This is a genomic window from Maribacter sedimenticola (assembly GCF_900188415.1).
In the GTDB taxonomy this organism is placed as follows: Bacteria; Bacteroidota; Bacteroidia; order Flavobacteriales; family Flavobacteriaceae; genus Maribacter; species Maribacter sedimenticola.
Genome location: NZ_FZNV01000003.1, coordinates 461,371 through 519,041 on the forward strand (window position 1 = coordinate 461,371; position 57,671 = coordinate 519,041).

Here is a 57,671-nt window from a genome sequence, read left to right on the forward strand (position 1 = left end):
GCATACATATCCCAATAAGGGGCGCCTAAACCTGCAAAAGCCGGTACTACATACACAGAATTTTCACCTTCAATTGAATTGGCCAATTCCTCTGTCTCCTTAGCATGCGCTATAAGCTCTAAGCCATCTCTTAACCATTGTACCGCTGCCCCGGCAATGAAAATACTACCTTCCAAGGCATAATTTACTTTACCGTTTAAACCATAGGCAATTGTGGTCAATAATCCATTTTTTGAGAATTGCGGTTCTTCGCCTGTGTTCATTAGCATAAAGCACCCTGTCCCATAGGTGTTTTTTGCCGAACCTTTCTTAAAACAAGCCTGACCGAACAAAGCCGCCTGCTGATCACCGGCTATACCGGCTATAGGTATCTTAACACCATCGATTTCATAGTCCCCAAAATGGGCAGAAGATGGCTTTACTTCTGGCAACATACTTTTTGGAATACCCAGAGCTTTCAACATTTTATCGTCCCATTTTAAATTTACGATATCATATATCATGGTACGTGATGCATTGGTATAATCGGTACAATGCTTATGGTCCTTGGTCATATTCCACACCAGCCACGTATCTATGGTCCCCATTAACAGGTCCCCTGCTTCTGCTTTTTTCTTGGCTCCCTCAACATTGTCCAATATCCATTTTACCTTAGTACCTGAAAAATAAGAATCTATTACCAGACCGGTAGTTTTCCTTACATGTTCCGTTAAGCCTGTCTTCTTTAAATGTTCACAGATATCCGCTGTACGCTTGTCCTGCCAAACAATGGCATTATATACAGGTTTGCCGGTATTTTTGTCCCAAACCACCGTAGTTTCACGCTGATTGGTAATACCTATACCCACTATTTCAGATGGCAATACATTTTCATTGTCCAAAAGTTCCTTTAACACACCCATTTGCGTGGTCAAAATTTCCTCTGCATCATGTTCTACCCAACCAGAATGTGGAAATATTTGCTTGAACTCTTTTTGGACCATTCCCTTAATGGTACCTGCATGGTCAACCAATAAAGCTCTAGAGCTTGTGGTACCCTGATCTAATGATATAATAAATTTCCTTGACATTTTTTACGATATTTTTTTAAATATAGCAGATTTAATATCGATTTCAAAGAAGATAAAAACTAACTTATGCTATTCTATGCTACAGTAAATATTCTGCTCCTATATAATACCAAATTAGCGTACAATTTTCTATACTTTTAACTTTAAAAAGTTTTTGAAGTCCCTACTTAATAAACTCTTTTTCCAAAAAATAATTTACAATCGCCTCCTTCATCAATACGGTTTGTTCACCTGCTTTTAAAGGGGGCAACTCTTCGTTAATGGTATAATGGGGCCAACCATCTTCATCAAAAAAACTAAATTCATAAAATCCATAAGGTTCCAACAGCCTACAGATGGCAATATGCATTAAATCTAATTTATCATCTTTCTTATACTTTCTATGGTATTGGCCCAACTCTTGGACACCAACTAAATAAATAATGGCATCCAGTTCCAATGGGTCCCCATCAGAAAATTTCACGGAAAGCTTTTCTACCAAATTCTCCCAACGTTCCTTTAATTGTATATCCCTGGCCATAATATTTAATTTCTATCGTACTTTTTGGACATTTCAAAGGTACAACTCAAAGTTCTATATTTGTGAAAACACATTACAAATGGGCCTTTTAGATATTTTACTACTATTACCATTGGTCTGGGGTCTTTACAAAGGCTTTAAAAATGGACTTTTTATGGAATTGGCTTCCATAGTAGCACTAATAGCAGGCATATTTGGGGCCATACACTTTTCATATATTACCGGAAACTATTTATCTACCCATTTAGAATGGAATGAACGCAACATGAGTATTTTGGCGTTCATCATTACATTTATCCTAATCATCATTTTAGTAAACCTAGCGGGTAAATTACTGACCAAAGTGGCCAACTTGGCCATGTTGGGCCTTTTGAATAAAATAGCAGGAGCTATTTTTGGCGCCTTAAAAATAGCCATCATATTAGGTGCTGCATTCATTTTTTTTGACCGTGTGGACAATACCCTTAACCTTCTTGATGAACAAACAAAAAAAAATTCAATACTGTACCAGCCCATAAAGGAAATTGGCGCCTTATTGTTCGATCAAGTCCTTAACAATAACGAACATCCCAAAGAATCTACTAACGAGCCTGTTGTCATTTAGTGTAATTAAAGCACTTATTCCCTTAATTTTGACCTTTTAACGAATAAAGAACCAAGTATACCGTACAATGCCAAGATTTCTTTAATATTACTTATCGATATCCCCTATCGATAGAGAACTTAGAACATTCTCATCTTACAAACCTACTTCGCTACGCCAAAAAGGCTTTATTACAAAATGACACTATATGAAAATGAGATTGCATTATGCGGTCGCTGTCCTATTTGTAGTAATTCTTGGTTCTTGCACCAGTGACCCTGTAGAAGGTTTGCCCTATGTAGAAACAGAGAATGTACTTGATATAGAACTCGACCTATTGGAGATTGTAAACAAGCATAGAATTGGTTTAAACATCAATGCGCTTGAATTTAGTGAAGTGGCCTATAAATACGCCAATGTTCACACTGACTATATGATTGCAAAAGGCAGCATAAGCCATGATAATTTTAGTTCCAGGGCCGCTAAGATCAATTCTGAGATAGAAGTGAAAATGGTGGCAGAGAACGTGGCCAAGGATTATAAGTCTGCCATAGAGGCCTTTGAAGGGTGGTATTTAAGCAGTAGTCACAAAAAAACAATGGAAGGAGATTTTACCCATACCGGTGTTAGCGTCAAAAAGGATGATTTAGGGAATTATTATTTTACGCAGCTTTTTTATAAGCAATAACCTAATTGCAGATAATTTATACACTTTTTGGGATAAAATGAACCCTAAGAGATTTCTTACATATAGATATTTCCGTTCATCCGTTTTATTTAGCGGATGAAGTGCGAAAAACCATACGAAATACACTTTTTTACGATGAAATGACCCATGCACTTGGTCGATAAGCGCCCATTAATGCTAAATTTACAGCTTATCGAGTTTTTTGGCACCTCTATGGATATATTTCTTCCTAACATGATTCTTGGGAGTACTTTTGAATTGTAATTAAAATTAAAGTTTCCCAAAAATGAAATTATCCTTACCTACTTTAGCATTGTTCATCATCTTAATGTCCTCATGTTCCAAATATGAAAATTTTGCAGGCTATGAAGAAGTAAACGAAGAGCCGGCAACAAAGGTTACCTTAGTCAGTTCTGATAAACACAATGCTTTGGAAGCTGAACTGTTTGATATAATCAATACCTATAGAGTAAGTATTGGCCTAAACGAGATGACTTTTGAAGGTACTACCTATTATTATGCGGGTCTTCATACAGACTATATGATACAAAAAGGAAACACAAGCCATGCTAAATTTGGGGAACGTGCAGAAAAAATCTCAAAAAGAACAGGCGCCGTATACGTTGCGGAGAATGTAGCAAGAAATTATGATACGGTACAAGAAGCTTTTGAAGCTTGGATCGATAGCCCGGGACATAGAGTCAATATAGAAGGAGATTATGATTACTCTGCCATAAGCATTAAGGAAAACAACAATGGAGATCTATATTTTACACAATTGTTCTTTAGATAGTCAAATAATATAGTTTTTAAAAAGCCTTTGTTGAACAAAGGCTTTTTTTATGTCCAAGTTTTAGGTAAGCGCCATCCGTTTTTATAACTTTCAATTAAAATTATAACTATGAGTATCAGAGCACCCTTTAATCTTAATAAATGGATTGAAGAAAATAGAGCTTCCTTAAAACCTCCCGTAGGCAATAAAAACCTTTACAAAGATGCCGGAGATTATATTGTCATGATCGTAGCGGGACCCAACGCAAGAAAAGATTACCACTATAACGAAACGGAAGAGCTTTTTTATCAATTAGAAGGAAATATTGAAGTGCATATTCAAGAAGATGGTAAAAAAAGAACCATGCACCTAGGGCCGGGAGATATGTATCTACATCCTGCAAAAATACCTCATTCCCCGGTGCGTAAGGAAGGATCCATTGGCTTAGTGATAGAACGAAAAAGAGCAGATATGAATGTTGATGACGGCTTGCTCTGGTTCTGTGATAATTGCAACCACAAATTATATGAAGCGTACTTTACCCTGACCGATATTGAAAAGGATTTTTTATCTCATTTTAAACACTTCTATAGCTCTAAAGCATTGCGAACATGTGATAATTGTGGTACGGTAATGCCTGTAGATGAACGTTTTATTGCAAAAGAAGAATGATTTTCCTAGCTAAGGTCATAACGATTGTGGTAGCCACTATGCATATCTATTTTTTATATCTGGAAATGTTTGCTTGGACAACAAAAGGCAAAAAGGTTTTTAGAAATTTTCCTAGTGACCTTTTTGAACCCACTAAACAAATGGCCGCAAATCAAGGCCTCTATAATGGATTTTTGGCGGCCGGCCTACTATGGTCCTTATTCATTAACGACCCAGAATGGTCAGCAAATATAGCGTTGTTCTTTTTGGGCTGTGTAGTTGTTGCAGGGGTATATGGGGCATATTCCGTTGCTAAAAAAATATTTATTGTTCAAGGTATGCCCGCATTGATAGGTTTTGTTCTATGGGCAGTCATAAAATATTTTTTATAAATTCTACCCGTCTATATTACATGATATTCTTTGTATTTTTGTAATATATCTAACATTAATTGCTTTAAAAGTTATAAAATGTCAAAAATAGCCTCAGATTTCGGTATTTACGATGCCCTAAAAGTTTTAGGAATAAAGGAGATCAACGAAGGTTCCTCTACAGGTACCAACAATTTTTCATCCGGTGAAACTATAGCGTCATTTTCACCCGTAGACGGTTCTTTGATCGCCAAGGTTAAAACCACTACTAAAGAAGATTATGAACAAGTAATGGGCACCGCAACTGCCGCTTATAAGGAATGGAGGACCAAACCTGCACCACAAAGAGGTGAAATTGTCAGGCAATTTGGCGATAAACTTCGTGAACTCAAGGAACCGCTAGGGAAATTGGTCTCTTATGAAATGGGTAAAAGCTACCAAGAAGGTTTGGGAGAAGTACAGGAAATGATAGACATCTGCGATTTTGCGGTTGGCCTATCCAGGCAATTGCATGGTTTGACCATGCATTCGGAAAGACCGGGACATAGAATGTATGAACAATATCACCCCCTAGGTGTGGTGGGCATAATATCCGCATTTAATTTTCCAGTAGCCGTTTGGGCCTGGAATACTGCATTGGCATGGATCTGTGGAGATGTTTGTATTTGGAAACCTTCAGAAAAAACACCCCTGTGCGGCATTGCTTGTCAACATATAGCGGCTACGGTCTTCAAAGAGAATAATTTACCGGAAGGAATTTCATGTTTGATCAACGGGGATTATACCGTAGGTGAATTAATGACCGGTGATGCCCGTATTCCATTGGTATCAGCAACGGGATCTATACGAATGGGCAAAATTGTTGCCCAGGCCGTCGCGGCGCGGTTGGGTAAATCGTTATTGGAGTTAGGTGGCAACAATGCCATTATCGTAACTCCAGATGCCGATATTAAAATGACGGTAATCGGAGCAGTTTTTGGTGCAGTAGGAACAGCAGGGCAACGTTGTACATCTACCAGAAGATTGATTATACATGAATCTATGTATGATAAAGTAAAGAATGCCATAGTCGCTGCCTATAACCAATTAAGAATAGGAAATCCCTTAGATGAAAATAATCATGTGGGGCCATTGATTGATACGGATGCCGTATTACAATATAATAAAGCATTGCAACAAGTGGTCAACGAGGGCGGCAACCTCATTGTAGAAGGTGGAGTATTGGAAGAACAAGGGTATGAAAGCGGTTGCTATGTACGTCCGGCCATAGCAGAGGCAGAAAACCACTTTAAAATTGTGCAGCATGAAACATTTGCTCCAGTTCTATATCTAATAAAATATTCCGGTGACGTGGAAAATGCCATTGCCATACAAAATGGTGTGTTACAGGGACTATCTTCAGCAATAATGACCAATAACCTTCGTGAAGCGGAACAATTTCTTTCCGCTTGGGGAAGTGATTGTGGAATTGCCAATGTAAATATAGGTACTTCAGGTGCTGAAATTGGCGGTGCTTTTGGTGGAGAAAAAGAAACAGGTGGCGGTAGGGAAAGTGGCTCAGATGCATGGAAAGTGTATATGAGAAGACAAACCAATACCATTAATTATACCACGGAACTGCCATTGGCCCAAGGTATAAAGTTCGACCTTTAAAATAGTAGATTAATTCCTTTGCATGTTTTAAGCGGTCTTACCGTTTGCTGGCTCATTGGACCAGCTTCCTTGTAGCAGGGTTTGAAGCCCAAGTAGGAAGAACATGCAGAGGAAATTAAATATATTTCTTATCCTTTTTTTCATTCCACTCCTTCATTTATAGTGCTTTAGAAAGCTAGCATTTTATATTTTATAGTGTTTTAAAATCTGTACAACTCACCGTAAAAATTGTATAATTGGATTTTTGCTACCTGAATAGTTTGCATAAAAAAATCTTGTCGACATGATAGAAGACAAGATTTTTTAACCAACTAACTCAAAACTTTAAAGGTCATATCAATGCCCAATCTTTGTGGGGAGATATATACCTGAAAACTATATTGCAAAAATGCAATAATTAAAGGGGTATACATTTCAACTTTTCATGTATAAACCCCAAGATTGTACAAATAGTCATCTTTTAAGTATATCTGGAAAATAACCTATAGATTGACTATAAGGCAATTAGCTTTTAAAATTTTAACATTGTTAAGATTTTTTTAATACATTGTACATCAAACACTAAACACTATATATAATGTCTAAAACAACCACCAATTTATTATTGATGTTGATTACCATTGTAGCCGGTACGTTCCTGTATATTTATTTTTGCAGCGAATGTGGTTCATTTACCAAAGAGCCAGCCAAAACCGTTACGGAAACACCGGCAACCGTGGTAACTCCTAAAGCCACTTCTTTTCCCTTTGCCATTCAGGGAGAAGGTCTCAATTTTTCCTCGAACGATAATTATAACTTCAACCTTTCATCCAATGATTTTGTTCAACCTTTAAGTGCTGAAGTTAACACGGGAATTTCAGAACTAAAATCATATTTGGACGGTAACGAAAATCAAATTCTTAATATCACCGGGTATTATACCAGTGATGAAGAAAACAATACAGCTTTTCCAAATTTAGGACTTGCAAGGGCCAATTCCGTTAAAAACGACTTGGCTTCTAAAGGCGTCTCAACAAGCCAAATCAATACTTTGGGCAAACTTATGGATGATATGGTCGCTAAAGACGGTATATATTATGGTCCGGTTTCATTTGATCTTGACACTAAATCAGAAACGGCGGATGATGAACTTAAAGCTCTTTATGATGCTATCCAGGCCGATCCCCTTATCCTATATTTCAACACCGCTCAAGCATCAATTACGCTAGATGCGGCACAGCGTCAAAAAATTGCCGATATCTCTAAATATCTTGATAGAGTAAAGGGAGCACAAGTTGACATTGTAGGCCATACCGATAACACCGGAAAAGCCAGCACCAATATGAGATTAGGTTTGGACCGCGCAAATTTTGCCAAAGACTACCTATTAAAAAATGGTATATCTGAAGATAAGATCATAACATCCTCAAAAGGTCAAACTGATCCAATTGCCGATAATGCCACTGAAGAGGGCAGGGACAAAAACAGAAGAACCGTTATTACTTTAAAATAAACATACACTAATCTCCTAAATTAAATTAAAAATGAATTTTGAAACTATGAATATTTGGTGCTGGATCATTCCAGCTTTAGTTGGAATCATCTGTGGTATCCTGGGCTATTTGATCGGCAAAGGTTCAAACAACGAAATTGATAATTCTGCAGAAATCTCAACGCTAAAAGCAAGTAACAGCAAATTACAAGCAGACTTGGATGCGTGCAACAAAAAAGTCATTGCCGCCAGTAAAACAGTAGAACCGTCACCGGTGGCCAAAAGTGCTCCAAGCACCAATTTAGGTGCCACTGCAGCTTCTTTTGCAGCTGGGGCAGCAACAAGTTCCATTGCTTTTGATGCTGCTGCGGCCAAGGCTGTATATGGAAAAACCATTAAACAGGACGATTTAAAAATTGTTGAGGGTATTGGTCCTAAAATTGAAGGCATGTTCAAGGACCATGGTATTAAAACATGGAAAGCACTATCTGAATCTACCGTAGCGGACTGCCAGAAAGTATTGGACACCGGCGGTAAAAGATATAAAATTCATGACCCTGCCTCTTGGCCTATGCAGGCAAAAATGTGTTATGAAGGTAAATGGAAAGAACTTGCCAAATGGCAAGAAGAACATAAACATGGCAAACTGTAACCACTGTTCAATAGCGATAATAAAAAAATCCCGATTCATTGAATCGGGATTTTTTATATCCTATAGTGCACCATTGGCCTCTACCCATTTAAAATGGTATTGGTCTTCCGGAAACTTCATGCGTTCCGCAATTCGTTCCAACCTTGCTGGCAACTTCAATAGATAATCCCTGGCTTTTTCTGCTTCCTCGTTCAAGGAACGCATGCTTTCCAGCTCCCAAAATGCATTTAGCTTAGCCAAAATATCTACATAATCCTGTGCCGTATATACTCCTAAACGTTGGGCACAATTTGAAAAATTCTCAAATGCAGAACCAATGGTACCGCCAGACTCCCTTAAGAAATGGGCGGGCATTACAATTTTTTTCTTCATCATATCGGCAAATGCGATCATCATACCTGATGGGTCTTCACCAAAAATAGTTTTCACAAATTCCCTATAGGCCAAATGATGCCTCATTTCATCACCTGCAATAATAGTACACATTTTTCCTAATAGTGCATTTCCTTTTTTCTTGGCCAATTGACCAACACGTTTGTGCGAAATATTGGTAGCCAATTCCTGAAAAGAAGTATATACAAAGTTCTTATAGGGATCGCGATCGGTTCCAATATCAAAACCATCTGAAATTAAGTGTTGGGTCGTAAGTTCAACCTCTCTCATATTTACCCTACCGGACAGGTATAAATATTTGTTCAATACATCACCATGCCTGTTTTCCTCTGCAGTCCATGCACGTACCCACTTGGCCCAGCCATTGGTCTTATAATCACCATGTTGGTCAATACCTACAACATCCATTAACCAAGATTCATAGGTTGGTAAAGCTTCTTCTGTAATTGTATCTGCAACCATGGTCACCCAAAAGTCATATCCCAAATCCTTGGACTCCTCACGCAATTCCTTTACTTCTTGCAAAAACGTATCTTTTTCTGAATTTGGAAGAAAATCCGTTGGCTGCCATATATCTTCAGGTTTTATAAGGAAAGAATCCATAAATCCCTCAACCTTAGGCTCCAATGCCTGCATCACTTCCAATCTTATATTTTTAATCGGCATAGTATCTTTTTTTTCAAAGTTCGTCAATAAAACCCTCTCTTTTAAGGTAAAGTTACAGGTTTTATCAATTCCTACCCATTTCATTGGGATAAAACGTATAAACCGGCTCACTTTGCCAATATTCCTTGGTATCTATATCCATAATGGTCAACGGCCCCTTAAAGGCGGCTCCAGTATCTATGTTCCAAACATTGGCCGCATTTTGTGGTGTAGTCTTACCAATTCTTGTAACTGGGGTATGGCCTATATAAATCTCATTATAGTTCTTTAGCCTTTTTGGATAATGAATATGTTCCTCATCCAATTTACGGTCCAAGGACAGGGCAAGTTCCCATAGGGTACGGTCCCAATAAAATGTTTTTTGGAAATACTCATGCTCAATACCTTTTAAATTGGTAAAACCTGCATGCAGGAACAACCTGTTATTATTATCCAAATGATAATTGTTTAGCCCTTCATAGAAATTCATATGAATTTCCTTAGCGGCCTCCGTTATCTTGTTATATGAATTAACGGTTGCTTCACCACCGTGCATGAACCAAGTAGGATTGTCTGCGGCACCCCTTAGCCATTCGTAACAAAGCTCGTCATGATTTCCCCGTAAAAATATGCAGTGGTACTGTTCCCTTAACGACAAAAGGAAATTAATGGTTTCTACCGCCTGGCTCCATCCGTCAATATAATCCCCTAAAAATACAAGGGTATCGTTTGTTGTTACAGCGGCCCTATCTAATACCTGCTCTAAACCTTTTAATCCTGAGTGGATATCCCCTACAACCAATGTTCGTTTTGTACTCATTTAGCAAAAATCGCAAATACCGCAATTACAACAATGATAAAAACCACTAAAAAGAAAATTTTCCAGAAAGAATATGGCCTTCTACCACTTAACACACCGGTTTGCCCGTTTATATAAAAACTATACTCCTTACCGTCATATCTATAAGAGCTTATATACACCGGTACCAAAATATGTTTAAAGGTTTCGTTGAACAATTTAATGTCCGCATTGGAAATTCTTTGGGTATCCCCACCTATATCCCTTCTAATCCAGTTATAAGCCCTGTTTTTGGCTTCTTGAAAAGAACGATGATGACCTTCCTTTAATGAAACGGAATATTTTTCAGTTACAAATCCAGATAAATATTTTGAATTGAATGCAACTAATTCCTTTAAATTCCAATGGCCTACTTTTGGTGGAATTTCCCTTTGTTTTTTTTCTGATGCGTTTATAAGAATATCATCTACAAAGCCACTGATATTTCCGGAAACATATGTCCATTTGGTTTTTCTTACCTGCCTTGTCCTTTTACCTTTATTACTGTTATAGGTTTGCGTTTCATAATAATAATCTCCACGCTGCCCTTGATAGGATGCTTTTAGATTGGCATCAAAAGTCCAATAGGGCACATAAAGGCCATGTAACCCTTCTGGATCCAGAGCGGCCCTTTTTAATTTATTGGGGGCAAACCAAAGTTTTGCTACCCAATTCCTGAACACTGTCTGGGCTTTTCTTGCATCTAATTGAAAAGGTATCAGGGCTCCGGGCAATATCCATCCTTCTTTTTCTACATCTTCACGTATTAAAGGTTCACTACAATACACACATTGTAACGATTTATAATTTTCTTCTACATGTTGGTTTGCACCACAATTTTTACAATGTAGCAGTTCAATCGTCTGGGTATATGCATTTTCCCCAACTATCCGTAAATAGTGTTCCAGTTCAAGCTCCTCAAAACTGCTTTTGGATTGTTCTATAAACTCCTCGTACCCACAATAATCACAAGTTAACTGATGCGAACCAGGTTTAAACTTTAACTCTGCCCCACAATTGGCACATGCTTTTTTGTATTCTGACTTTTGAATTTCGTCCATAGTAAATTCCCTTGTGGTTAAAGGGTAGTGACCTACTTATAATCTTGTTTAGGCGGAGGGTAAAGGTGGCGGGGTATTTCCTCCTAAAAATGATTTAAGCTCCTCTATTTCCTTTAATGGTGCCCATTGCTCCATTCCCTGTTTCCAAATAAGAGAATCTCTATTGATAGTCCTGCTAGCAAACAATTCCTTTAATTTATCTATAGGTACCGGACCGGATTGCTGCCCACCAACGGCATAAAAATATCCTACGGCAACCGGTATTGGTGGTGGACTTGGCGGTTGGACCTGTTGCCCACCAAAAGGTTGTCCACTAGGTTGCCCCATCATACCGCCCATCTGTTGCGCCAACACAAAACCCATACCCATGCCCATACCCGCACCGGCGGTACCACCTTCATTCTTTGCAGCGAGCTCCATTGCTTTGGCCGCCTTGAACTGAGCCAACTTGCCCATATCCAACTTATCTAACCTACTATATTCAAATATTTCCTTTTTAAGTTCTTCCGGCATGGAAACATTTTCAATATAGAATTTTTCCAATTCTATACCTACCCTATTAAATTCCGGTTGCATGACCTCTTGGCAAGTTTCCGACAATTCACTAGTATTTGCAGCATATAGTTCTATAGGAAGGTTTGCCTCGCCTACGGTATCGGTAAAACGGGTTACGATCAAACTTTTTAAGTGCTCATTGACTTCATAGTTGGTAAAATTACCATCTGTACCTACCACATCGATCACAAATTTTCCTGGGTCATTTATTCTAAAGCTATAGGTACCAAAAGCCCGGATCTCTACCAACCCAAACCTGTCGTCACTTAGCATGAAAGGGTTTTTGGTTCCCCACTTCTCATCAGTAAAAAGTCTCGTATTTACAAAGTATACCTCAGCCTTGAACGGACTATCAAAACCATATTTCCAACCTTTTAGTGTGGTAAGAATAGGCAGGTTTTTAGTGTTCAATGTATAGGTGCCAGGTTTAAACACATCTGCCAATTGCCCCTCATTAATAAATACCGCCACTTGCCCTTCACGAACAATTAATTGTGCGTTATTTTTAATTTCGTTCTGATAGCGCTCAAAACGATGGACTATTGTTTCATTGTTAGCATCTAGCCACTCTATTATATCTATAAATTCGTGGCTAAGTTTCTTTTTAATTTCATCGAATATGCTCATGGTCAGCTAATTTTATTTTGTGCAATTCAAGATATGCATTTCAAGAGCAGAGCCAAAATATCACGGAATAATAATCGTTAATAATGCGGCCCATAGTGGTATTTTAATATTTCATTAAGAATTTTTAGGAAATAGGTATATTTTCTAATTAACTTAGAATTTCTAATTACGGTTTAGATTTATGAAAAAGATATTTTGTATTGGGGAATTATTGATTGATTTTGTTGCCGAAAATCAGGGGAACGATTTATCTAAAGCAAATGAATTCTCAAAAAAAGCAGGCGGAGCACCGGCAAATGTGGCTTGTGCCATCAGTAAATTAGGAGGGGACAGCTTCTTTATAGGCTGTGTAGGAAACGACCCTTTTGGAAAATTTCTGTTAAGGATATTAGAGGATGAAAAGGTAGATATATCCATGGCCCAAGAATCTGACATCTTTACGACCTTGGCCTTTGTTTCATTGGACGAGGATGGTGAAAGGGATTTTGTTTTCAGTAGAGGGGCAGACAGGGAATTGGTTTATGACTCCTCCCATAAAACTTATTTTGAACACAACATTGTACATTTTGGAGCCGCTACTGCATTATTGGGCGGCCCTTTAGAAGAAGCATATAGCAGATATTTATTTGACGGCCTTACCAAAAACGCATTTATAAGTTTTGACCCCAATTATAGGGTTGACCTATGGAAAAACAAGGTGGATGTATTCAAACGTAAGTGCGAAACTTTCATAGAAAAATCACAATTATGTAAATTTAGTTTGGAAGAAGCACTATTGCTTTCCGGTAAAGAGAACGTAGAGGAAGCCTGTGAAGTTTTACATGAAATGGGAACGGAAATCATAGTAGTGACCTTAGGAAGTGAAGGGACCTGGTTAAGTACTAAAAAATTTCAAAAAAATATAGCGAGTATTCCTGTAACCCCCAAAGATACTACGGGTGCAGGTGATGCCTTCATAGGCTGCCTATTGTATCAAATAGCCAAATATCCTACTATTGAAGCATTATTGGATAATGAAGAGGTACTTACCAATATGGTAACTAAAGCCAATAAAGCGGGTGCTATTACCACGACCAATTTTGGAGCCATAGAATCTTTGCCAACTATGCAACAACTAGACGCTTAAAATGAACCAAGCGGAACTACATCGTTATTTGGTTTCCAAAGAACCAAAGATAGATGATGCACAACAGCTCAAAACCTATTTTGACCTGAGGCTGGCAACCAATCTCTCATTAATAAAATCTTTGTTTTTTTCACTTTATAACGAAAAGGAATATGTAGATCAGTTCTATGTGCTCATTGATCAGCTTGAAACTCTTTACGGTCAACGTTCCTTGGCGTTACAACAACAGGATATTGAACGCTTAAGGGCGGGTAACTGGTACCAGAGCGAACAAATGGTCGGCATGCAACTTTATGTGGACCGTTTTAACAAAAACATTAGCGGTCTAAATGAAAAATTGCCCTATTTCAAAGATTTAGGAATCAATTTTTTACACCTAATGCCTGTAACCACCAGGCCAGCCGGGGAAAATGACGGTGGGTATGCAGTAAACAGCTATCATGAAATAGACCCCAGATATGGCACTAAGGACGAGTTTGTTGCCTTGACCAAAAATGCCCGTAAAAAAGGAATTTTCCTAATGCTGGATTTTGTGGTCAACCATACGAGCGATGAGTTTGAATGGGCCAAAAAAGCAAAAGCGGGCAATGCTAAGTATCAAGGGTATTATTACACATACCCAACACGCCATATTCCAGATGAATTTGAAAAAACGCTCCCCGAAATCTTTCCACAGTCCGCACCGGGTAATTTTACCTATAACAAAGAAATGGAAAAATGGGTAATGACCTGTTTTAATCATTACCAATGGGATCTAAACTATAGAAACCCCGAAGTTTTTATAGAAATGTTGACCAATTTAATGTCCTTGGCCAATTTGGGCGTTGACGTAATCCGTTTTGATGCCTTGGCCTTTCTATGGAAAAAGCTCGGCACCCAATCACAGAACTTACCGGAGGCCCACGCCTTAATCTCCCTTTTTAGAATGTGCCTTCAGGTTATTGCGCCAGGAGTAATACTTTTGGCCGAGGCCATTGTAGCTCCAAGAAACATTCTCAAGTATTTTGGCGAAGGAATGTTAGAGGGCAATGAATGTGAAATTGCCTATAATGCTTCTTTGATGGCGTTACTGTGGAACTCCATTGCAACCAAACAGGCATCTCTCATGCTAAAGAGCTTAACCGAGATACCAACCAAACCCAAAGACGCTACTTGGATAAATTATATTAGGTGCCATGATGATATCGGTCTTGGATATGACGATAATTTTATAGCCTCTATGGGCTGGGACCCAAGGGCACACAAAGAGTTTTTATTAAATTACTATTGTGGTAAATTAGCATGGTCACCGGCCAAAGGATTAATGTTTATGTACAATCCTAAAAATGGAGACGGAAGAATTACCGGTAGTGCCGCATCCCTTTTGGGTCTAGAAACCGCATTGGCACAAAATAACAAAAACATAATCGATTACGCCATTGCCAAAATTTTAATGATGCACGGTATCATCTTAACGATTGGCGGCATACCTATGATCTACGCCGGTGATGAAATAGGTACCTTGAACGACTATACTTTTGAGCAAGATGCCGATCATGTAAACGATAACCGTTGGGTGAATAGGCCACTTCAAGATTGGAATACTATTTCCACATTGAACAAAACACCAGATAGCCCCCCAACAATTATATTTAAAGGATTAAAAAATATGATCCGTATAAGGAAAGATCATACTGTCTTCAAAGACACCAATAACCTTAAAATATATGGATGTCCCAATCCGCATATATTCGTTTACAAACGTACAGAGGGTGAATGCAACATCTATATCCTTTCAAATTTTAACGAGGTAACGGAAAAATTAGATATTGGCTGGCTGCATTCCATTGGCATTCAAACCGGTAAAACGACTATTGATCTTCTAACCGATCATCCTCTTGAGCTTATAAATAATGAGCTGCCCTTAAAACCTTTTCAACAACTGTGGATTAAAAATAGTTAATGGTCGTTAAATAATAACGAATACCTAATCATTAAAAAAATGCATTTGGGCAACCTTTCTATTTGTAAATTGTTTGGTCATTATGGTTTTGATGAAGCCATATTAAAACATCAGTATACCAAAAATAAAATTCTAACTTATAGACCAAAAAGTGGTTTTTATATCATGGAACTTTAATTGTACCTAACCTTCCTAAGTATTCTCAGTGCCTCTTTTATTGAGGTATTTACCTTGGGGTAGGCATGTTTTAAAAGCCCCCTTGCTATTTCCATCTGTTCCTTGGCCTGTTCAAATCCATTTAAATAACAAATAAGATAAGTATCTGCCAAATATTTTAAACTTTTGACCTCCATAGGACTAAATGCAATGTTAGCTTTGGCCTTCTCTATAATTAAATTATTGTTTTTATAAATCTCCCCCAGTTTCTTTTGATTGTATTTAGGCGGATTAAAAAGCAAATCACTGTTAATTTGATAAGTGCCATTTTCATTAAAATTAATTACCACTTTTTCTAATGGATAATATTTTTGTTTGGCCCCTAGTCCCAATTGCACAAATTCTATTGTTGTAAATGAATTTTCATCAATACTGATTTTTACCTCATCTAAATTAGAGTAGAACAATTTCACCTGTTCGTTAATCAATTCAATATCTACCCTATAATAAAAGGTTTCCCCGTTAACTACTTTTTTATTGCCGGCCCAACAAACTACAAATTGCTCTTTAAAAACCTTATAATCACTTTCTAAATCTTTATGCCTATTGTTTAAAAAGTCAATTACTCCGTCTAAGGTTAATTTTATATTGTTCTTTGCATGTTGCTCTATGGTAGCGACAGCCTCATTATTTATTTCCTTAAGTTCTATATCATACGCTTTTGGCAAACTAATGCTCCCTTCCCTAAAAAATACAGAACCTGCGTAATATTTCCAGATGGTCTTTCTTAGGGAACATACCTTACCTATGGATTTTATGGTGACCAACCCTACAACCTTGCCGTCCGGCAAATGCGGAAACGGTATATTCTCATATGAGATCAAGGGAGGGTTGTTTAAATATGCATTGACCAGATTTTGGATTTTACTATCATCAAAAAAATCTACCCCTACAATGTTATTGTCCTCATCCTCTACACCTATTACTATAAAAGAATTATTGGAAGGATTGCTATTGGCCAAAGCACAGACATGCTTTAAAAATTTTGCCTTTCCCTCTTTTTCCCCAATGGATATAAAACGCTTTTTATCGTAAAAACTATTCTCGTCGTTATGGGCGAGCAAGTTTTTAACCAGTAGGCGTTTATTAATCATTTGTTATAATGTTTTCAATACCTAAGATTTATTTACAATGGTACTGGATGCCTGTGCCGTGGGCATGACAATTAAATCTGCAATATTTACATGATAGGGTCTTGTTACCACAAAATGGATAATGTCCGCAATATCTTCCGGATTTAGTGGCTGAAAACCTTTATATACATTATCCGCACGATTTTCATCTCCCTTAAAGCGCACATTACTGAACTCCGTTTCCACCAAACCAGGGTTTATGGCCCCAACCCTAATTCCAAATGGGTTAAGGTCTATTCTCATGCCTTGGTTTATGGCGTCTACGGCATGTTTACTTGCACAATAAACATTTCCTTTAGGGTACACTTCCTTACCGGCGGTGGACCCTATGTTGATAATGTGCCCGGATTTTCTCTGTACCATCTGTGGTATAAGTGCCTTGGAAACATACAATAAGCCTTTTACGTTTATATCCAACATGGCGTCCCAATCTTCTAGATTCCCTTCATGAACGGGGTCTAACCCATGCGCATTTCCCGCATTATTGATAAGAATATCTATTTGGGAAAATTCTTCCGGCAAGCCATCTATTGCCTTGTTAACCATGGTTTTATCCCTTATATCAAAATTTAAGGTATGGATATCAACTTCTTTTTCCAATTCATTTTTAAGTTGGTCCAACCGCTCTTGACGCCTACCGCAGATTACCAAGTTTATTCCATTTTTGGCAAAAAGTACGGCGGTTGCTTTACCTATACCACTGGTAGCTCCCGTTATAAATGCTGTTTTTTTCATCTTCAACTTTTTTATGCGACTTCATGACCTTCGTTGGCTTCAAGTAAGATAAACCAATCTTGTAAATCCATCTCTATACGTACTGCCTCCATAGCTAATTTTAATCGCTCCGGAGTTGCCGTACCTACCACAGGATGTATTTTAGAAGGGTGTTTAAGTATCCATGCTAATAACAACTGATCTTCAGTAGCATTATATTTCTTGGTAAATTCTTTTAACAATTTACCAATTCTTTGGTTTACAGGGGTATCATTTCTAAAATAAGAACCTAAGGGACTCCATGACATGGCAAGCCTATCATGAACGATACAATCATCTAAAACACCATTGTTCATTGCTTCATTGGAAGTCAATGAATACTCTGTCTGATTGGCCTCTACCGGAACCTTCTTTTCAATAAGCTTTATTTGGGACGGTGTAAAATTTGAGACCCCAAATTGTTTGATCTTTCCTTGTTGCTTTAAATGATCAATAGCCTCTGCAATCTCAAACGGATCCATGAGCGGACTTGGCCTGTGCAATAACAATAGGTCCAAAAAATCTGTTCGTAAGAGTTTTAAGGACCTTTCCACAGATGCTATGATATAATCCTTTCCATACTCATAGTGTTTTACCCTATTGGTTCTATCCTTTACATTAAACTGTATACCACACTTACTGATCAATTGTACGTTCTCCCTGGCAATACCGCTTTGTGCAAAGGCTTTACCAAATTGGTCCTCGTTCGTATAATCCCCATAAATATCGGCATGGTCAAAAGAGGTAATTTTATTCTCCATACATTGGTTCATTAAAGAAACCATTTCCGTAATAGAAAGTTGTTTGCCCCAATTACCCCATGTCATGGTACCTGCTATAATTCTAGAATACGTGGTCGTGTTGTTCATAGGTCGATGAATTTAAAAAGAAATCCCTTAAAGGCTTCATAAAAATATAGGGTTTTCGTTATTTTTAACCTATCATTAACAGCTACTGAGTGATTTAATTTTCAATTTGCATGACTGTTAAAATTCAGAAGGCTAATAACCAATTATATAACGATTTAAATGGAAGAAAATACTTCAGTTGACATTAGTGCCGTAAATGAGAAAATTACTCGTGAAAGTGCTTTTATCGATTTATTGATGCTTGAAATGAACAAGGTAATCGTGGGCCAAAAATATATGGTAGAACGGTTATTGATAGGTCTTCTGGGCCAGGGACATATTTTATTGGAAGGTGTACCCGGGCTGGCAAAAACATTAGCAATAAACACCCTCTCCAAAGCCGTTAAAGGAAGTTTTAGCAGAATACAGTTTACCCCAGACCTGCTTCCAGCGGATGTTGTAGGTACTATGATATACAATATGAAAGTGAACGATTTTTCTATTAAGAAAGGTCCCATTTTCGCCAATTTTGTTTTGGCAGATGAAATTAACCGTGCCCCGGCAAAAGTACAGTCCGCCCTTTTGGAGGCCATGCAGGAAAAACAGGTAACCATTGGTGATGAAACGTTTACCTTGGACAAGCCTTTTTTGGTAATGGCTACCCAAAACCCGGTAGAACAGGAAGGTACTTACCCTTTACCTGAAGCACAGGTAGATCGTTTTATGTTGAAAACGGTTATTGATTATCCAAAAATCAATGAGGAGCAACTCATAATGCGCCAAAATTTACTTGGTAATTATGAAGCGGTCAACGCCGTAGTATCCATAGATCAGATTCTTAGTGCCCAAAAAGCAGTTAGAGAAGTATATATGGACGAAAAAATAGAAAAGTATATTCTAGATATCGTATTTGCTACCAGGTATCCAGAAAAATACAACCTTGAAAGTTTAAAACCGTTGATAAGTTTTGGTGCTTCTCCAAGGGGTAGTATAAACTTAGGTGTTGCCGCCAAGTGTTATGCGTTCATTAAAAGAAGGGGCTATGTGGTACCCGAGGATGTAAGGGCCGTTGTACACGATGTATTAAGGCATAGAATTGGTATTACCTATGAAGCGGAAGCAGAAAATATCACCTCTGTAGATATTATCAATAAAATCGTAAACGAGATAGAAGTACCATAACGTTATTCGTTGGCGTTCAGCGTACAATTGGCGTATGTAAACCCAATTGCATTTATTTTATGCTGACAATTTTAGAAATAACGGCTGTTTCAATAACAAAATGGATACCAAAGAACTACTCAAAAAAGTACGAAAGATAGAGATAAAGACCAGGCGTCTTTCCGACCATATATTTGGTGGGGAATACCACTCTACCTTTAAGGGTAGGGGAATGACGTTTAGTGAAGTACGCCAGTACCAATTTGGGGATGATGTCAGAAATATAGATTGGAACGTAACGGCCCGGTACAATGAACCGTTCATAAAGGTGTTTGAGGAAGAACGGGAACTGACCATGATGCTTCTTGTGGATATAAGCGGTTCTGAACTGTTCGGTACCACCAACCAGTTCAAAAATGAGATCATAACTGAAATTACGGCAACATTGGCATTCAGTGCATTGCAAAACAACGATAAGGTAGGATTGATCCTGTTCTCTGACCAAGTTGAACTGTTCATACCTCCAAAAAAAGGAAAGACCCATGCACTACGCATCATTAGGGAACTATTGGAATTTAAACCAAAAAGCAACAAAACGGATATTGGCCAGGCACTAAAATTTTTGAGCAGTGTCATGAAAAAGAAGGCCATTGTCTTTGTTCTTTCTGATTTTATTGGCGATGACTACGAAAAAACATTAAAAATTACCGGAAACAAGCACGACGTTACCGGAATAAGGATTTATGATGAAAGGGAGCAGACTATTCCTAATTTGGGAATGGTTCAACTAGAAGATGTAGAAACAGGTAAATTACAATTGGTCAATACACAATCTAAAAAAGTACGTAATGCGTACGCCCAATTCAACAAGGAACGTGTTACCTACTTCAAAGAGGCTTTTACAAAGGCCGGTTGTGGCACATTGGACTGTAGGGTAGATGAAAGTTATGTAAAGAAATTATTGGGCTATTTTAAAAGAAGAGGTTGAAACGAATGATTAATGATAAGTACTTACTTAAAATAAGCTTTTCGTTCTATAAACGATATGTGCCGGTATTGGTTTTTTTAAGCTGTTTACTTCAGCTGTCCGCACAGGAAAAACCAATTTTACAAACTTCAGTAGATACGACTTCCATAAAAATTGGCGAGCAGGTTCAATGGACCGTTACCGTTGAGGTGGATACCACTGCACAAGTCATTTTTCCTGAAGGACAAACATTTTCACCACTAGAGACCGTTGAGGCATTTGCTACCGATACTACTAGAAAAAAAGACCGCCTGACCTTGCAAAAAATTTATGCCCTTACCCAGTTTGATTCCGGTGCATATAAATTGCCTTCACAACGAATTGAAATTAATGGTACCGGCTATATGACGGATTCAATGTTGATCAATGTTGCAACTGTGCCCGTAGACACCTTAAATCAAAAAATGTACGACATTAAACCCATTATAAATGTCGAAAAGAGCAATACGGAAATTTTAAAATTTATACTTTACGGAATACTGATTTTAATTCTTTTGGGCGGTATGTTCTATTGGTTCGTTCTTAGAAAAAAACCATTGACAGAGGAAGAAAAAGTAGCGCTTTTGCCCCCATATGATAGAGCTATTTTGGAACTTAAGCGATTGGAGAATTCCAAATACTTAATACAGGATGAATACAAGGAATATTACTCTGAACTAACGACTATAGTACGTTCTTATTTAGAAGAAGATGTGCATGTTACGGCACTGGAAAGTACTACTGGCCAACTGATTGAAAAACTGGAACTTTTAAAGGATGCCGGTGAGCTAAATTTGGATGACGATACCATAAAACAGTTTCAACAGATATTGCAAACGGCAGATTTGGTGAAATTTGCAAGAAACAAACCATCTACCCAAGTAGCGGAACAAGATCGCAAATTAGTAGAGCAAATTGTGGAGAAAACACATGAAGCCCTACCTGAACCTACTGAAGAGGAATTACTGGAGCAAGCGGAATACCAAGAAGAGCTGGAAAGAAAACAGAAAAAGAAAAAAATCATCCTTGGTATTGCATCGCTAGTGGCATTACTACTCGTTGCTACTACTATTGCCGGTATAAAATTTGGATTTGGATATGTAAAGGATACCGTTCTTGGACATCCTACCATGGAATTGCTTGAAGGGGATTGGGTACGTAGTTCATATGGTTTTCCACCTATTGAACTGGAAACGCCCAAAGTAATGGTCAGGCAAGAGGTAAAATTACCGCCAGAAGCCAAAGCTGCCATAGCGGACATACAAGCTTTTACCTACTCAAGCCAAATTGGTCTGTTTAGTGTTGCCGCTACTTCCATTACATTGAACGATCCCAATGCAGAGCCCGATTTTGATAAGACCATTGAGCAGATTTTATCCAATTTTGAGGCCCAAGGGGCGAAAAACATTATTACCAAACAAGAAGAATTCTCTACGATAAGCGGTGTTACCGGTGTTAAGGTTTTTGGTAGCGGCAAATTTTCTACGCCAAAAGTAACCGAATCGTTAGACGGCAAATACACTGTTTTATTATTTGGCGGCAAGGGTTTTCAACAGTATGTAATCTTAACTTGGTTAGAAGATGATGATTACGCACAAGAAATAGTTGACCGAATTTTAGCATCGGTAGAAGTTAAAACAGAAGTATAAATGTTAGAAAATATATCTTTTGCAAATCCAGGATTCTTTTGGCTGTTTCTACTACTGCCATTAGCCATTGCATGGTATATCTTTAAGCAAAAAGAACAGACTGCGTCTCTTCGTATATCAAGTTTAAAAGGGTTCGGTCAAAATAGCTTATTGCCAAAACTTAAACCCTTGTTGTTCTTCTTGCGTCTTATGGCTTTGAGTGCTATTATCGTAGCAATGGCAAGACCCCAGACAGAAGACATATCAACACGTACCAAAACGACCAAGGGTATAGATATCGTTATGGCAATAGATGTGTCTTCAAGTATGTTGGCCCGTGATCTTAAGCCAAACAGATTATCAGCTTTAAAAGAAGTAGCCGCAGATTTTATAAAGAAAAGACCAAATGACCGTATAGGACTGGTAGCCTATGCTGGTGAAGGATATACCAAGACGCCAATTACTACGGATAAAGCTATTGTCATCAATGCACTTTCAGAAATTAGTTATGGTCAATTGGAAGATGGTACGGCTATTGGTATGGGACTGGCAACTTCTGTCAATAGACTAAAGGAAAGCAAGGCAAAGAGTAAAATAATCATTTTACTTACGGACGGTGTAAACAACTCTGGGTTCATAGAACCACAGACCGCAGCGGATTTGGCAATTGAATTCGGAATTAAGACGTATACTATTGGCCTTGGCACCAATGGCAATGCATTGTCCCCGGTATCCTATAACGCAGACGGTTCGTTTAGATACGGTATGAGACAAGTAGAAATAGATGAAGCACTTTTAAAGGAAATTGCACAGGCCACAGGCGGAAGATATTTTAGGGCTACGGATAATGAGTCTCTAGAAGAAATCTATGATGAGATCAACAAATTGGAAAAAACCGAAGTTGAAGAATTCAAATATTATCGTTATGAAGAGAAATTTAGACCTTGGATTTTATTAGCAGGAGCGCTTCTATTATTTGAATGGATTTTAAGGAACACTCTTTTTAGAAGTTTTGTATAATATGGTACAGTTAGACGAAAAAATATATTTCTACTTGCTCATTATCATTCCGGTAATTGTGGTACTGTACCTAATGGTCTTGATTTGGAAAAAAAGAACCCAAAGAAAATTTGCGGATACCGCACTGCTTAAAAGACTTACCCCAAGCTACTCCACAAATAAAAGTGCTTTAAAGCTAATACTCTTCATCTTAAGCTTAGGATTATTGATCGTAGGTTTGGTCAATCCCAAAATTGGTACAAAATTAGAGACCGTTAAACGTGAAGGGGTAGATATTGTATTTGCTGTTGATGTTTCTAAAAGTATGTTGGCCGAAGATATAGCCCCAAACCGATTGGAAAAAGCAAAAAGACTGGTTTCGGAAATAATCAATCAATTGGCCAGTGATCGTATAGGGATTATTGCATATGCCGGGCAAGCATATCCACAACTGCCCATAACTACGGATTACGGAGCGGCAAAAATGTTCTTGCAAGGTATGAACACAGATATGTTGACCTCACAAGGTACCGCTATAGACCAAGCCATTGAACTTGCCAGCACGTATTACGATGATGCGGAGCAAACAAACAGGGTACTGTTCATTATTTCTGATGGAGAAGACCATTCCGAGGGTTCTACTATAGATGCCGTAGAGGATGCCGTAGATGAGGGCATAACCATTTATACCATTGGTGTCGGAAAAGCAAAAGGTGCACCAATTCCTATCAAAAGAAACGGAATTTTAGAGAGCTTAAAGAAAGATAATCAAGGGGAAACCGTAATAACCAGGTTAAATGAAGCTGTATTAGTTGATATTGCCAATGAAGGCAAAGGACAATATATAGATGGATCCAACACAGATGCAGCTGTGGAATTCATTAAAGAGGAATTGTTGAAAATGGACAAAAAAGAGTTTGAGGCCAAACAATTTGCAGAATACAAAGATCAGTTTCAATGGTTCATTGGGGCGGCCCTTTTGCTTCTCTTTTTAGATATTTTTATATTGGACCGTAAAACAAGCTGGTTAAAGAAATTAAACCTGTTCAACGAAAAAAGACATGAATAAAATCAGAATTATCACCCTATCGGTTTTTGTTTCTTTGTCTGCTAATAGTATTGCTCAGGAAATGAACGAGCAAGAAAAGGAAAAGGCATTGAAAACCTCTACTAATCTTACATGGGAAGGCAATAAAGCCTTATCCGAAGATGATTTTATTGCCGCAGAGGTCAATTATAGAAAAGCCATATCAGAAAGTCCGGAAAATAGTGCCGCTCCTTATAATTTGGGCAATGCCTATTATTTGAACGAGACCTATAACGAAGCTTTCAGTAGATTTAAGGAAGCAGGAGAAACATCGACCTCCAAAAAAGACAAGCACAGCGCTTACCATAATATGGGCAACGTTTTTATGAAACGTAAGGAATATGAAAAAGCTGTTGAAGCTTATAAGGAAGCTTTAAGAAATGACCCTACGGACGAAGAGACAAGGTACAACCTTGCCCTAGCAAAAGAACTACTTAAAAAAGACGAGGAAAACAAACAACAGAACCAAGACGATAAGGACGAGGACAAAAAGGACAAGGACGAAAACAAGGACCAGGACAAAAAAGACGAAGGGGAAAACGAGGACAAAAAAGACCAAGGAGATGAAGGGGACAAAGGTGAGGAAGGCGATAAAAATGAAGAGCAAAAAGACGAGAACAAAGATGGTGAAGGCGATAAAAAAAATCAAAAGAAACAACCTGAACAAGGGGATAAGGAGCAACAGCAGCAACCTAGGCCAAATCAACTTTCCAAACAGCAAGTTGAAAATTTATTAAGGGCAATGCAAAACGCCGAGAAAAAAGTTCAAGATAAAATTGACGCCAAAAAAGTTAAAGGTGTTAAGATTAAAAACGAAAAAGATTGGTAAAGATTAAGGGCATTTTAAAATACTCATTGGCACTATTGTTTTTGCTATCGTCCTCTATGGTGATGGCACAGGACAATAGTGGAGTAACGTTTGAAATGAAATTAAGCAAACCCAAATTAGGCTTAAATGAACGTTTGCGGGTAGATTTTGTCATGAACCGTGACGGCGATAATTTTAATCCCCCGGATTTTGAAGGATTTAGGGTCATCATGGGTCCGTCACAATCCATAAGTTCTTCATGGATAAATGGGGTAAGGAGTTACTCCAAATCCTATTCCTATACATTGGCCCCTACAGCAAAGGGAAAATTTACCATTAAGCAGGCATCCATATCAATTGGGGGAGAAACCTACAAATCCTTGGCAAAAGAAGTTGAAGTGACCGCTGCGGTAGATAAACCAAGTGATCAAATGACGGCAGATGACATTGCCGATGAAAACTTACATTTAGTTGCTGAGATTTCCAAAACCAACCCCTATTTGAACGAGGCCATTACAGTGGTCTACAAATTATATGTAAGTCCAAATATTAGTGTATCCAATTATCAACCCTTGGACAATCCTACCTATAATAATTTCTGGAGCCAAGATATTAAGGTATCCGCGTTAAGTGCCCAAAATGGAACTTATAAGGGCAAACCTTATAGATACGTAACTTTAAAACGTGTAGTGCTGTATCCCCAAAAATCCGGTAAGCTAGACATTGAACCCTTATCCTTGGATGTAACCGTGGACGTTCCCACAGGAAGACGCGATTTTTTTGGTAGCCGTATGTACGCCCAAACCAACAAAACGGTTTCCGCAGGCAGTAGGACCATAAATGTAAAGCCGTTACCGGTTGAAAACCAACCGGCAAATTTTAACGGTGCCGTAGGGGAATTCAATTTTAACGTGTCTACCAGTAAAACAAGTTTAAACGCTACGGAATCATTACAGGCTACCGTAGAGGTCAGCGGTAAGGGAAACCTTAAACTTTTTAAACTTCCAGAACCTGAATTACCTAGTGCTTTAGAAGTATACGAACCTGAATTTACGGAAGGGGTAAGAACTACGTTGAGCGGCATGCAGGGAAAAATCAGTAACCAATATACCATTGTACCGGCCTTTAGGGGAAAATACCCAATTGCCCCAATGAGTTTTAGCTATTTCAACCCTTCAACAGAAAAGTACACTACCTTAACCTCTGATGAAATTATCATCAATGTCATAGAAGGTCCTTTAAATGGATTGAATACCCCATCTCCAAATGTAGCGAATAGCAAACAGGCCGTGATCGCCAGTGGTACAAAGTTCAATTTTATAAAACTGACCCCTAACCTATCCGACAAAACAGTTTCATACTTTTTTAGGTCCACCAAATTTTATCTTTGGTTGCTACTACCTTTGTTATTAATACCCTTGGCAATCATTTTTAGGAAAAAGAGAGACGCCATAGCAGGAGACGTTGCCGGAAACAAGGTCAGAAAGGCCAATAAATTGGCTCGTAAATATTTGTCGGCGGCCAAAAAGGAATTGGGTAACAAAGATTCCTTTTATGTGGCATTGGAAAGGGCATTGCATAATTATTTAAAGGCCAAGCTTAAAATTGAGACCTCAGAATTCAGTAAAGATAAAATTGCCGTGTTATTGGACAAAAAAGGCATTGAAGAAAGCACCATTACCAATTTCATATCCTTATTGCAAAGTTGCGAAGCCGCAAGATATAGTCCATTTTCCGATGTTCAAATGCAGGCCGATTATGAAAAGGCCAGTGAGGTAATTTCATTAATGGATAAACAATTATAATCATGTTTAAAAAGATAGCATTCATCATTGGTCTTTTTACGGTTATTTGCTGTAGCGCCCAGAACAATAAATTGTTCGATCAAGCTACCACAGCCTATAATGCCGGTGAATATGATAGTGCCATAGAGTATTATACCCAAATATTGGATAACGGCAAGCATTCTGCCGCGGTTTATTTTAATATGGGCAACGCCTATTATAAACTTAATAAAATTGCCGAAAGCATATATTACTACGAAAAAGCTTTGTTACTGGCGCCAAATGACCAAGAAATAAAGACCAATCTCAGTTATGCCCAAAATATGACCTTGGACGCTATAGATACCCTGCCAGAAACCGGACTATCCAAATTATATAAGAATATAACCGGCAAGCTAACCTTTGATCAATGGGCATACCTAGCAATTGCCGCTATGTTGGCATTTGTAATTCTGTACATCCTATTTTATTTTTCAAATTATTCCACACGAAAAAGGTGGACCTTTATTGGTAGCCTTTTAGCATTGTTCGTTAGTTTGGTGGCCATTGTATTCGCCTATATTCAACAGAGCGATTTCAACGCTTGGCAACCGGCCATCATTTTTGCTGAAGAAAGTGTCATAAAGTCCGAACCCAATACTGCCGGCCAACAATTATTTATTCTCCATTCGGGAACCAAAGTGAATGTGTTGGATGAATTGGAGCAATGGAACAAAATACAATTGACCGATGGTAAGACAGGGTGGGCCAATAAGGAAGATTTAAGGCTGTTGAAAGATTTTTAGATATAATTTAACAGATATTTAAAGACTCGGGCTTATCTTTGTCATCGATTCAAAAAAATGAAACATATAGCGCGCATTTCTTTGTTATTATTATGGCTTTTTGCAATTACTGCACCTAGCATAATAACCTTGTGCGATACCGAAAACCCTATTGTGGTTACCAATCTTAATGAAGAGGAACAACAAGAGACCGGTAAAAAGTCAATGGGCGAAGAAAAATATGTAAAGGAAAATGCTATTGATTTTTCCTTAATTGCGCTTACCCAAAACACCAACAGCCGTAAGCATTATTTACTAGGCTGTTTTGATTTTGCTTTAGAAGTTATCTCTCCCCCACCGGAATACCTAGGTTAGTTTACCATTTTAATTTTTATTAAGTAACTAATCAATCCTAAGCAGAGCGCTAGGATATAATTTCATTATTTTATGTTTAAGCACATTAAGAGCGATATTCCATCGAGTATCGTAGTATTTTTCGTAGCACTACCTTTATGTTTAGGTATTGCATTGGCCAGTGGGGCCCCATTGTTTTCAGGATTAATCGCCGGTATTATTGGCGGTATAGTAGTAGGAGGTTTAAGTGGCTCTAAAATTGGGGTCAGTGGACCAGCAGCAGGTTTGGCGGCAATTGTATTAACAGCAATTGGAGCTTTGGGCGGTTACCAGAATTTTTTGGTTGCCGTTGTTTTAGGTGGTATAATCCAAATTATTTTTGGTGTTTTAAAGGCCGGTGTCATTGGATATTATTTTCCTTCTTCCGTTATTAAAGGAATGCTTACCGGTATTGGTATTATCATTATTTTGAAACAAATACCTCATTTTTTTGGTTATGACCCTGATCCGGAAGGAGATTGGGCCTTTTTCCAGGTTGATGGTGAAAACACTTTTTCAGAAATAATTAATACCGTTAACAATATAAGTCCAGGAGCTACACTAATTGCAATTATAGGGTTCTCAATTTTGCTATTATGGGACAAGGTTTTATCCAAAAAAGGCAAAATATTTCAACTGATCCAAGGACCATTGGTGGCCGTGGCCGTAGGTATTTTGTTTTATTTGCTGACCAAGGACAGTGATGTACTGGCAATATCCTCTGACCATTTGGTAAGTGTACCTGTGCCAGAAGATGCCGCATCGTTTTTGGGACAATTTAGCTTTCCTAATTTCAGCGCCATAACTAACCCACAAGTATGGGTTACTGCGTTTACTATAGCTTTGGTAGCCAGTCTTGAAACCTTGCTTTGTGTTGAGGCTACGGATAAATTGGATCCCCACAAAAATGTTACCCCAACCAATAGGGAACTTTTGGCGCAAGGTACAGGTAACATTATATCTGGTTTGATCGGTGGTTTACCAATTACACAGGTAATCGTTAGGAGTTCTGCCAATATACAGTCTGGGGGTAGAACTAAATTATCTGCCATAATACATGGTTTCCTTTTATTGATTTCGGTAATTCTTATTCCAAGATTGTTGAACATGATTCCATTATCGGTCTTGGCAGCAATTCTGTTCATAGTAGGGTACAAATTGGCAAAACCTGCCCTTTTCAAAAAGATGTATAAACTAGGGTGGAAACAATCCGTGCCATTTTTCGTAACTGTACTTGGTATTGTATTTACCGATCTTCTAATAGGTATAAGTTTAGGATTAGCGGTTGGTATTGTAGTTATTCTTTTAAAGAGTTACCAAAACTCGCATTTCTTACATATTGAGGACAATAGTAATGGTAAACACAAGATTAAGATGACCTTGGCAGAAGAAGTGACCTTTTTTAACAAAGGTGCTATTTTGAACGAATTGGATAGTTTACCACGAGATACCTATTTAGAAATAGATATTATGAAAACGAGATATTTAGATCATGATATCGTTGAAATTTTAGAAGATTTCAGCCTAAAGGCCAAAGAAAGAAACATAGATATAAAATTGGTTTCTAAACGTGGGGTGGTAGAAAATCCTCCAAGCTACATAGGATTCTTTGAAGAAAGGCCCAAGTCAAAATTGAGCCTTAGTTAATTAAAATGACCGTTTCTTACGGTCTATAAACTTGTAATTATGAAAACTAAAAAATATAAAATTGTCATTTTTACAGAATTAAAGGATTCCTTGGAAAATACCCTTAAAAGCACATTAAGCTTGGCAAAGGTATTTAAAGGTGAAATTGCCTTGTTTCATGTAAAAAAAGCAACCGATGTTGTAAAAAAAGAAAGTCAGTTATCTGCCATGCGCAATCTAAATGCAGGGTATATGGAAATGGAAAAGCAAATAAATGCCATAGTAAACACCTATTCTAAAAAATTTGGTGTTCCATTATCCTATTCCTGTGCCATAGGTAACGTAAAACATGAAATTGAACATTATATAGATAATGAGAAACCGGATTTTATAGTCATGGGCAAAAGAAAGCCTAAACTATTTAATCTATTAGGTGACCATATCATACCTTTTGTCCTGAAAAAACATCATGGACCGGTATTTTTTACCGATCAAAAAAATGTTCTGGAATTAAATGGAGACCTTTCTTTGGGTATGTTAAGCGAATCTGAGGAAAATTCATTGACAGAATTGGTAACACGGTTGGTAACACATACTCAAAAACCATTGAAATCGTTTAAAATTTCCAAAAACAGTATACCAAAAAGTAGTGAAAAAGAGGAAATTGGCACTAAAAATATTGAATTTGTATTTGATAAAAACGACAATACCTCAAAAACCATTTCCAACTATATAACCTTCAACAAGGTAAATCTACTATGTGTGGATAGAGGTGAATTAAACACGGATAAAAAAGGAAAATCTTTTTCAACGACCACCAATATTACCGATATTTTAGATAACCTTAATATTCCTTTATTATTAACAGGACAAATAACTAAAAATTAAAAACATATGAAAGCACATACTAAGGAAACACAAGCCACAATGACCCCGCAAAAGTCATTGGACTTTCTTAAGGAAGGAAATTTAAGGTTTCAAAATAACCTTAAGGCCAATAGAAATCTTTTAGAACAAGTAAATGATACTAGTGAAGGACAATTTCCTTTTGCTACGATATTGAGCTGTATAGACTCTAGGGTCTCTGCTGAGTTGGTGTTTGACCAAGGCTTGGGAGATATTTTCAGTGTAAGGATTGCAGGTAACTTTGTGAACGAGGATATCTTGGGCAGTATGGAATTTGGCTGTAAACTTGCAGGCACCAAACTTATAGTAGTTTTGGGACACACAAGTTGTGGCGCAATAAAAGGGGCGTGTGATCACGCAAGGTTGGGTAACCTAACTGCATTGATCAACAAGATAGAACCTGCAGTAGATGCCGTTAAAGAACCAAAGGACGAAAGCCTGAGAAATTCTAAGAATCTTGATTTCGTTGATAAAGTTGCCGCTAAAAATGTAGAAATGACCATTGCCAATATAAAAAAGGACAGTCCGGTATTGGCAGAAATGGAAAAAAACGGAGAAGTTTTGATCGTGGGCGCCATGTATGATATTTCTACAGGTGCCGTGGAATTTTTCGAACAATAATAATCCTTGGTTTAATCAATTATGAAAAACCGATGAATACTTCATCGGTTTTTTTAAACCAGTATGTTAAAGAACCAATACACCACTGTTTACTACTGGAATTTTGTAATTTAACTTTCACTAAGAAGCAAGAATCACTTCTAACAAATTTGATGCTATTTCATTAAAATATAATTAAAATATATGAAGAATCTGTTTTCAAATTTTAAGGGAGATTTATTTGGCGGTATTACCGCTGGAATCGTAGCATTGCCATTGGCATTGGCATTTGGTGTAAGTTCCGGAATGGGTCCCAGTGCCGGTCTGTACGGAGCAATTTTCATTAGCTTTTTTGCTGCACTATTTGGAGGTACCAATACCCAAATTTCAGGACCTACCGCTCCAATGACAGCAGTTAGTATGGTCGTCATTGCCGGTATCGTTGCCATTAACGATGGTAGCTTAGAAAAAGCCCTGCCCGCCATATTAATTGTTTTTCTACTTGCCGGACTTATGCAAATAGGTCTCGGACTATTGGGAATTGGTAAATATATACGTTACATACCCTATCCTGTAGTATCCGGCTTTATGACGGCAATTGGTGTCATAATCTTGGTTACCCAAATTTTACCTGCCATAGGGTATTACCCTAAGGAAGATTCCGAATTTGTAGCACAATACAAACCCATTGCCGAAGAAATCATCCTTGACAATATTTTAAAGGAAGAAGCGGGCGAAGGTATTTTGGTTCTTGAAAATTTTAAGGAAACCATAGCACGGGCCGAGCATATTACCGATGAGGACATGCTCAAAGAAGCCCAAACTTTGGCAAAATCCGAAGCTTCTGGAGTTATCGGTGCAATTAAAGTAATGCCAAGGGCCTTGAAAAATATAAATTGGTTAGAATTGATCTTGGCACTTTCTACCATTATCATCATTTATGGATTTAAACGCATTACGACAACTATACCAAGTGCACTAGTGGCTTTGGTGGTAGTTTCTGGGGTGGCCTATGGTTTGGGCCTGGACTATAGGCCCATAGAGCAGATACCCAGTGGTTTCCCGATTCCAAACCTTGGTATATTTACCCAATTTGAACTTTCATCTGTTACACCATACATATTTACGGCATTGACCCTAGCACTTTTAGGTGCCATAGATTCCCTTTTAACTTCTGTAGTTGCGGATAATATGACAAAGACAAAGCACCAACCAAACAAAGAACTTGTGGGTCAAGGTATAGGGAACAGTATTGCCGCAGTTTTTGGTGGTATACCAGGTGCCGGTGCAACCATTAGAACCGTAGTCAATATCAATGCAGGCGGAAAAACCAAATTATCCGGAATGGTAGCCGGAGTTCTACTGTTGATTATTCTACTAGCTTTAGGTCCGGTTGCTTCACAGATTCCTGCGGCCGTACTAGCGGGAATATTGGTAACAGTGGGTATAGGTGTAATGGATTATAAAGGCTTAAAGGCCATACCCAGCCTTCCCAAAGATATGAGTTTGGGTCCTTTTAAATTTAGTTCAGAAGTGGTGATCATGTTAGTGGTATTGGTACTTTCATCAGTATGGAACTTGGTTTATGCAGTAGGTATCGGTTTAGTGATCGCATCTTTAATGTTCATGAAAAAAATGGGAGATTTGACCGCGGAACGGTCAGATGTCAAAACGTTGGAAAAGGAAGTGAATTGGCCGGACGAAGCAGGGTTTCCCAAAAATTTACAGGAAGAGGTTTTTATTAAACATTTAAAAGGACCTCTATTCTTTGGATCTACCAGTGATTTCCAGCAAATGGCAGATCAAATTCCACGAACGGCATCTACAGTAATCATTAGGATGGGAAGAATGCAATATATGGATCAATCCGGGCTTTATACTTTGGAAGATGTACTTATCAGCCTTAAAAAATCTGGGATTACCATATTATTCGTTGATGTCCTAAAACAACCAAGGTATATGATGGAACGTGTTGGCGTCATTCCAGATTTAATTCCAGAGGAACATATATTTGATAATTTTAAGGAATGTCTGGTTTGGGTCAAAGAGAACGTTAAGGACAAAATACCGTCAATGTAACCATCAAAAGGCAGAAAAACATATTCTACCTTTTTTAAAAGTTTTAAATTTGCGTCTTTAATCAACATGTATGATTGATAAGATAAAGGAAAAGATTGCTGAAGTTAACTCGTTTACAGCCGATAATTTAGAAGCTGTAGAAACGTTTAGAATTAAATATTTAGGTAAAAAAGGAATATTAAATGACTTCTTTGCTGAGTTCAAAAATGTGCCGAACGAACAAAAAAAAGAATTTGGCCAAACGATAAACGAATTAAAGCAAGCTGCTACAGAAAAAGTTGAATCTTTAAAAGAGGTTTTAGAAAGTGTAACTACTAACGAGCAAGTGTATGGGGATTTAACCAGACCGGGCAACCCAATTGAACTTGGTGCGCGACATCCTATTTCTATCGTAAAAAATAAAATCATAGATGTTTTTTCCAGAATAGGTTTCAATGTATCAGAAGGACCGGAAATAGAGGACGACTGGCATAATTTTACCGCATTAAACCTACCAGAATACCATCCGGCAAGAGATATGCAGGATACTTTTTTTGTTCAAACAGATCCAGATATATTGTTGCGTACCCATACTTCATCGGTACAAGTACGCTACATGGAAAACAACCAACCTCCCATAAGAACCATATCACCTGGTAGAGTTTATAGGAACGAGGCTATTTCCGCTAGATCTCACTGTTTCTTTCATCAAGTAGAAGGGCTTTATATTGACAAGGATGTTTCTTTTGCAGATTTAAAACAAACACTACAATATTTTACGACAGAACTTTTTGGGAAATCCAAAATTAGACTTAGACCTTCTTATTTTCCTTTTACCGAACCAAGTGCAGAAGTAGATGTTTATTGGGGACTGGAAACTGAAACGGATTATAAAATGACCAAGGGTACCGGTTGGTTAGAGATTATGGGCTGTGGTATGGTAGACCCCAACGTGCTTAAGAACTGTGGCATAGACCCAGATATATATTCCGGATTTGCCTTTGGGATGGGTATTGACCGTATTGCACTTTTACTGCATCAAATTTCAGATATCCGATTATTGAGCGAGAACGACCTTCGTTTTCTAGAGCAGTTTAAAAGTACCCTATAAAATTCCTTGGTGAAAAAAGATATTGAAATACCTATTTCCAAAGATGTATATATAGCCATTGTCCATGAATGGAACGATGAATTTTTGGATAAGGATTGGAATGCCTACATTATTAATGACCGCCCCAATGCCATAGAAATGACCATGGTCGTTTCTAAAGGATATGATGGGGATCGTAAAACTTCTATCATGAGACATGCCGTAGATGTGGTCCATGCCAAATCCTATAAAAAAATAGAAGTAGTGCAGGAAGATGTACTAGGCCTGCACAACGAGTTTTATGTAACCTATTTTGCTGACCAAAAATTATTTGAAAGAAAGTTCATTTTTGAGAAGAATACCGTAAACATTCAAAATTTGGTAACCATACCCCTTATTGAAAAAGAGGGAGTTCTTGCAAAATAGTACTTTTCCAAAGCAACCATTTTTTGTTTACACGTCTTAGAGAAAAAGAATATGAGCTTTAAATTATTCGTTTCCCTATTTCTTTTAGCTTTCCTATATAACTGTAAAATTGATGACGGATTAGATTGTACCGTAATTGATTGTGCTACCGAACAATTATTTTCCATTGAATTTCTGGATGAAGAAGGAACTAATTTAATTACCAACGAAACCTATAAACTAGATACCATTGAAATTACAACTGATGGAACCAGTTTAGAGTTAATTCCGCTGGATTCTACCAAACTAGTGACTTTCATAATCGTTGGTGCTATTGGTGAAACCAGCTATTCCATAAAGCTAAACCCAAACGAAACCGATACCTTGGTCTTGACAACGGTTGAACCTACAACAAACATAAATCAATGTTGTACCGCCCTACCTATTATAGAGAAAGTTAGTTATAATCAAAAACAGAAAAACATAATACAAATGGACAATGGTTTTGAAAAGATAAGTGTTATTAAATAACCTTTAGTGCCATTTCTTAAAAGGGTTTTTACTCAATTGGGAATTATAATATTTAATTATGCCCGTAACCTCTTCACCCAACCAACTGGGTTTTTTAAATGATTCGTTTTCCGATTCCAGTTCTACCTCTGCAATGGTTAAACCCTCATTATCCCCAAAAAACTCATCCACTTCATATATATGCTTACCTAAAGGAACGTCATATCGGCATTTTTCAAGTACTCCTTTTTCACACAATTTCAATAACTCTTCAGCATCTACTACAGAAATTTCCTTTTCCCATTCAAATCTGGATGTGCCCGAAGCATTGGATTTCCCCTTTACGGTAATAAAGCCTAAATCTCCCTTTATTCTAATTCTAACCGTTCTGTTGGGGTCTGTATTTAAAAAGCCTTGTACTATTCTAGTTTTAGACCTTGCTTCAGATTTATAATCTTCTGATCTGACCAAAAACTTACGTTCTATTTCTATCATTTGAATGGGTAAAACTTCTATCCATAAACTAAGATAAGTCTTAAATTTGCTTATGCCCAATGAAATGCCTCTTCGAAAAATTATCCATGTGGATATGGATGCATTTTATGCGTCCGTAGAAGAGTTGGACAACCCAGAATTAAAGGGCAAACCCTTGGCCGTTGGTGGCAGTGAGAAAAGAGGCGTGGTATCGGCAGCTAATTATGAAGCCCGTAAGTATGGTGTGCGTAGTGCCATGAGCGGATTTCAAGCTAGAAAAAACTGCCCTCACCTTACTTTTGTAAAACCACGGTTTGATCGTTATAAGGAAATCTCAAAACAAATACGGGCCATTTTCTTTGAATACACAGATTTGGTAGAACCATTGTCGCTTGATGAAGCATACCTAGATGTAACCGTAAATAAAAAAGGAAACCCTTCTGCCACTATGCTTGCCACAGAAATTCGGCAACGTATTCTAGAAAAAACAGGCTTAAATGCATCCGCAGGAATCTCGATCAATAAATTTATAGCCAAAGTAGCAAGTGATATCAATAAACCTAACGGACAAAAAACGGTTAATCCAGAAGAGGTAATTCCGTTTTTAGAAAATTTAGATATACGTAAGTTTTATGGCGTTGGTAAGGTTACTGCAGAAAAAATGTATAAGCTGGGCATTTTTACTGGCAAGGACTTAAAATCGAAATCCATTGAATTTCTTGCCGAAAATTTTGGCAAAAGCGGACCATACTATTATCATGTAGTTCGTGGTATTCATAATAGTGAAGTTAAACCGCACCGCATACCAAAATCTGTTGGAGCGGAACGTACATTCAACGAAAACCTCAGCAGTGAAATTTTTATGCTGGAAAGGTTAGAGCATATTGCGCAAGAATTGGAGCGAAGATTAAAAAAATCTACCATTGCCGGAAAAACCATAACACTCAAAATAAAATACAGTGATTTTACCCTGAATACCAGAAGCAAGACCATACCTTATTTTATTTCTGATAAAGCCTTGATCCTGGAGACTGCCAAAGAGTTACTTTATCAAGAAGAGCTTCAGAATTCGGTTAGACTGTTGGGTATTTCTTTATCTAACTTAAATACAGATGATAAAAAGGTGAAAAAAACTGACGATAAATCAATTTTAGTGCAATTAAAGTTTGATTTTTAATTATTTACACCCGTTTTTAGCCTTTTGATCAATAATTGTAAATGTTAACAAAAATTAACGGCTATTAGTTGTGCAGCAATTATGGCTAGAATAATTTTGGCTCCTCAAATGAAAAAGAGTTTATTAAAATTCCTTCTTTCCATCTGTATACTACTAACCGGTATATACAGCCCTCTATACGGTAACTACAATATAGAGCATACCTCTTTTCATAACATTCAGCAATTTCAACATGCGATAGCCAATACCCAAGAAACGGTTGCTTTACACAAAACTGTACTTAAAAACTCATTTGGCGACCTAGATAAGGCAATGGCTATTGAGGCTATAGAAATTGAAGAAGAAGAGAGCAAACAATCTCACTATCAAAAAGATGTAGAGCACCAACAAGCTTCTGCGTCATTTTATTTATTAGCTGTTTTATTCTTATTCAGCTATTTTACAAATAGCAGCACACAAAAAAAGCTATTTACTTTTCTACCCAAAGCAAATAGGCGCTTTGTCCTATATCAGGTATTTCGTATTTAAAATTTCTCCAGGTCAAATCTCTATTTGACCCAAAACACGTCTACATTTTTTTAGCAGCAGCCAATTTTAAGATGTAATCATCTTCTGCTTTAAAAATTGTGCGTGTCTCCACATATTCACATTTCATTTTCCAATCAATTAAATATTATACTTATGACCAAGAGCGTACTCCTGATCGCTACCGCATGCACTTTGTTCATTGTGGCAAGCTGTAATTCTAAAAAAGAAAAAAAAGAAGAGCACACCAAATTCTTAATAACCAGTCCAATTAAAAAAGACACTTCTATTACCAAAGATTATGTATGTCAAATACATTCATTTAAACACATTGAACTTAGGGCCCTTGAAAAAGGATATTTGAACGAAATTCATGTAGACGAAGGACAGTTATTGAAAAAAGGGCAAAAAATGTTCAATATAATGCCCAACATTTATGAAGCAGATTTACAAAAAGCAAAGGCAGAGGCTAAAATTGCCGAAATAGAACTACAAAATACCCAACTTTTAGCTGATGGAAATGTGGTTTCTGAAAACGAATTATCCATGGCAAAAGCTAATTTTGATAAGGCCAACGCAGAAGTTTCGCTCGCACAGACCCATTTAGGCTTTACCAATATTCGCGCTCCTTTTGATGGTATCATGGACCATTTACATGTTAGGGAAGGTAGCCTTTTAGACGAGGGCGAACTACTTACCACCTTATCCGATAATTCTAAAATGTGGGTCTATTTCAATGTACCCGAAGCAGAGTATCTAGACTATATCATGAGTACGGACAAAGACTCTAAAAAAGAGGTTCAACTGTTAATGGCCAACAATAAAAGGTTCAACCAAAAGGGAATTGTTGAAACCATTGAAGGAGAATTCAATAATGAAACCGGTAACATTGCCTTTAGGGCCACTTTCCCTAACCCAGATCAGATTTTAAGACACGGTGAAACCGGTAGCGTACTCATGACCATTCCTTTCAATGACGCTTTGATTATACCACAAAAAGCAACTTTTGAGGTATTGGACAAACGCTATGTTTTTGTTCTTGATAATGATAATGTTGTTCACCAAACCGAAATTTCGGTTGCCGCTGAACTACCTCACCTTTTTGTAGTCAGCAAAGGTCTTCAACCTAAAGACAGAATTTTGGTAGACGGTATCAGAATGGTTAAAAACAATGAAAAGATTGAAACCCTATTTGCCGAACCTACCGAGGTAATGTCAAAATTGGCCGTTTACGCCGAATAACCAAAAATCAAAGAACATGTTCAGTAAGTTTATAAAAAGACCGGTATTGGCTATCGTCATATCGGTAATCATAGTATTCGTAGGGTTGCTCTCCATAAAGCAATTACCTATTTCACAGTTCCCGGATATTGCGCCCACAACGGTCAATATCTTTATAGCCTACCCGGGCTCTAGTGCAGACGTACTGGTAAAATCAACGCTTATTCCATTAGAAACCGCAATTAATGGTGTACAAGATATGCGCTATATTGCTTCTGATGCTACAAGTGCCGGTGAAGGTACCATCCGTATCATCTTTGAGCCTGGCACAGACCCTGACCAAGCAGTTGTGAGGGTCAAAACAAGAGTGGATCAAGTAATGCCGTTATTACCGGAACTGGTACAACGTGAAGGTGTTATCATTACTCCTGTACAGCCAAGTATGCTTATGTACGTAAACCTGTATAGTGACAATGCAGATGATCACGAGCTGTTTCTATACAACTACGCATACACCAAAATGATTCCTGAAATTCAACGAATAGATGGTATTGCAAGTGCACAGATCTTAGGTAGCCGTAAGTTTGCCATGCGCGTATGGTTAAAGCCTGATCGTATGCGGGCCTATAATATTTCTGCCGAAGAAATTCTTGAGGCTATGGAAGAGCAAAGTATTTTGGCACGTCCCGGTAGAATTGGGCAAAGTTCCGGCAAAACCTCACAGTCCTTAGAATATGTTCTCATGTACCAAGATAGGTATGATGAACCTCAACAATACAAGGACATTATTCTTAAGGCAAATGCAGAAGGCGAAATTTTAACGCTTGGTGATGTAGCAGACGTGGAGCTTGGTAGCGAATTTTTTGATATCTACTCCAATCTAGATGGAAAACCATCAGCATCTATAGTATTGAAACAAACTTTTGGTAGTAATGCCAGTGATGTTATCGATGAAGTTAAATCCAAGTTGAACGAGCTTAAAAAAGACCTACCCACGGGTCTGGATTACAAAATTAGTTATGACGTTTCCAACTTTTTAAATGCATCCATAGAACAGGTAATACACACACTACGAGATGCCTTTATTCTGGTTGCCATAGTTGTATTTCTCTTTTTGGGCGATTGGCGCTCTACCTTAATTCCCATTATTGCCGTACCCGTTTCCTTGATCGGGGCATTTTTTATTATGCAGTTATTTGGACTCTCCATTAACCTAATTACCCTTTTTGCATTGGTACTGGCCATTGGTATTGTGGTTGATGATGCTATAGTAGTGGTTGAAGCCGTACATGCCAAAATGGAAGAAACCCATGTGGGTCCTTATGAAGCCGTAAAATTAGTAGTCAACGAAATAGGGGGTGCCATAATTGCCATTACTTTGGTAATGGTTTCGGTGTTCATTCCTATTGCTTTTATGACGGGACCTGTTGGGGTTTTCTACCGTCAGTTTTCTATAACCATGGCCGGCTCAATAATTTTATCGGCTATTGTAGCCCTAACCTTAACACCTGTGCTCTGTGCCATGATTCTTAAAAACAACCATGGTAAACAACGTAAAAAAACAATTGTAGATAAATTCATTGATTGGTTTAATAGAGGTTTTGAAAAACTTACGGGTAGGTATGGTAACATCCTAAATAAAATTGTTGCAAGAAGAGTATTGACCTTTGGTATTCTGGGTGCTTTTTGTGTCGCCATATTTTTCACCAACAAAAGTTTACCTGCTGGTTTTATACCAAACGAGGATCAAGGTATGATCTATGCCATTATACAAACACCACCAGGTTCTACCTTGGAACGTACCAATGATGTAGCCCATAAATTACAGCAAATCTGTGAAGAGACTGAAGGTGTGGAGTCCGCCTCTTCATTGGCTGGTTATGAAATCATGACCGAAGGGCGTGGATCAAATGCCGGTACGGTGTTGATCAACCTTAAACCCTGGAGCCAGCGTCATCATTCCGTTCATGAAATCATGGAAGAGCTAGAGGAAGAAACCAAAGATCTAGGTGCGGTAATTGAATACTTTGAACCACCTGCGGTACCCGGTTTTGGATCTTCTGGCGGATTCTCCATGCGTCTTTTAGATAAAACGGACGGAACCGATTATCACGAATTTGAAAAAATCAACAATGATTTTATGGAAGCGTTGTCTAAACGAGATGAGCTTACCGGACTGTTTACTTTTTACTCTGCAAATTACCCCCAATATGAATTAAAAATCAACAATAAGATTGCCATGCAAAAAGGGGTTTCCATTGATAAAGCCATGGAAAACCTGAATATATTAATTGGTAGTACCTATGAACAAGGTTTTATTCGCTTTGGTAGATTTTTCAAAGTGTACACCCAAGCAGCTCCTGAATACAGGGCATTGCCTTCTGACCTAGAAAAACTATTCGTAAAAAATGAAGAGGGAGAAATGGTTCCATATTCCGCCTTTATGTCCATGGAAAAGAGACTGGGACCTAATGAAATCACCAGATATAATTTATACAATTCTGCTTCGATAAGAGGGCTTCCGGCTAGCGGTTATACCAGTGGCGATGCCATACAAGCTATTAACGAAGTTGCAGAGCAAACCTTACCTAGAGGCTTTGATGTGGCTTGGGAAGGTCTTTCATATGATGAGGCGCAAAGAGGAAATGAATCGCTCTACATTTTTATGGTGGTATTGATCTTCGTATACTTTGTTTTGGCGGCCCAGTATGAAAGTTTCCTACTTCCGTTCGCCATCATTCTATCACTACCGGTAGGTGTTCTTGGGTCTTTCTTTATGCTAAAGGCAATGGGACTAGCAAATGATGTTTATGCACAAATCGGACTCATTATGCTTGTTGGCCTACTGGGTAAAAATGCCGTGCTTATCGTTGAATTCGCAGTTCAAAAAAGAAGACAGGGGAGCACTATTCTAGAAGCCGCCATTGAAGGTGCAAAGGTGCGTTTTAGACCTATTCTAATGACTTCCTTTGCTTTTATAGCTGGACTAATTCCTTTGGTTATTGCACATGGCGCAGGGGCAATAGGCAATAGAACCATTGGTGGGTCGGCAATGGGCGGTATGCTTATGGGTACATTAATAGGTGTACTTATTATCCCTGGCCTGTATTACATTTTCGCAAAAATGGCAGATGGTCGTGGACTTATTAAAGGGGAGTCGGACGAACCCGTATCAGAAGAGTTTATGAGACTAAGCGAAGGTGAAAGTAAAACACGCCAAAAGCTACGCGAATTAAAGCAAATGATTAAAAAACTAACCAAAAAAGAAGATAATGATTAAGATAAACAACACCATGAAGCATGGAAAGATCCTATTGCTATTTTTAATACTAATGGGTCTCTTCTATTCTTGTGTGCCCACAAAGCAATTAAAATCGGCAAATACGGACTTACCTGCAAATTTTAATGGTTTGCCCGTAGATACTTTAAATAGTGCACAATTAAAATGGAGCCATTTCTTTGAAGATGAGCATCTTGTTGCATTGATAGATACCGCCTTGGCAAATAACCAAGAGTTGCGCATTATGATGCAGCAAATTGATGTTGCCCAGAACGAAGTGAAAGCAAGAAAAGGAGAATATTTGCCTTTTATAAATTATGGTGCCGGAGCTGAAGTAGAAAAAGTTGGCGAATATACCCGTAACGGTGCTGTTGAAAAAAACTTGGATATCAGGGAAGGCGAAGAATTTCCTGAGCCTTTAACAGATTACTCCGCCGGTCTATTTGCTACCTGGGAATTGGATGTTTGGAAAAAACTACGCAATTCCAAAAAGGCCGCCACCTTAGAATACCTATCTACTATTGAAGGCAAAAACTTTATGGTTACCAGGTTAATTGCGGAAATAGCCCAATCATATTACGAATTGATCGCATTGGATAATCAATTGGCAATCATTGAGCAAAATCTAGAATTACAAGGTAATGCCCTAACTATGGTCCGGCTACAAAAGCAAGCAGCTAGAGCTACCGAATTAGCGGTAAAAAGATTTGAGGCCGAGGTAGCCAAGAATAAAAGTCACAAATTTGAAGTTCAACAAGAAATTGTTGAAATGGAAAATAAGCTGAATTTTTTGGTAGGTAGACAACCACAGCATATTGCCCGTAATTCCGATGATTTTACAGCAACAGTAATAAATACTATTGATGCCGGTATACCATCACAGTTGCTTTTAAATAGGCCGGATATTAGGCAAGCGGAATTTGAACTGGAAGCGGCAAAATTGAATATAAAGGTTGCTAGGGCAAATTTTTATCCTTCAATAACATTAAAGGCTGGCGTTGGGCTACAGGCATTTAAACCAAAATACCTGACACATACCCCAGAATCTTTGATTTATAGCGCCGTTGGAGATATTGTAGGGCCATTGATCAATAGAAATGCCATTAAAGCAGATTACAATACCGCAAATTCCAAACAAATACAGGCAGTCTATGAATATGAAAAAGCTGTTTTAGGCGGATATATTGAAGTTGTAAGTATGCTTTCAAAAATTGAAAATCTTAAGCAGCGTTATATGTTGAAAGAGGACCAAGTAGAATCCTTAACCGCTTCAATCGATTTGTCTACACGGCTGTTTCAATCTGCTAGAATTGAATATACGGAAGTATTGTTTACTCAACGTGAGGCATTGGAATCTAGAATGGAACTTGTTGAGACCAAGAAAGAACAACTTATGGCAAGGGTTCAAATGTACCAAGCTTTGGGAGGTGGTTGGTTTTAGTCCATACATTAAAAGAACATTACAACTCCTTTTTTTAAAGGAGTTGTTTCGTTATTTATATACTAAAAAGAAAAAACTTTGGTGATAAGTATATTTAAGACCGGCAAACACACCTATTTTTCAGCACTTTACACAATTTTATGTTGATACTTTTAACAGTTAAGCAACTAAAATACACTCCAATTGTTAAACACTTTTGTTAATCCACTGGCAAAATTTTTAATCGCCCTTCGGTTTTTATAGTTTTAACAAAAATTGCTATGAAAAGAAATTTAATGTATCACCATAAATATCATTTATGAACGAGTTGAAAGATTATGATGATGCCATTGTCAAATTCAGAAAAAGTTTAAAACAATCTATTTTGCCGGTAATCTCTTGGGATTTTTATGGCAAAAACTATGAAGCCATTAATAATGCTGAAGATGACATGAATTCCCTATTGTCCTTAAGTTCAATAAATTCCTGGTCTATTGACACCAAGATACTTGACAAAAAGCTAAAAACGGACAAGAATATAATTGTTATTACCGATACTAATTTAAATATCGTTTTTGCCACTAGGAATATGTGGGATATGAGCCAATATCATCCTGATGAAATCATTGGAAAATCTCCTAAAATGTTTCAAGGTAAACTGACCACTACGGCACCTCTTAAGATAATATCAAAGGCTGTTAAGGAACAACAACCATTTGAGGTTACCGTGGTCAATTACAGAAAAGACGGTTCTATCTATAATTGTTGTATTAAGGGTGCTCCTATATTCAACACCAAAGGAAAGGTCGTTAATTTTATTGCTTTTGAAAAAGAAGTAGCTTAACAAGGGGTAAGCTACATAAAAAAGGGACCGTTCTTCAACGGTCCCTTTTTTTATACAATATTCTAAATACTAAATATCTTCAGATTCTATTTCCGTAACCCTTAAGGTATTTACCATGCCCTTATCCTTTATTGGCATTGCAGCTAAACTAACCAACATATCTCCCACTTCCAAAAATCCTTTATTGAATGCAATTCTGTTTACGTCATCAATAGTATCATCCGTAGAAACAAAGCGATCATAATAAAACGCTTTAACCCCCCAAAGTAAGTTTAATTGGGAAAGTATTCTTTTATTTGATGTAAACACCAAAATGTGCGCACTTGGCCTCCATGCCGAAATTTGAAATGCGGTATACCCACTATTGGTCAAGGTAGAAATAGCCTTTGCCTTAATTTCATTGGCCATTAAGGCCGCATGGTAACAAATGGATTTTGTAATAAATCTTTTGGTGCGAATGTGCGGTGGGTCATGCGGTACATGTATAAGTTCCGATCCCTCTACACTCTGTAAAATACTTGACATTTTCTCAATTACCTGTACCGGATAATTACCTACGGAAGTTTCCCCGGATAACATAACGGCATCTGCACCATCCATAACGGAATTGGCAACATCATTGACCTCTGCCCTAGTAGGTGTTAGACTGGTAATCATGGTTTCCATCATTTGCGTGGCAATGATCACCGGTATTCTAGCTTTTTTGGCACGTAATACCAACTGCTTTTGAATTAGCGGCACTTCATGTGCAGGTACCTCAACACCTAAATCTCCACGGGCCACCATTAAGCCGTCACAATAGGCAACAATCTTGTCTATATTTTCTACGGCTTCTGGCTTTTCTATTTTGGCAATAATAGGAATTTTATGATCGGAATGTTTGTTAATGATATTCTGAAGATCAATTAAATCCTGACTAAAACGTACAAATGATAAAGCCAACCAATCTACTTCAAGACCAATAGCAAATTCTGCATCCTTAATATCCTTTTTGGTAAGTGCCGGTAAGGAAATATTGGTGTTAGGTAGATTTACACCTTTTTTGGATTTTAGGGGTCCACCTTGGATAACTTTGGCCAAAACTTCGTCTTCACCGTTGGTATTTACCACTTCAAACATTAATTTACCATCATCCAAAAGAATACGCTCCCCAGCCTTAACATCCCTAGGAAATTCCTTATAGTTCATGTAAACACGTTTGGCAGTACCTTCAAAAGGTGTTCCCGTAACAAAGGTAATTTCATCACCTGGGCTTACCACTACATCACCGGCCATTACTCCTACACGCAATTTTGGACCTTGTAAATCGGCCAAAATCGATGTATTTGTATCCAATTCCGCATTCAGTTCACGAATCATTTTTACACGTTCCTTTACATCTTCATAATCCGCATGGGAAAAATTTATTCTAAAGACATCTACTCCTGCATTGATCATGCTCCTGAGTACCTCTTTCTTGCTAGTTGCAGGCCCTAATGTGGCTACAATTTTCGTCTTTTTTACAGTTGGCATTTTTAAAATATTAAATTGTTCTTTGACTTTAGTTTTTCTGTACTTATTTCATATGCGGCCATAACCCTAGGCAGCATAAGTATATTCTTAATCAACGAATTGGTATCGAAATCTTTCTCTGTCTCTATCTTTAATAGATAATCCACATCCTTATATTCCGGTATTAGCCTTGGTTTTGTAAATGTTGATTCGTTCTGAAATAAATCGTTGTTGCTAATTACTTCTTGTTCACTACTGTGGTTTGCAACAAGCACCCAATACATGTCATGAAATTCATCTTCCCATTCAAAAATTGGAAACGATTTGTTTTCAGCAAGGTTAAAATTTTTTTTAGCTCTTTTAAATTTTGATTTTATACTTTGATTTAAACCGTATACCAAGGCATAATCATCTAATGTAGTATGCAAAGCTATTAAAATAAAGGATTCATCATAGAAATCATCGTTTATTTTATAAATAGCTGCCATACTTTTGGAAAAGGGGTAAATATAGAACTTAAAAGCTTTAAAGCCTAGCGTACCTTTTTGATATAAATAGTATAAAAGTTATTAAAATGTTAGCATTTGTTACCGCTGTAACCATTTTAATTTTCCATCTTATCCTGTAGCGCAAAAAATGCCCTTTTTGCGGCTCTTTCCTCTGCCTTTTTTTTTGATGTTGCCCTTGCTTTGGCCACCACGCTGTCCCCTATTGAAAGTTTTACCGCAAAATGTTTCAATGGGTCGTTGCCCGTGTCCTCGTAAACATCAAAATCAAACGATTTTTTCTTTTTTTGACACCATTCAATGACCAAACTTTTATAGCTGATAACCCTACCTTCCAATTGTTCTATATCCACATAAGGTCCAATAACCCTATGTTGAATGAACTTTTCGCAATACTTATACCCCCTGTCCAAATAAATGGCACCTACCAATGCCTCAAAGACATTACCATGAATATTTTGTCCAAAATGCGATTTAGGAATTCTGCTTTCCACAAAATTGATGAGTCCAAGGTCTTTCCCCAATTCATTAAGATGTTCCCTGCTTACGATCTTTGATCGCATTTTAGTAAGATACCCTTCATCCCCATCCGGGACTTCACTGTAAAGATGTTTGGATATAATGGTTCCCAGCATAGAATCTCCCAAAAACTCTAACCGCTCATAATTCATTGCATTACCATTAGCGTCCTTCTTGTTCATGGACCTATGTAAGAATGCCTTTTTATATACAGACAATGTTTTAGGCTTAAACCCAAGTATTTTGGTTATTCCCAAAAAAAAATCCCCATCCTCTTTAGAATGGGAATTAAATAAATTTTTTGGAAAGGTCATAAAAATTAAATTAATCTAATTTTTTAAAAACCACACAAGCATTGTGACCTCCAAAACCGAACGTATTGCTCATGGCAACCTTTACATCCCGTTTTTGGGCCTTGTTCAACGTAAGGTTGAGGCTTGGGTCTATATTTTCATCTACAGTGGTATGATTGATCGTAGGGGGTACTATACCATGCTCCATTGATAAAATGGATGCAATGGCCTCAATAGCCCCGGCAGCACCCAGTAAATGACCGGTCATTGATTTTGTAGAATTGATGTTTATTGTTTTGGCATGTTCTCCAAATACCTTGGTAATTGCCTTTAGTTCTGCCACATCACCTAAAGGTGTAGACGTACCATGTGTATTTATGGTATCTACATCCTCTATGGACATTTGGGCATCCCTAAGACAATTCTCCATTACCCTTACCACCCCAATTCCGTCTGGATGTGGTGCGGTCATATGGTATGCATCACTTGACATACCGCCACCAGCAACTTCTGCATAAATCTTTGCTCCTCTTGCAACTGCATGTTCATATTCCTCTAGAACCAAGGCACCTGCTCCTTCTCCAAGCACAAAACCGTCCCTGGTAGCATCAAATGGTCTAGATGCCGTTTCCGGACTTTCATTTCTTGTAGATAATGCATGCATTGCTCCAAAACCGCCCATACCTGCTATGGTTACGGCTGCCTCGCTACCTCCTGTGACAATGACATCACAATGTCCCAACCTAATATAGTTCAAGGCATCTATCATTGCATTGGCAGATGATGCACAAGCGGAAACCGTGGTATAATTTGGACCCATAAAACCATGCTTTATGGAAATATTGCCCGGTGCAATATCAGCGATCATCTTTGGAATAAAGAATGGATTGAACCTGGGAGTACCATCACCATTGGCAAAATTCATCACTTCGTTCTGGAAAGTTTCCAACCCGCCAATACCTGCTCCCCAAATAACACCTACTCGAAACTTATCCAGTTTGTCCAAATCTAATTTAGAATCGCGAATAGCCTCATCTGAAGATACCAATGCATATTGTGCAAATCTATCCAGCTTACGCCCTTCCTTTCTATCGAAATGATCTTCTGTGTTATAATTCTTGAGCTCGCAAGCGAACTTTACCTTAAATTTTTCCGTATCGTAATAAGTTATTGGTGCAGAGCCGCTTTTACCGCTAACCAATGCATCCCAATACTCCTCTATATTATTACCAATTGGGGTAAGTGCCCCCAAACCTGTAACTACAACTCGCTTTAACTGCATTTAACTTCTTATTTGTTTAAATCTAAACCAAGCGTAAATTAAAAAAAATTATCCATGCGGAGCATTTACCACATGGATAATTTGGATTCTATTTAAGAAAACATGTTTTACTTCGCTTCTTCTATATAGCTGATGGCTTGACCAACAGTTGCGATATTTTCGGCTTGGTCGTCTGGAATCTGAATATCAAATTCTTTTTCGAACTCCATTATCAACTCTACCGTGTCCAATGAATCTGCGCCTAAATCGTTAGTAAAGCTAGCTTCGGTTACCACTTCGTTCTCATCAACTCCTAATTTATCAACGATGATAGCTTTAACTCTTGATGCAATGTCTGACATAATAATATTTGTTTTAAAAATTTAAATTGAAGGCAAAAATAAAAAACTTTGGATTAAAACCACTAATTGTCGTTAAAATGTATTGTAATTTAATAAAATTAAGGACATGTGCTGTAATTTTACCATATTAATATTTTGTTTCGGTAACCATTAAAAAAGGTAGTGAAAAGTAGTGAGGTAATAGAACTATAAATTGATAATCGTTTTTTTCTAATCGCTGACAAGCTTTTTATTTGCTTTTTTTTGCCGAATTTAATTTAACCGTTAGCCCCCTTATAAAGACCACAACTATTGAAAACCAAAAAAATTATTCTTTTTGCCTCCGGTTCCGGATCTAATGTAGAGAACATTGCCAATTATTTTAAACTCCGCAATGATGTTACTATATGCTGTGTACTTACTAACAAAAGCGATGCCAAAGTCATTGACCGTTGCAATAGATTAGGATTAAACGCCCTTTATTTTAACCGACAAGCCTTTTCTAAAAGCGATTTCATTCTTAATATGTTACGTTCGTTAGAACCTGATTTAATTGTATTGGCCGGATTTCTATGGAAAATACCGGAAGCTATTACCCAATCATTTCCCAATAAGATCATTAATATTCACCCTGCCCTATTACCCAAATACGGCGGTAAGGGAATGTATGGCATGAACGTTCATAATGCCGTAAAGGAACACAACGAACAGGAAACCGGTATTACCATACATTATGTCAATGCCAACTATGATGAAGGCGCAATCATAAAGCAGGTAAACGTTGAACTTTTGCCCAATGATAGCCCAGAAGACATTGCCGCTAAAGTTCACCAATTGGAATACGAATATTTTCCAAAAGTCATCGATAATTTACTATCATCGTTATTATAATGGCAAAGAAAAAGTTTTATGTGGTCTGGAAAGGAAAAAAGCCAGGTATATACGAGTCATGGAAAGATTGTAAAAAATCTATTGATGGTTATGCAGGTGCCGAATACAAATCATTTGAATCTTTTGAGATCGCCAAAAAAGCGTATAATGGCACTTATGCAGACTTTAAAGGAAAAAAGAAGGCAACAACTACCCTGTCTAAAGAAGAATTGCTTAGAATAGGACAGCCAAATTACAATTCTATTTCCGTAGATGCCGCATCTAGTGGAAATCCCGGGGTTATGGAATACCAAGGCGTAGATACCAAAACCGGCAAAAAATTGTTCAAACAAGGCCCTTTTCCCCAAGGCACTAACAATATTGGGGAGTTTTTGGCCATTGTCCACGGACTAGCATTCTTAAAAGAACGTAAAAGTGACCGGATGATTTATACCGATTCCAGAACGGCCATGAGCTGGGTCCGCAAAAAAAAATGCAATACAAAACTGGCCGCATCCGCTAAAAACGCATCGCTATTTAACCTGATCAAAAGAGCTGAGGAGTGGTTGAAGAACAATCAGTACACTACCGTAATCGTAAAATGGGAAACAAAGGCGTGGGGTGAAATTCCTGCTGATTTTGGTAGGAAATAATTTGCAAAAAATTTTATCAACCTTTGTTTGATAATTAATGTAAGGAGTAATCGTAAAACCATTTTAATTAGCTTACCAAAACCGTATATTTGCAGCTTAAATTTTTTAAACTTTATGGGCAAACTTTTAATTGTTGGTACTGTCGCTTTTGATGCTATAGAAACTCCGTTCGGCAAAACGGATAAAATTTTGGGCGGCGCAGCTACCTATATTGCACTTGCTGCATCTCAATTTGAAGTAGATTCTGCCATTGTTTCTATTGTAGGTGATGATTTGCCCCAAGAATATTTAGATCTTTTGACCGATAGGGATATTGATATCTCTGCCCTAGAGATCGTAAAAGGTGGCAAGACCTTTTATTGGAAAGGAAAATATCATAATGACCTGAATACAAGGGATACACTGGTTACCGAATTAAATACATTAGAGGATTTTAACCCGGTAGTGCCCCAAGATTATAATGATGCAGATGTTGTTATGCTAGGAAATCTTCACCCTATAGTTCAATTAGGTGTAATTAACCAAATGAAAAAACGACCAAAGTTGATCATATTGGATACCATGAACTTTTGGATGGACAATGCCTTGGAGGATTTAATGGAAGTGATCAAACATATTGATGTACTTACCATTAATGATGAAGAGGCAAGACAGCTTACAGGAGAATATTCATTGGTAAGGGCAGCACAGAAAATATTTACTATGGGCCCTAAATTTGTGGTAATCAAAAAAGGCGAACATGGTGCCTTGCTGTTCAATGAAAGTCAAATATTTTTTGCCCCTGCTTTGCCCCTAGAGGAAGTTTTTGATCCAACTGGTGCAGGTGATACTTTTGCCGGTGGTTTTGCAGGATACTTGGCAGCTAGCAACGATAGTTCTTTTGAAAATATGAAGAAGGCCGTTATCCATGGGTCTAATCTAGCATCATTTAGTGTTGAAAAGTTTGGCGCAGAAAGAATGCTGAAACTTGATCGAAAAGAAATAAGAGAAAGACTGCATCAATTTAAAAAATTAACGCAGTTTGATATAGAATTACAATAAACCCCTAGCCCCAATTTTTTGGGGTTTTTTTAATACCAATACGCAATGAGTGACGCAATTAAGCATGAATGTGGTATTTCCGTAATACGGTTGTTAAAACCCTTGGAATATTACAAGGAAAAATACGGAACGGCTTTCTATGGTGTAAACAAAATGTACCTGATGATGGAAAAGCAGCACAATCGTGGACAGGATGGTGCAGGTTTTGCCAGTATTAAATTAGATGTAAAAGCCGGGGAACGTTATATGAGCCGTGTAAGGTCATGCCAGCAACAGCCAATACAGGATATTTTTGCCCAAATAAACGATCGCATCAATTCTGAGCTGAAAGAACATCCTGAATATGAACATGATGTTGCTTTGCAGAAAAAGAATATTCCCTATATAGGTGAATTGTTATTGGGCCATGTTCGCTATGGCACTTTTGGCAAGAACAGTATAGAAAGTGTTCATCCATTTTTAAGACAGAATAACTGGATGCACCGTAACCTTATTGTTGCAGGTAACTTCAACATGACCAATGTCCATGAACTTTTTGACAATTTGGTGCAGTTAGGCCAACACCCCAAGGAAATGGCAGATACCGTTACCGTTATGGAGAAAATAGGCCATTTTCTTGATGATGCCGTTGCCAAACTCTATAAACAGATTAAAAAAGAAGGCTATACCAAACAGCAGGCTTCACCTATAATTGCAGAACGCTTAAAAATTTCCAAAATACTTAAAAGGGCCGCTAAAAATTTTGATGGTGGTTATGCTATGGCCGGTTTACTGGGCCATGGAGATGCTTTTGTTCTTAGGGATCCAAGCGGAATAAGACCTGCTTATTACTACAAAGATGATGAGGTCGTGGTGGTCGCGTCTGAACGACCGGCAATACAGACTGTATTCAACGTACCTTATGATGAGGTAAAAGAATTAGATCCCGGTGCCGCCATAATCATTAAAAAGAACGGTACAAGTGCCATAAAACAAATACAGGAACCCAAAGAGCGTAAAGCTTGTTCTTTTGAACGTATCTATTTTTCAAGAGGAAGCGATAAGGAAATTTATCAAGAACGTAAAGCATTGGGCAAGCTTGTGTTTCCCCAAATCCTGGATGCCATTCAAGAAGATATCAAAAACACTGTTTTTTCTTATATACCAAACACGGCAGAAACCTCTTTCTACGGCATGGTCAAAGAGGCCCAAAACTATCTGAACAAGAAAAAAGAAGAACAGATCTTAGCCTTAGGGCCTAAAATTACAGGTGAGCAATTACACGAAATACTGGAAGTAAGGCCAAGGATTGAAAAAGTGGCCATTAAAGATGCCAAACTGCGTACGTTTATAACCCAAGATAGTAGTAGGGACGACTTAGTGGCGCACGTCTACGATATTTCCTACGGTTCAGTTAAAAAAGGAGATAATCTTGTCATCATAGATGACAGTATTGTTAGGGGTACCACTTTAAAGAAGAGTATTTTAAGGATTTTAGATCGTCTTTCACCCAAAAAAATAATTGTTGTTTCATCTGCACCCCAGATTAGATATCCTGATTGTTATGGTATAGATATGGCCAAATTGGAAGATTTTATCGCATTTAAAGCTGCTTTGGCCCTCCATGAAGAACACAATACCCTACATATTGTTGAGGAAATTTATCAAAAATGTTTAACTCAGGTTAAAAGCAAGGATAAGGATGTCATTAATTATGTAAAGGATTTTTACAAACCCTTTAGCGCCAATCAAATATCCGCTAAAATTGGAGAGTTATTAAGTCCGGAAGGTATAAATGCAGAAGTCTCTATTATATACCAAACCATTTCTAGTTTACACCAAGCCTGCCCTAAAAATCTTGGGGATTGGTATTTTACCGGCAATTATCCTACCCCTGGTGGAAATAGAGTTGTAAATAGAGCCTTTATTAATTTTTACGAAGGAAATAACGAAAGGGCGTATTAATAAAATTTTCGATGAAATGCACTCTAATTGTGTATTTCATCGACAAAAAGTGTATTTCATCGACTGAATAGTCAGAATGAACTCCATGGCTTTACATTTAAACTTACCATAGCATAAGTAGGTTAAGTTCATGGTAAGATTTGGGGCAAAAAAGGTGGAGAACTCTCCGCCTTTTTTATTTTCTGCTCTATTTTAAAATAACGTTCAACTACTATTTTTAATTAAAGATGACCTTTTAACGTCTTTAAGGGGCGTTTAACAAATACCTTTTACCAGTTTGGTCAAGGATTATATCTTTGAAGGACCATAGCATAAGTAGGTTAAGTTCATGGTAAGATTTGGGGAAAAGACGGGGCTATGCTCCGTCTTTTTATTTTACACCCTTTTGTATTTCCACTGGACGATTATAGCACGAATTATAAAGTAAACTTACCGTTTGACCAATGTTTGGGGAGTTCAACGCAAAACTTTTATAACAAACCAAACCAACAATATATTTGGAGGACCATAGCATAAGTAGGTTAAGTTCATGGTAAGATTTGGGGAAAAGGCGGGGCTATGCTCCGTCTTTTTATTTTGCACCTATTTTTGCGCTAAACCCTTATATTACCTTAGATGAACGGCATTTATTGAAAAAGAGCAAAGCAATAAATGCAATTATTTTTCTTAAATTTTCTTTTTTTATTTACTCAATACCAGTAATTTAGTATTGCCATAGCATAAGTAGGTTAAGTTTATGGTAAGATTTGGGACGAAAAGGGTGGAGATTTCTCCGCCCTTTTCTATTTTACATCCACAAAAAAACCACCTAAGTAATTTTTAGGTGGTCTTTAAAGTATTACAATAAACTTTTACAGCATCTATTTATTTATTTGCCGCATATAAGTTAGAAACTTCTTCCCAGTTGATCAGGTTAAAAAAGGCCTCAATATATTCCGGTCTTTTATTTTGATAATTTAGGTAATAAGCGTGTTCCCAAACATCTAAGCCCAAGATTGGAAAACCGCCACAACCTACGCCTGGCATAATTGGATTGTCTTGATTAGGAGTTGAGCAAATTTCTAATTTACCCCCTTTATGAACACATAGCCACGCCCAACCTGAACCAAATCTGGTACCAGCGGCACTTGAAAATTTATCCTTAAACGCATCAAAAGAGCCAAAAGCACTATCTATGGCCCCTGCAAGTTCCCCACTTGGTTTACCTCCTCCGTTAGGAGATAAAATGGTCCAGAACAAAGAATGGTTGTAAAAACCACCACCGTTATTTCTAACAGCACCGTTATCCATGTCCAACCCAGTTAAAATATCCTCAATAGATTTTTTTTCCAAATCAGTACCTTCTATGGCAGCGTTTAATTTAGAAGTATATCCATTATGATGTTTTGTATGATGTATTTCCATTGTCCTAGCATCTATATGAGGCTCTAAAGCATCATAGGCGTAAGGCAATTTCGGTAATTGAAAAGCCATAATTTATTTATTTTTATGTTAATATTAATTGTCTATCAAAGCTACGAATTTTAACATTTATATTCACTAAATAATTTGTTAAGAACTGTACAGGAATCCTTAATTTGCGGTAAAAATCCGTGCCCAGTAATTCTTTTACCATATATAATGCTTCAGCAGGTTCCGGCAAAACCTATGCCCTTGCTAAAGTATATTTGAAAATTATTCTGGCATCTCCTCAAAACTTCAGAAAAATATTGGCCATAACATTTACCAACAAAGCGGTAAATGAAATGAAGCATCGTATATTAAACAGCCTTTATGAATTTTCGAGAACGCCCTCAATTGATCAGGCCAATCCGTTATTAAAGGATATTCTCAATGAAACGGACTATACCTTTGAAGAACTTACAAAATTAAGTTCTCTGCGTCTAAAGCAAATATTGCACAATTATGCTTTTTTCGACATCTCTACCATAGATAAATTTACGCACAGGCTTATTAGAACATTTGCCAAGGATTTGAAAATTCCCCAAAACTTTGAAGTTGTGCTGGATGTGGACCTGCTCTTACAAGAAGCGGTTGAACGCGTAATAGACAAAGCTGGTGAAAATGCCGAGTTTACCAAAGTCTTGTTGGACTTTGCCCTAGAAAAAATAGACGATGACCGCAGCTGGGACATTGCGTTTGACCTATTAAAAATTGGCAAACTTCTTTTTGACGAAAACAATGCCGAACATCTTAAAAACCTGAAAGACCATGACATTGGTGATTTTCTTAAGCTACAAGACTTATTAAAAACCAAAGTCAATACACTTGAAAAACAAGTAAAAGAGATTGCGGCCAAAGTTTTGGATTATATCATAAACCAAGGTTTGGATCATAAGGATTTTCCAAGAGAGACATTGCCCAATCATTTCAAAAAAATTATAGATGGTAATTTTAAGCCAAGCCAATTATATAACAATAAGCTTGAAGAGAACTTAGCGGAGGGTAAGATTTTAAAATCATCCATTAAAAATGTTCCGCAAGAGCTGTCCGCCCAAATACTTCAAGACTATCTTCAAATAAAGGACAGTATTTATAAAATGGGCCTATATAGTAATGTCAACAGAAACATTATACCCTTTGCCCTATTGAATGCCATACAAAAAGAACTAAAAATAATACAGGAAGAAAAGGATCAATTATCAATTTCTGAATTCAATACTTTAATTGCCAATGAGGTAAAAGATCAGCCGGCACCATTTATATATGAGCGTCTTGGTGAAAAATACCGTCATTATTTTATAGATGAATTTCAGGACACTTCCCAAATGCAATGGGAAAACCTAGTCCCTTTAATAGGAAATGCCATGGAAGGCCAAGATGAACTGGGAGGTACCGGTTCCCTATTTTTGGTCGGTGACCCAAAACAGGCCATATATAGGTGGAGAGGTGGAAAGGCCGAGCAATTTTTAGATTTGGCAACACAGCAAACACACCCCTTTACCATAGCATCAACCTTGGTCACCCTTCCTAAAAATTATAGAAGTTGCGCAGAAATCATCAATTTCAACAATACATTCTTTCAAAGTATTAGCCCGTTCTTGGAAAATACACTTTATCAAGATTTTTTTAAGCTGGGAAACCAACAGGAAACTTCAGGCAAAGATGGCGGATATGTAAACATTTCCTTTCTAGAAGAAGAAGAGGACGAGGCGTATGCAGAACAAACCTTGCAAACCATTGCCACGTGTCTATCTAAGGGCTATACCTATAGTGATATTTGTATCATTATCAGAAAAAAGAAACATGGGTTAATACTTGCCAATTACCTCATGGAACATAACATTCCCGTTGTTTCATCAGACTCCCTATTATTGAGCGGTAGCCCCAAAACCATATTTTTGGTCCAACTGGTACGCTATATGGTTCAACCTGCAGAATTGGATATCCAATATGGACTCTTAGATTTTCTGTCACAAGGCAAACAGGACAAACATACCTACATCTATCAAAACCTTAATCATTTAGATGCCCACTTATTGGAGGCCTACGGTTTTGATAGTGGAAAACTACGCCAAGTTTCGGTTTTTGACGGGCTGGCCTATGCCATTAAGGTGTTTAATTTAAATGCTGATTCAGATGCGCATCTTTCCGCATTCATGGACCTGGTTTTTGATATTGAACAAAAATATGGGTCAGATATGCAATCCTTTTTAGATTATTGGGACAAGAAAGGAAACTCTACGAGCATTAGTACTCCAGAAAATCTGGAATCAGTTCAGATCATGACCATTCACAAATCAAAAGGTTTGGAGTTTCCCGTAGTCATTTTTCCCTATGCCAATTCTAACATTTATGAGGAAATTGACCCTAAATTATGGCTTCCGGTAGATAGTAATGAATATTTAGGTTTCAATGAACTATTGATCAATAAAAAACAGGAAGTAAGGCATTATGGTCTGTTAGAATCCATGCTATATGATACCGACCACCAAAAACTACAATTAGATGCGTACAATCTTTTATATGTGGTATTGACCAGAGCGGTTAATGCCTTATTTATTATAAGTGCCCATATGATCGACAGGAAAGGGGACCATAACGTCAATTATTATTCAGGATTATTCATGCATTTTCTTAAGAATGCCGGAATTTGGCAACCAAATCAATTTACCTATGCCTTTGGCTCATTGCAAGATTGTACTAAAATTGACACCGTAAATCCTAGGCAAAAAACCATACCTTATATATATACCTTTAAAGACCGACCAGAATTTAAAATTTTAGCCACATCCGGAATTCTTTGGAACGAGGGTATGGATACGGCTATTGACCAAGGAAATGTTGTTCATTTTATTTTAAGCATGATTCACAAAGCCTCTGACCTTGACCGTGCCATGCAACTGGCCGTACAAAAAGGATTGATCAAAGAAATAGAGCGGGACGATTATAAAAAAAAGGTACAACAAGTAATTTTT

The 57,671-nt window shown here is 37.6% G+C and carries 53 protein-coding genes (2 of these 53 only partly in view); 37 read left to right on the top strand and 16 right to left on the bottom strand.

Going from position 1 to position 57,671, the window contains the following annotated elements; translation table 11 throughout:
• On the bottom strand, positions 1-1,070 hold the 5' portion of the coding sequence (gene glpK / locus CHB68_RS11350) for a glycerol kinase GlpK (RefSeq protein WP_089260993.1). Its footprint begins 421 nt before the window's first position; the window shows 1,070 of its 1,491 coding nt (coding positions 1-1,070); it begins with the start codon at positions 1,068-1,070; its stop codon lies beyond the left edge, outside the window.
• 163 nt (positions 1,071-1,233) lie between these two features.
• Positions 1,234-1,590: a hypothetical protein gene (locus CHB68_RS11355; protein WP_089260994.1), complete on the bottom strand. Its 357-nt coding sequence runs from the start codon at positions 1,588-1,590 to the stop codon at positions 1,234-1,236.
• 79 nt (positions 1,591-1,669) lie between these two features.
• Between CHB68_RS11355 and CHB68_RS11360 the strand changes: the two genes are divergently transcribed.
• The 8 genes from CHB68_RS11360 to CHB68_RS11395 all read left to right on the top strand — a co-directional run bounded on the left by CHB68_RS11360 (position 1,670) and on the right by CHB68_RS11395 (position 8,431).
• Positions 1,670-2,194: a CvpA family protein gene (locus tag CHB68_RS11360; RefSeq protein WP_089260995.1), complete on the top strand. Its 525-nt coding sequence runs from the start codon at positions 1,670-1,672 to the stop codon at positions 2,192-2,194.
• Between the two features lie 187 nt (positions 2,195-2,381).
• Positions 2,382-2,861, top strand: coding sequence for a CAP domain-containing protein (locus CHB68_RS11365; RefSeq protein ID WP_089260996.1), 480 nt, complete (start codon positions 2,382-2,384; stop codon positions 2,859-2,861).
• 286 nt (positions 2,862-3,147) lie between these two features.
• Positions 3,148-3,654 (top strand): CAP domain-containing protein, encoded by a 507-nt coding sequence (locus CHB68_RS11370; RefSeq protein ID WP_089260997.1) that lies wholly within the window; start codon positions 3,148-3,150, stop codon positions 3,652-3,654.
• A 108-nt stretch (positions 3,655-3,762) separates the two neighbouring features.
• Entirely contained in the window at positions 3,763-4,305 is a 543-nt protein-coding gene (locus tag CHB68_RS11375) for a 3-hydroxyanthranilate 3,4-dioxygenase (protein ID WP_089260998.1), read from the top strand.
• Positions 4,302-4,676 carry a DUF1304 domain-containing protein gene (locus CHB68_RS11380; RefSeq protein ID WP_089260999.1) on the top strand — a complete coding sequence of 125 codons (375 nt, stop codon included), beginning with the start codon at positions 4,302-4,304 and terminating at the stop codon, positions 4,674-4,676. Before CHB68_RS11375 ends, CHB68_RS11380 begins: the two co-directional genes overlap by 4 nt.
• 78 nt (positions 4,677-4,754) lie before the next feature.
• The gene (gene amaB, locus CHB68_RS11385; RefSeq protein ID WP_089261000.1) at positions 4,755-6,308 is read left to right on the top strand and encodes an L-piperidine-6-carboxylate dehydrogenase; all 1,554 of its coding nucleotides are present in this window, start codon (positions 4,755-4,757) and stop codon (positions 6,306-6,308) included.
• Positions 6,309-6,885: 577 nt separating this feature from the next.
• Positions 6,886-7,800, top strand: a complete 915-nt coding sequence (locus tag CHB68_RS11390; RefSeq protein WP_089261001.1) for an OmpA family protein — start codon at positions 6,886-6,888, stop codon at positions 7,798-7,800.
• A gap of 31 nt (positions 7,801-7,831) precedes the next feature.
• Positions 7,832-8,431 (top strand): hypothetical protein, encoded by a 600-nt coding sequence (locus tag CHB68_RS11395; RefSeq protein WP_089261002.1) that lies wholly within the window; start codon positions 7,832-7,834, stop codon positions 8,429-8,431.
• A gap of 60 nt (positions 8,432-8,491) precedes the next feature.
• Here CHB68_RS11395 and CHB68_RS11400 read toward each other — a convergent pair whose 3' ends face one another.
• The 4 genes from CHB68_RS11400 to CHB68_RS11415 form a co-directional block, all read right to left on the bottom strand.
• Positions 8,492-9,490, bottom strand: a complete 999-nt coding sequence (locus CHB68_RS11400; protein ID WP_089261266.1) for an acyl-ACP desaturase — start codon at positions 9,488-9,490, stop codon at positions 8,492-8,494.
• A gap of 64 nt (positions 9,491-9,554) precedes the next feature.
• Entirely contained in the window at positions 9,555-10,289 is a 735-nt protein-coding gene (locus tag CHB68_RS11405; RefSeq protein WP_089261003.1) for a metallophosphoesterase family protein, read from the bottom strand.
• On the bottom strand, positions 10,286-11,368 hold the full coding sequence (locus tag CHB68_RS11410; RefSeq protein ID WP_089261004.1) for a DNA helicase PriA: 1,083 nt from the start codon (positions 11,366-11,368) through the stop codon (positions 10,286-10,288). The genes CHB68_RS11405 and CHB68_RS11410 overlap by 4 nt, the downstream gene beginning before the upstream one ends.
• A gap of 48 nt (positions 11,369-11,416) precedes the next feature.
• Positions 11,417-12,550 (bottom strand): SPFH domain-containing protein, encoded by a 1,134-nt coding sequence (locus CHB68_RS11415; RefSeq protein WP_089261005.1) that lies wholly within the window; start codon positions 12,548-12,550, stop codon positions 11,417-11,419.
• A 181-nt stretch (positions 12,551-12,731) separates the two neighbouring features.
• On the opposite strand from CHB68_RS11415, the gene CHB68_RS11420 reads away from it, so the two are divergent.
• Both CHB68_RS11420 and CHB68_RS11425 read left to right on the top strand, forming a co-directional pair.
• Positions 12,732-13,676 (top strand): carbohydrate kinase family protein, encoded by a 945-nt coding sequence (locus CHB68_RS11420; RefSeq protein ID WP_089261006.1) that lies wholly within the window; start codon positions 12,732-12,734, stop codon positions 13,674-13,676.
• Position 13,677: 1 nt separating this feature from the next.
• Positions 13,678-15,618, top strand: coding sequence for an alpha-amylase family protein (locus CHB68_RS11425; RefSeq protein ID WP_089261007.1), 1,941 nt, complete (start codon positions 13,678-13,680; stop codon positions 15,616-15,618).
• Between the two features lie 173 nt (positions 15,619-15,791).
• Here the strand turns inward: CHB68_RS11425 and CHB68_RS11430 are convergent, their stop codons facing one another.
• The 3 genes from CHB68_RS11430 to CHB68_RS11440 are packed head-to-tail and all read right to left on the bottom strand — an operon-like array spanning position 15,792 to position 18,589.
• Positions 15,792-16,928, bottom strand: coding sequence for an ATP-binding protein (locus tag CHB68_RS11430; RefSeq protein ID WP_089261008.1), 1,137 nt, complete (start codon positions 16,926-16,928; stop codon positions 15,792-15,794).
• Positions 16,929-16,949: 21 nt separating this feature from the next.
• Positions 16,950-17,702, bottom strand: coding sequence for an SDR family NAD(P)-dependent oxidoreductase (locus CHB68_RS11435; RefSeq protein WP_089261009.1), 753 nt, complete (start codon positions 17,700-17,702; stop codon positions 16,950-16,952).
• An 11-nt stretch (positions 17,703-17,713) separates the two neighbouring features.
• On the bottom strand, positions 17,714-18,589 hold the full coding sequence (locus CHB68_RS11440; protein ID WP_089261010.1) for an aldo/keto reductase: 876 nt from the start codon (positions 18,587-18,589) through the stop codon (positions 17,714-17,716).
• A gap of 159 nt (positions 18,590-18,748) precedes the next feature.
• On the opposite strand from CHB68_RS11440, the gene CHB68_RS11445 reads away from it, so the two are divergent.
• The 16 genes from CHB68_RS11445 to CHB68_RS11520 all read left to right on the top strand — a co-directional run bounded on the left by CHB68_RS11445 (position 18,749) and on the right by CHB68_RS11520 (position 35,414).
• Entirely contained in the window at positions 18,749-19,750 is a 1,002-nt protein-coding gene (locus tag CHB68_RS11445; protein ID WP_089261011.1) for an AAA family ATPase, read from the top strand.
• 100 nt (positions 19,751-19,850) lie between these two features.
• A complete protein-coding gene (locus CHB68_RS11450) occupies positions 19,851-20,717 on the top strand; it encodes a DUF58 domain-containing protein (RefSeq protein ID WP_089261012.1) in 867 nt (288 codons plus the stop codon).
• A 5-nt stretch (positions 20,718-20,722) separates the two neighbouring features.
• Positions 20,723-22,384, top strand: a complete 1,662-nt coding sequence (locus tag CHB68_RS11455) for a hypothetical protein (protein WP_089261013.1) — start codon at positions 20,723-20,725, stop codon at positions 22,382-22,384.
• On the top strand, positions 22,385-23,383 hold the full coding sequence (locus CHB68_RS11460) for a vWA domain-containing protein (RefSeq protein WP_089261014.1): 999 nt from the start codon (positions 22,385-22,387) through the stop codon (positions 23,381-23,383).
• A 1-nt stretch (position 23,384) separates the two neighbouring features.
• Entirely contained in the window at positions 23,385-24,431 is a 1,047-nt protein-coding gene (locus tag CHB68_RS11465; protein WP_089261015.1) for a vWA domain-containing protein, read from the top strand.
• Positions 24,424-25,278: a tetratricopeptide repeat protein gene (locus CHB68_RS11470; protein ID WP_089261016.1), complete on the top strand. Its 855-nt coding sequence runs from the start codon at positions 24,424-24,426 to the stop codon at positions 25,276-25,278. The genes CHB68_RS11465 and CHB68_RS11470 overlap by 8 nt, the downstream gene beginning before the upstream one ends.
• Before the next feature lie 56 nt (positions 25,279-25,334).
• A complete protein-coding gene (locus CHB68_RS11475; protein ID WP_089261017.1) occupies positions 25,335-27,062 on the top strand; it encodes a BatD family protein in 1,728 nt (575 codons plus the stop codon).
• 2 nt (positions 27,063-27,064) lie between these two features.
• Positions 27,065-27,826, top strand: a complete 762-nt coding sequence (locus CHB68_RS11480; protein WP_089261018.1) for a tetratricopeptide repeat protein — start codon at positions 27,065-27,067, stop codon at positions 27,824-27,826.
• 57 nt (positions 27,827-27,883) lie between these two features.
• Entirely contained in the window at positions 27,884-28,180 is a 297-nt protein-coding gene (locus CHB68_RS11485; protein ID WP_089261019.1) for a hypothetical protein, read from the top strand.
• Between the two features lie 72 nt (positions 28,181-28,252).
• Entirely contained in the window at positions 28,253-29,845 is a 1,593-nt protein-coding gene (locus CHB68_RS11490) for a SulP family inorganic anion transporter (protein ID WP_089261020.1), read from the top strand.
• Between the two features lie 39 nt (positions 29,846-29,884).
• Positions 29,885-30,712 (top strand): universal stress protein, encoded by an 828-nt coding sequence (locus CHB68_RS11495; RefSeq protein ID WP_089261021.1) that lies wholly within the window; start codon positions 29,885-29,887, stop codon positions 30,710-30,712.
• 6 nt (positions 30,713-30,718) lie between these two features.
• The gene (locus tag CHB68_RS11500) at positions 30,719-31,351 is read left to right on the top strand and encodes a carbonic anhydrase family protein (protein ID WP_089261022.1); all 633 of its coding nucleotides are present in this window, start codon (positions 30,719-30,721) and stop codon (positions 31,349-31,351) included.
• A gap of 183 nt (positions 31,352-31,534) precedes the next feature.
• The gene (locus CHB68_RS11505; RefSeq protein ID WP_089261023.1) at positions 31,535-33,409 is read left to right on the top strand and encodes a SulP family inorganic anion transporter; all 1,875 of its coding nucleotides are present in this window, start codon (positions 31,535-31,537) and stop codon (positions 33,407-33,409) included.
• A gap of 70 nt (positions 33,410-33,479) precedes the next feature.
• Positions 33,480-34,499 (top strand): phenylalanine--tRNA ligase subunit alpha, encoded by a 1,020-nt coding sequence (gene pheS, locus CHB68_RS11510; protein WP_089261024.1) that lies wholly within the window; start codon positions 33,480-33,482, stop codon positions 34,497-34,499.
• A 9-nt stretch (positions 34,500-34,508) separates the two neighbouring features.
• Positions 34,509-34,904, top strand: a complete 396-nt coding sequence (locus tag CHB68_RS11515) for a hypothetical protein (protein ID WP_089261025.1) — start codon at positions 34,509-34,511, stop codon at positions 34,902-34,904.
• Between the two features lie 51 nt (positions 34,905-34,955).
• The gene (locus CHB68_RS11520; RefSeq protein ID WP_089261026.1) at positions 34,956-35,414 is read left to right on the top strand and encodes a hypothetical protein; all 459 of its coding nucleotides are present in this window, start codon (positions 34,956-34,958) and stop codon (positions 35,412-35,414) included.
• A 3-nt stretch (positions 35,415-35,417) separates the two neighbouring features.
• Here the strand turns inward: CHB68_RS11520 and CHB68_RS11525 are convergent, their stop codons facing one another.
• Positions 35,418-35,888 (bottom strand): CYTH domain-containing protein, encoded by a 471-nt coding sequence (locus tag CHB68_RS11525; RefSeq protein WP_089261027.1) that lies wholly within the window; start codon positions 35,886-35,888, stop codon positions 35,418-35,420.
• Positions 35,889-35,940: 52 nt separating this feature from the next.
• On the opposite strand from CHB68_RS11525, the gene dinB reads away from it, so the two are divergent.
• From dinB to CHB68_RS11555, 6 genes are all read left to right on the top strand, one after another.
• Positions 35,941-37,044, top strand: a complete 1,104-nt coding sequence (dinB, locus tag CHB68_RS11530) for a DNA polymerase IV (RefSeq protein WP_089261028.1) — start codon at positions 35,941-35,943, stop codon at positions 37,042-37,044.
• A gap of 81 nt (positions 37,045-37,125) precedes the next feature.
• Positions 37,126-37,572: a hypothetical protein gene (locus CHB68_RS11535; protein WP_089261029.1), complete on the top strand. Its 447-nt coding sequence runs from the start codon at positions 37,126-37,128 to the stop codon at positions 37,570-37,572.
• A gap of 153 nt (positions 37,573-37,725) precedes the next feature.
• A complete protein-coding gene (locus tag CHB68_RS11540; RefSeq protein ID WP_089261030.1) occupies positions 37,726-38,811 on the top strand; it encodes an efflux RND transporter periplasmic adaptor subunit in 1,086 nt (361 codons plus the stop codon).
• 16 nt (positions 38,812-38,827) lie between these two features.
• Positions 38,828-42,070: an efflux RND transporter permease subunit gene (locus CHB68_RS11545; RefSeq protein ID WP_058104746.1), complete on the top strand. Its 3,243-nt coding sequence runs from the start codon at positions 38,828-38,830 to the stop codon at positions 42,068-42,070.
• Positions 42,063-43,511 (top strand): TolC family protein, encoded by a 1,449-nt coding sequence (locus CHB68_RS11550; RefSeq protein ID WP_089261031.1) that lies wholly within the window; start codon positions 42,063-42,065, stop codon positions 43,509-43,511. The genes CHB68_RS11545 and CHB68_RS11550 overlap by 8 nt, the downstream gene beginning before the upstream one ends.
• 298 nt (positions 43,512-43,809) lie before the next feature.
• Positions 43,810-44,334, top strand: a complete 525-nt coding sequence (locus CHB68_RS11555) for a PAS domain-containing protein (protein ID WP_089261032.1) — start codon at positions 43,810-43,812, stop codon at positions 44,332-44,334.
• 69 nt (positions 44,335-44,403) lie between these two features.
• On the opposite strand, the gene pyk is transcribed toward CHB68_RS11555, so the two are convergent.
• The 5 genes from pyk to CHB68_RS11580 form a co-directional block, all read right to left on the bottom strand.
• Positions 44,404-45,846: a pyruvate kinase gene (pyk, locus tag CHB68_RS11560; protein WP_089261033.1), complete on the bottom strand. Its 1,443-nt coding sequence runs from the start codon at positions 45,844-45,846 to the stop codon at positions 44,404-44,406.
• Between the two features lie 2 nt (positions 45,847-45,848).
• Entirely contained in the window at positions 45,849-46,313 is a 465-nt protein-coding gene (locus tag CHB68_RS11565) for an IPExxxVDY family protein (protein WP_089261034.1), read from the bottom strand.
• A gap of 116 nt (positions 46,314-46,429) precedes the next feature.
• Entirely contained in the window at positions 46,430-47,164 is a 735-nt protein-coding gene (gene rnc, locus CHB68_RS11570; RefSeq protein WP_089261035.1) for a ribonuclease III, read from the bottom strand.
• A 10-nt stretch (positions 47,165-47,174) separates the two neighbouring features.
• Entirely contained in the window at positions 47,175-48,425 is a 1,251-nt protein-coding gene (fabF, locus tag CHB68_RS11575) for a beta-ketoacyl-ACP synthase II (protein ID WP_089261036.1), read from the bottom strand.
• Between the two features lie 107 nt (positions 48,426-48,532).
• Positions 48,533-48,766, bottom strand: coding sequence for an acyl carrier protein (locus tag CHB68_RS11580; protein ID WP_008269813.1), 234 nt, complete (start codon positions 48,764-48,766; stop codon positions 48,533-48,535).
• A 291-nt stretch (positions 48,767-49,057) separates the two neighbouring features.
• Between CHB68_RS11580 and purN the strand changes: the two genes are divergently transcribed.
• From purN to CHB68_RS11600, 4 genes are all read left to right on the top strand, one after another.
• Positions 49,058-49,636 (top strand): phosphoribosylglycinamide formyltransferase, encoded by a 579-nt coding sequence (gene purN / locus CHB68_RS11585; RefSeq protein WP_089261037.1) that lies wholly within the window; start codon positions 49,058-49,060, stop codon positions 49,634-49,636.
• Positions 49,636-50,268, top strand: a complete 633-nt coding sequence (locus CHB68_RS11590) for a ribonuclease H1 domain-containing protein (RefSeq protein ID WP_089261038.1) — start codon at positions 49,636-49,638, stop codon at positions 50,266-50,268. The genes purN and CHB68_RS11590 overlap by 1 nt, the downstream gene beginning before the upstream one ends.
• Before the next feature lie 114 nt (positions 50,269-50,382).
• Complete coding sequence (locus tag CHB68_RS11595; RefSeq protein WP_089261039.1) at positions 50,383-51,309, top strand: PfkB family carbohydrate kinase; 927 nt, start codon at positions 50,383-50,385, stop codon at positions 51,307-51,309.
• A gap of 45 nt (positions 51,310-51,354) precedes the next feature.
• Positions 51,355-53,253: an amidophosphoribosyltransferase gene (locus tag CHB68_RS11600; RefSeq protein ID WP_089261040.1), complete on the top strand. Its 1,899-nt coding sequence runs from the start codon at positions 51,355-51,357 to the stop codon at positions 53,251-53,253.
• A gap of 864 nt (positions 53,254-54,117) precedes the next feature.
• Here the strand turns inward: CHB68_RS11600 and CHB68_RS11605 are convergent.
• Positions 54,118-54,726 (bottom strand): superoxide dismutase, encoded by a 609-nt coding sequence (locus CHB68_RS11605; RefSeq protein WP_089261041.1) that lies wholly within the window; start codon positions 54,724-54,726, stop codon positions 54,118-54,120.
• Between the two features lie 119 nt (positions 54,727-54,845).
• Between CHB68_RS11605 and CHB68_RS11610 the strand changes: the two genes are divergently transcribed.
• On the top strand, positions 54,846-57,671 hold the 5' portion of the coding sequence (locus tag CHB68_RS11610) for a UvrD-helicase domain-containing protein (RefSeq protein ID WP_089261042.1). 270 nt of this gene lie beyond the right edge of the window; the window shows 2,826 of its 3,096 coding nt (coding positions 1-2,826); the start codon lies at positions 54,846-54,848; its stop codon lies off the right edge, out of view.

Coding starts and splice junctions, on each gene's coding strand:
- CHB68_RS11355 (WP_089260994.1), bottom strand. CDS start 1,590: ATGGCCAGGGATATACAATTAAAGGAACGTTGGGAGAATTTGGTAGAA.
- CHB68_RS11360 (WP_089260995.1), top strand. CDS start 1,670: ATGGGCCTTTTAGATATTTTACTACTATTACCATTGGTCTGGGGTCTT.
- CHB68_RS11365 (WP_089260996.1), top strand. CDS start 2,382: ATGAAAATGAGATTGCATTATGCGGTCGCTGTCCTATTTGTAGTAATT.
- CHB68_RS11370 (WP_089260997.1), top strand. CDS start 3,148: ATGAAATTATCCTTACCTACTTTAGCATTGTTCATCATCTTAATGTCC.
- CHB68_RS11375 (WP_089260998.1), top strand. CDS start 3,763: ATGAGTATCAGAGCACCCTTTAATCTTAATAAATGGATTGAAGAAAAT.
- CHB68_RS11380 (WP_089260999.1), top strand. CDS start 4,302: ATGATTTTCCTAGCTAAGGTCATAACGATTGTGGTAGCCACTATGCAT.
- amaB (WP_089261000.1), top strand. CDS start 4,755: ATGTCAAAAATAGCCTCAGATTTCGGTATTTACGATGCCCTAAAAGTT.
- CHB68_RS11390 (WP_089261001.1), top strand. CDS start 6,886: ATGTCTAAAACAACCACCAATTTATTATTGATGTTGATTACCATTGTA.
- CHB68_RS11395 (WP_089261002.1), top strand. CDS start 7,832: ATGAATTTTGAAACTATGAATATTTGGTGCTGGATCATTCCAGCTTTA.
- CHB68_RS11400 (WP_089261266.1), bottom strand. CDS start 9,490: ATGCCGATTAAAAATATAAGATTGGAAGTGATGCAGGCATTGGAGCCT.
- CHB68_RS11405 (WP_089261003.1), bottom strand. CDS start 10,289: ATGAGTACAAAACGAACATTGGTTGTAGGGGATATCCACTCAGGATTA.
- CHB68_RS11410 (WP_089261004.1), bottom strand. CDS start 11,368: ATGGACGAAATTCAAAAGTCAGAATACAAAAAAGCATGTGCCAATTGT.
- CHB68_RS11415 (WP_089261005.1), bottom strand. CDS start 12,550: ATGAGCATATTCGATGAAATTAAAAAGAAACTTAGCCACGAATTTATA.
- CHB68_RS11420 (WP_089261006.1), top strand. CDS start 12,732: ATGAAAAAGATATTTTGTATTGGGGAATTATTGATTGATTTTGTTGCC.
- CHB68_RS11425 (WP_089261007.1), top strand. CDS start 13,678: ATGAACCAAGCGGAACTACATCGTTATTTGGTTTCCAAAGAACCAAAG.
- CHB68_RS11430 (WP_089261008.1), bottom strand. CDS start 16,928: ATGATTAATAAACGCCTACTGGTTAAAAACTTGCTCGCCCATAACGAC.
- CHB68_RS11435 (WP_089261009.1), bottom strand. CDS start 17,702: ATGAAAAAAACAGCATTTATAACGGGAGCTACCAGTGGTATAGGTAAA.
- CHB68_RS11440 (WP_089261010.1), bottom strand. CDS start 18,589: ATGAACAACACGACCACGTATTCTAGAATTATAGCAGGTACCATGACA.
- CHB68_RS11445 (WP_089261011.1), top strand. CDS start 18,749: ATGGAAGAAAATACTTCAGTTGACATTAGTGCCGTAAATGAGAAAATT.
- CHB68_RS11450 (WP_089261012.1), top strand. CDS start 19,851: ATGGATACCAAAGAACTACTCAAAAAAGTACGAAAGATAGAGATAAAG.
- CHB68_RS11455 (WP_089261013.1), top strand. CDS start 20,723: ATGATTAATGATAAGTACTTACTTAAAATAAGCTTTTCGTTCTATAAA.
- CHB68_RS11460 (WP_089261014.1), top strand. CDS start 22,385: ATGTTAGAAAATATATCTTTTGCAAATCCAGGATTCTTTTGGCTGTTT.
- CHB68_RS11465 (WP_089261015.1), top strand. CDS start 23,385: ATGGTACAGTTAGACGAAAAAATATATTTCTACTTGCTCATTATCATT.
- CHB68_RS11470 (WP_089261016.1), top strand. CDS start 24,424: ATGAATAAAATCAGAATTATCACCCTATCGGTTTTTGTTTCTTTGTCT.
- CHB68_RS11475 (WP_089261017.1), top strand. CDS start 25,335: ATGGTGATGGCACAGGACAATAGTGGAGTAACGTTTGAAATGAAATTA.
- CHB68_RS11480 (WP_089261018.1), top strand. CDS start 27,065: ATGTTTAAAAAGATAGCATTCATCATTGGTCTTTTTACGGTTATTTGC.
- CHB68_RS11485 (WP_089261019.1), top strand. CDS start 27,884: ATGAAACATATAGCGCGCATTTCTTTGTTATTATTATGGCTTTTTGCA.
- CHB68_RS11490 (WP_089261020.1), top strand. CDS start 28,253: ATGTTTAAGCACATTAAGAGCGATATTCCATCGAGTATCGTAGTATTT.
- CHB68_RS11495 (WP_089261021.1), top strand. CDS start 29,885: ATGAAAACTAAAAAATATAAAATTGTCATTTTTACAGAATTAAAGGAT.
- CHB68_RS11500 (WP_089261022.1), top strand. CDS start 30,719: ATGAAAGCACATACTAAGGAAACACAAGCCACAATGACCCCGCAAAAG.
- CHB68_RS11505 (WP_089261023.1), top strand. CDS start 31,535: ATGAAGAATCTGTTTTCAAATTTTAAGGGAGATTTATTTGGCGGTATT.
- pheS (WP_089261024.1), top strand. CDS start 33,480: ATGATTGATAAGATAAAGGAAAAGATTGCTGAAGTTAACTCGTTTACA.
- CHB68_RS11520 (WP_089261026.1), top strand. CDS start 34,956: ATGAGCTTTAAATTATTCGTTTCCCTATTTCTTTTAGCTTTCCTATAT.
- CHB68_RS11525 (WP_089261027.1), bottom strand. CDS start 35,888: ATGATAGAAATAGAACGTAAGTTTTTGGTCAGATCAGAAGATTATAAA.
- dinB (WP_089261028.1), top strand. CDS start 35,941: ATGCCCAATGAAATGCCTCTTCGAAAAATTATCCATGTGGATATGGAT.
- CHB68_RS11535 (WP_089261029.1), top strand. CDS start 37,126: ATGGCTAGAATAATTTTGGCTCCTCAAATGAAAAAGAGTTTATTAAAA.
- CHB68_RS11540 (WP_089261030.1), top strand. CDS start 37,726: ATGACCAAGAGCGTACTCCTGATCGCTACCGCATGCACTTTGTTCATT.
- CHB68_RS11545 (WP_058104746.1), top strand. CDS start 38,828: ATGTTCAGTAAGTTTATAAAAAGACCGGTATTGGCTATCGTCATATCG.
- CHB68_RS11550 (WP_089261031.1), top strand. CDS start 42,063: ATGATTAAGATAAACAACACCATGAAGCATGGAAAGATCCTATTGCTA.
- CHB68_RS11555 (WP_089261032.1), top strand. CDS start 43,810: ATGAACGAGTTGAAAGATTATGATGATGCCATTGTCAAATTCAGAAAA.
- pyk (WP_089261033.1), bottom strand. CDS start 45,846: ATGCCAACTGTAAAAAAGACGAAAATTGTAGCCACATTAGGGCCTGCA.
- CHB68_RS11565 (WP_089261034.1), bottom strand. CDS start 46,313: ATGGCAGCTATTTATAAAATAAACGATGATTTCTATGATGAATCCTTT.
- rnc (WP_089261035.1), bottom strand. CDS start 47,164: ATGACCTTTCCAAAAAATTTATTTAATTCCCATTCTAAAGAGGATGGG.
- fabF (WP_089261036.1), bottom strand. CDS start 48,425: ATGCAGTTAAAGCGAGTTGTAGTTACAGGTTTGGGGGCACTTACCCCA.
- CHB68_RS11580 (WP_008269813.1), bottom strand. CDS start 48,766: ATGTCAGACATTGCATCAAGAGTTAAAGCTATCATCGTTGATAAATTA.
- CHB68_RS11590 (WP_089261038.1), top strand. CDS start 49,636: ATGGCAAAGAAAAAGTTTTATGTGGTCTGGAAAGGAAAAAAGCCAGGT.
- CHB68_RS11595 (WP_089261039.1), top strand. CDS start 50,383: ATGGGCAAACTTTTAATTGTTGGTACTGTCGCTTTTGATGCTATAGAA.
- CHB68_RS11600 (WP_089261040.1), top strand. CDS start 51,355: ATGAGTGACGCAATTAAGCATGAATGTGGTATTTCCGTAATACGGTTG.
- CHB68_RS11605 (WP_089261041.1), bottom strand. CDS start 54,726: ATGGCTTTTCAATTACCGAAATTGCCTTACGCCTATGATGCTTTAGAG.